The 57,671-nt window shown below is 73.6% G+C and carries 46 protein-coding genes and 1 riboswitch; of the genes, 22 read left to right on the top strand and 24 right to left on the bottom strand.

The annotated features are described in order from the left end of the window. Window positions 1–115 precede the first annotated feature (115 nt). Window positions 116–526, bottom strand: a complete 411-nt coding sequence (locus HCC30_RS14450; protein ID WP_169442925.1) for a (2Fe-2S) ferredoxin domain-containing protein — start codon at window positions 524–526, stop codon at window positions 116–118. Further along, window positions 523–2,562 carry a heavy metal translocating P-type ATPase gene (locus HCC30_RS14445; RefSeq protein ID WP_169442924.1) on the bottom strand — a complete coding sequence of 680 codons (2,040 nt, stop codon included), beginning with the start codon at window positions 2,560–2,562 and terminating at the stop codon, window positions 523–525. Before HCC30_RS14445 ends, HCC30_RS14450 begins: the two co-directional genes overlap by 4 nt. 134 nt (window positions 2,563–2,696) lie before the next feature. Between HCC30_RS14445 and HCC30_RS14440 the strand changes: the two genes are divergently transcribed. From HCC30_RS14440 to HCC30_RS14410, 7 genes are all read left to right on the top strand, one after another. Further along, entirely contained in the window at window positions 2,697–3,104 is a 408-nt protein-coding gene (locus HCC30_RS14440; protein ID WP_169442923.1) for a metalloregulator ArsR/SmtB family transcription factor, read from the top strand. Window positions 3,105–3,250: 146 nt separating this feature from the next. Further along, window positions 3,251–3,832: a TerD family protein gene (locus HCC30_RS14435; protein ID WP_169442922.1), complete on the top strand. Its 582-nt coding sequence runs from the start codon at window positions 3,251–3,253 to the stop codon at window positions 3,830–3,832. A 14-nt stretch (window positions 3,833–3,846) separates the two neighbouring features. Beyond that, a complete protein-coding gene (locus tag HCC30_RS29175) occupies window positions 3,847–4,071 on the top strand; it encodes a twin-arginine translocase TatA/TatE family subunit (RefSeq protein WP_169442921.1) in 225 nt (74 codons plus the stop codon). Window positions 4,072–4,315: 244 nt separating this feature from the next. Beyond that, a complete protein-coding gene (locus HCC30_RS14425; RefSeq protein WP_169442920.1) occupies window positions 4,316–5,275 on the top strand; it encodes an EamA family transporter in 960 nt (319 codons plus the stop codon). A 7-nt stretch (window positions 5,276–5,282) separates the two neighbouring features. After that, entirely contained in the window at window positions 5,283–5,741 is a 459-nt protein-coding gene (locus HCC30_RS14420; RefSeq protein ID WP_169442919.1) for an Rrf2 family transcriptional regulator, read from the top strand. A gap of 206 nt (window positions 5,742–5,947) precedes the next feature. Continuing rightward, window positions 5,948–6,865, top strand: coding sequence for a sulfite exporter TauE/SafE family protein (locus tag HCC30_RS14415; protein ID WP_169442918.1), 918 nt, complete (start codon window positions 5,948–5,950; stop codon window positions 6,863–6,865). Window positions 6,866–6,907: 42 nt separating this feature from the next. Then, on the top strand, window positions 6,908–8,176 hold the full coding sequence (locus HCC30_RS14410; RefSeq protein ID WP_346776633.1) for an acyl-CoA dehydrogenase family protein: 1,269 nt from the start codon (window positions 6,908–6,910) through the stop codon (window positions 8,174–8,176). 26 nt (window positions 8,177–8,202) lie between these two features. Here the strand turns inward: HCC30_RS14410 and HCC30_RS14405 are convergent, their stop codons facing one another. Then, a complete protein-coding gene (locus HCC30_RS14405; RefSeq protein WP_169442917.1) occupies window positions 8,203–8,865 on the bottom strand; it encodes a TetR/AcrR family transcriptional regulator in 663 nt (220 codons plus the stop codon). 171 nt (window positions 8,866–9,036) lie between these two features. On the opposite strand from HCC30_RS14405, the gene HCC30_RS14400 reads away from it, so the two are divergent. After that, window positions 9,037–9,696, top strand: coding sequence for a DUF6230 family protein (locus HCC30_RS14400; protein ID WP_240979595.1), 660 nt, complete (start codon window positions 9,037–9,039; stop codon window positions 9,694–9,696). Continuing rightward, window positions 9,687–10,643, top strand: a complete 957-nt coding sequence (locus HCC30_RS14395; RefSeq protein ID WP_206323836.1) for a DUF6114 domain-containing protein — start codon at window positions 9,687–9,689, stop codon at window positions 10,641–10,643. Before HCC30_RS14400 ends, HCC30_RS14395 begins: the two co-directional genes overlap by 10 nt. Window positions 10,644–10,653: 10 nt before the next feature. Here HCC30_RS14395 and HCC30_RS14390 read toward each other — a convergent pair whose 3' ends face one another. The 3 genes from HCC30_RS14390 to HCC30_RS14380 form a co-directional block, all read right to left on the bottom strand. Beyond that, on the bottom strand, window positions 10,654–11,601 hold the full coding sequence (locus tag HCC30_RS14390; RefSeq protein WP_346776632.1) for a DMT family transporter: 948 nt from the start codon (window positions 11,599–11,601) through the stop codon (window positions 10,654–10,656). 93 nt (window positions 11,602–11,694) lie between these two features. Then, window positions 11,695–12,639, bottom strand: coding sequence for a LysR family transcriptional regulator (locus tag HCC30_RS14385; RefSeq protein ID WP_169442916.1), 945 nt, complete (start codon window positions 12,637–12,639; stop codon window positions 11,695–11,697). Window positions 12,640–12,673: 34 nt separating this feature from the next. Then, window positions 12,674–13,903 (bottom strand): PP2C family protein-serine/threonine phosphatase, encoded by a 1,230-nt coding sequence (locus tag HCC30_RS14380; protein WP_169442915.1) that lies wholly within the window; start codon window positions 13,901–13,903, stop codon window positions 12,674–12,676. A gap of 137 nt (window positions 13,904–14,040) precedes the next feature. Here HCC30_RS14380 and HCC30_RS14375 point away from each other — a divergent pair, with 137 nt between their 5' ends. The 5 genes from HCC30_RS14375 (at window position 14,041) to HCC30_RS14355 (ending at window position 20,204) form a co-directional block, all read left to right on the top strand. Continuing rightward, window positions 14,041–15,174 (top strand): PP2C family protein-serine/threonine phosphatase, encoded by a 1,134-nt coding sequence (locus HCC30_RS14375; RefSeq protein WP_346776631.1) that lies wholly within the window; start codon window positions 14,041–14,043, stop codon window positions 15,172–15,174. A 337-nt stretch (window positions 15,175–15,511) separates the two neighbouring features. Then, window positions 15,512–15,735, top strand: a riboswitch (cyclic di-AMP (ydaO/yuaA leader). A 12-nt stretch (window positions 15,736–15,747) separates the two neighbouring features. Then, on the top strand, window positions 15,748–16,986 hold the full coding sequence (locus HCC30_RS14370; protein WP_346776630.1) for a M23 family metallopeptidase: 1,239 nt from the start codon (window positions 15,748–15,750) through the stop codon (window positions 16,984–16,986). 282 nt (window positions 16,987–17,268) lie between these two features. After that, window positions 17,269–18,252 carry an aldo/keto reductase gene (locus HCC30_RS14365; RefSeq protein ID WP_169442914.1) on the top strand — a complete coding sequence of 328 codons (984 nt, stop codon included), beginning with the start codon at window positions 17,269–17,271 and terminating at the stop codon, window positions 18,250–18,252. A 109-nt stretch (window positions 18,253–18,361) separates the two neighbouring features. Beyond that, window positions 18,362–19,093 carry a hypothetical protein gene (locus tag HCC30_RS14360; protein ID WP_169442913.1) on the top strand — a complete coding sequence of 244 codons (732 nt, stop codon included), beginning with the start codon at window positions 18,362–18,364 and terminating at the stop codon, window positions 19,091–19,093. Further along, window positions 19,077–20,204 carry a tetratricopeptide repeat protein gene (locus tag HCC30_RS14355; protein WP_169442912.1) on the top strand — a complete coding sequence of 376 codons (1,128 nt, stop codon included), beginning with the start codon at window positions 19,077–19,079 and terminating at the stop codon, window positions 20,202–20,204. Before HCC30_RS14360 ends, HCC30_RS14355 begins: the two co-directional genes overlap by 17 nt. Here the strand turns inward: HCC30_RS14355 and HCC30_RS14350 are convergent. The 4 genes from HCC30_RS14350 to HCC30_RS14335 form a co-directional block, all read right to left on the bottom strand. Further along, a complete protein-coding gene (locus tag HCC30_RS14350; RefSeq protein ID WP_169442911.1) occupies window positions 20,171–20,521 on the bottom strand; it encodes a helix-turn-helix transcriptional regulator in 351 nt (116 codons plus the stop codon). The two genes, HCC30_RS14355 and HCC30_RS14350, sit on opposite strands and share 34 nt — an antisense overlap. Then, entirely contained in the window at window positions 20,491–20,880 is a 390-nt protein-coding gene (locus HCC30_RS14345) for a hypothetical protein (RefSeq protein ID WP_169442910.1), read from the bottom strand. The genes HCC30_RS14350 and HCC30_RS14345 overlap by 31 nt, the downstream gene beginning before the upstream one ends. Window positions 20,881–20,991: 111 nt before the next feature. Then, the gene (locus HCC30_RS14340) at window positions 20,992–22,035 is read right to left on the bottom strand and encodes a hypothetical protein (RefSeq protein WP_169442909.1); all 1,044 of its coding nucleotides are present in this window, start codon (window positions 22,033–22,035) and stop codon (window positions 20,992–20,994) included. Further along, the gene (locus tag HCC30_RS14335) at window positions 22,032–22,427 is read right to left on the bottom strand and encodes a PadR family transcriptional regulator (RefSeq protein WP_346776629.1); all 396 of its coding nucleotides are present in this window, start codon (window positions 22,425–22,427) and stop codon (window positions 22,032–22,034) included. Before HCC30_RS14335 ends, HCC30_RS14340 begins: the two co-directional genes overlap by 4 nt. Window positions 22,428–22,627: 200 nt before the next feature. Here HCC30_RS14335 and HCC30_RS14330 point away from each other — a divergent pair, with 200 nt between their 5' ends. The 3 genes from HCC30_RS14330 to HCC30_RS14320 all read left to right on the top strand — a co-directional run bounded on the left by HCC30_RS14330 (window position 22,628) and on the right by HCC30_RS14320 (window position 23,664). Further along, window positions 22,628–22,906: a hypothetical protein gene (locus HCC30_RS14330; RefSeq protein ID WP_169442908.1), complete on the top strand. Its 279-nt coding sequence runs from the start codon at window positions 22,628–22,630 to the stop codon at window positions 22,904–22,906. A gap of 111 nt (window positions 22,907–23,017) precedes the next feature. Next, window positions 23,018–23,251 (top strand): hypothetical protein, encoded by a 234-nt coding sequence (locus HCC30_RS14325; protein ID WP_169442907.1) that lies wholly within the window; start codon window positions 23,018–23,020, stop codon window positions 23,249–23,251. A gap of 20 nt (window positions 23,252–23,271) precedes the next feature. Beyond that, window positions 23,272–23,664: a (deoxy)nucleoside triphosphate pyrophosphohydrolase gene (locus tag HCC30_RS14320; RefSeq protein ID WP_169443115.1), complete on the top strand. Its 393-nt coding sequence runs from the start codon at window positions 23,272–23,274 to the stop codon at window positions 23,662–23,664. On the opposite strand, the gene HCC30_RS14315 is transcribed toward HCC30_RS14320, so the two are convergent. The 11 genes from HCC30_RS14315 to HCC30_RS14265 form a co-directional block, all read right to left on the bottom strand. Further along, on the bottom strand, window positions 23,655–24,812 hold the full coding sequence (locus HCC30_RS14315) for a DNA cytosine methyltransferase (protein WP_169442906.1): 1,158 nt from the start codon (window positions 24,810–24,812) through the stop codon (window positions 23,655–23,657). The genes HCC30_RS14320 and HCC30_RS14315 overlap by 10 nt on opposite strands. Window positions 24,813–24,861: 49 nt before the next feature. Next, window positions 24,862–26,721 carry a DUF6339 family protein gene (locus HCC30_RS29170; protein WP_346776628.1) on the bottom strand — a complete coding sequence of 620 codons (1,860 nt, stop codon included), beginning with the start codon at window positions 26,719–26,721 and terminating at the stop codon, window positions 24,862–24,864. A 6-nt stretch (window positions 26,722–26,727) separates the two neighbouring features. Then, window positions 26,728–27,624: a hypothetical protein gene (locus tag HCC30_RS28270; RefSeq protein ID WP_206323835.1), complete on the bottom strand. Its 897-nt coding sequence runs from the start codon at window positions 27,622–27,624 to the stop codon at window positions 26,728–26,730. Then, a complete protein-coding gene (locus tag HCC30_RS14300; protein ID WP_169442905.1) occupies window positions 27,621–29,591 on the bottom strand; it encodes a hypothetical protein in 1,971 nt (656 codons plus the stop codon). The genes HCC30_RS28270 and HCC30_RS14300 overlap by 4 nt, the downstream gene beginning before the upstream one ends. After that, the gene (locus HCC30_RS14295; RefSeq protein WP_169442904.1) at window positions 29,588–30,637 is read right to left on the bottom strand and encodes a PD-(D/E)XK motif protein; all 1,050 of its coding nucleotides are present in this window, start codon (window positions 30,635–30,637) and stop codon (window positions 29,588–29,590) included. Before HCC30_RS14295 ends, HCC30_RS14300 begins: the two co-directional genes overlap by 4 nt. Next, window positions 30,634–33,207 carry a Z1 domain-containing protein gene (locus HCC30_RS14290; RefSeq protein ID WP_169442903.1) on the bottom strand — a complete coding sequence of 858 codons (2,574 nt, stop codon included), beginning with the start codon at window positions 33,205–33,207 and terminating at the stop codon, window positions 30,634–30,636. Before HCC30_RS14290 ends, HCC30_RS14295 begins: the two co-directional genes overlap by 4 nt. Before the next feature lie 94 nt (window positions 33,208–33,301). Continuing rightward, window positions 33,302–33,733, bottom strand: coding sequence for a very short patch repair endonuclease (locus HCC30_RS14285; RefSeq protein WP_240979603.1), 432 nt, complete (start codon window positions 33,731–33,733; stop codon window positions 33,302–33,304). Window positions 33,734–33,849: 116 nt separating this feature from the next. Beyond that, entirely contained in the window at window positions 33,850–35,145 is a 1,296-nt protein-coding gene (locus HCC30_RS14280; RefSeq protein ID WP_169442902.1) for a PrsW family intramembrane metalloprotease, read from the bottom strand. A 1,830-nt stretch (window positions 35,146–36,975) separates the two neighbouring features. Continuing rightward, complete coding sequence (gene trmB, locus HCC30_RS14275; protein ID WP_169442901.1) at window positions 36,976–37,719, bottom strand: tRNA (guanosine(46)-N7)-methyltransferase TrmB; 744 nt, start codon at window positions 37,717–37,719, stop codon at window positions 36,976–36,978. 54 nt (window positions 37,720–37,773) lie between these two features. Then, entirely contained in the window at window positions 37,774–39,018 is a 1,245-nt protein-coding gene (gene lhgO / locus HCC30_RS14270) for an L-2-hydroxyglutarate oxidase (protein WP_240979602.1), read from the bottom strand. A gap of 184 nt (window positions 39,019–39,202) precedes the next feature. Beyond that, window positions 39,203–40,798 (bottom strand): sporulation protein, encoded by a 1,596-nt coding sequence (locus HCC30_RS14265; protein ID WP_169442900.1) that lies wholly within the window; start codon window positions 40,796–40,798, stop codon window positions 39,203–39,205. Window positions 40,799–41,988: 1,190 nt separating this feature from the next. On the opposite strand from HCC30_RS14265, the gene HCC30_RS14260 reads away from it, so the two are divergent. After that, window positions 41,989–44,295 (top strand): asparagine synthase-related protein, encoded by a 2,307-nt coding sequence (locus tag HCC30_RS14260; protein WP_169442899.1) that lies wholly within the window; start codon window positions 41,989–41,991, stop codon window positions 44,293–44,295. Between the two features lie 199 nt (window positions 44,296–44,494). Further along, the gene (locus tag HCC30_RS14255; protein WP_169442898.1) at window positions 44,495–47,923 is read left to right on the top strand and encodes a BTAD domain-containing putative transcriptional regulator; all 3,429 of its coding nucleotides are present in this window, start codon (window positions 44,495–44,497) and stop codon (window positions 47,921–47,923) included. Between the two features lie 21 nt (window positions 47,924–47,944). Here HCC30_RS14255 and HCC30_RS14250 read toward each other — a convergent pair whose 3' ends face one another. Together HCC30_RS14250 and HCC30_RS14245 are read right to left on the bottom strand one after the other, a co-directional pair. Continuing rightward, entirely contained in the window at window positions 47,945–50,002 is a 2,058-nt protein-coding gene (locus HCC30_RS14250) for a sigma-70 family RNA polymerase sigma factor (RefSeq protein WP_169442897.1), read from the bottom strand. Between the two features lie 388 nt (window positions 50,003–50,390). Further along, window positions 50,391–51,380 carry a helix-turn-helix domain-containing protein gene (locus HCC30_RS14245; protein ID WP_169442896.1) on the bottom strand — a complete coding sequence of 330 codons (990 nt, stop codon included), beginning with the start codon at window positions 51,378–51,380 and terminating at the stop codon, window positions 50,391–50,393. A gap of 402 nt (window positions 51,381–51,782) precedes the next feature. Between HCC30_RS14245 and HCC30_RS14240 the strand changes: the two genes are divergently transcribed. Together HCC30_RS14240 and HCC30_RS14235 are read left to right on the top strand one after the other, a co-directional pair. Then, window positions 51,783–53,198, top strand: a complete 1,416-nt coding sequence (locus HCC30_RS14240; protein WP_169443110.1) for an FAD-dependent oxidoreductase — start codon at window positions 51,783–51,785, stop codon at window positions 53,196–53,198. A gap of 150 nt (window positions 53,199–53,348) precedes the next feature. Then, window positions 53,349–55,241: a SpoIIE family protein phosphatase gene (locus HCC30_RS14235; RefSeq protein ID WP_169442895.1), complete on the top strand. Its 1,893-nt coding sequence runs from the start codon at window positions 53,349–53,351 to the stop codon at window positions 55,239–55,241. A 73-nt stretch (window positions 55,242–55,314) separates the two neighbouring features. On the opposite strand, the gene HCC30_RS14230 is transcribed toward HCC30_RS14235, so the two are convergent. Next, complete coding sequence (locus tag HCC30_RS14230) at window positions 55,315–56,634, bottom strand: MFS transporter (protein ID WP_169442894.1); 1,320 nt, start codon at window positions 56,632–56,634, stop codon at window positions 55,315–55,317. 225 nt (window positions 56,635–56,859) lie between these two features. Here HCC30_RS14230 and HCC30_RS14225 point away from each other — a divergent pair, with 225 nt between their 5' ends. After that, a complete protein-coding gene (locus HCC30_RS14225) occupies window positions 56,860–57,396 on the top strand; it encodes a MarR family transcriptional regulator (protein WP_169442893.1) in 537 nt (178 codons plus the stop codon). The last annotated feature ends 275 nt before the right edge of the window (window positions 57,397–57,671 follow it).

The following is a 57,671-nucleotide window of genomic DNA, read 5'->3' as shown; positions in this document are numbered from 1 at the left end:
GGGCTGCGGCTCGGACAGCCCGTCCCGGCAGGGGAGTTGCTGCCCGCGAAGGGCCGCGGACGGGCGGGTCCTGGGACGGCTCCGCCGCGCCCACGAGGGGAACCGCCGGCGCCCGTCAGTCGTGCAGGCCCTGGCGGACGCGGCGGGACGGGGAGAAGGCGTACAGGTCGAGGACGCCGGGCGGGTCGGCGAGGCCGGGGCCGCCGGCCGCGATCCAGGCGGCGACGTCCTCGGCCACGTCCCCGTCGTTGGCCAGGCCCAGCCAGACCGGGCGGCCGCCGGCGGCGCGGCCCTCGGCGGAGGGCTGCACCACCATCACGTTCGCCTGCTCGCAGGCGTCCAGGCAGGTGCTCACGCGGACCGTGCCCGCGTCGCCCACCGCCCGGCGCAGCCGCGCGAGCTGGGCCGCGTGGTCGACGCCGGGGATCTTCGCGGTGCCGCAGCAGCAGCCCCGGCACACGGTCACCGCGCAGGGCGCCGGCTTTCCGGCGGTACGGGCGTCGTTCTTGCGGGTGCGGCGGCTCAACGGATCTCCTCGGGTCGGGCGCGCTCCCAGGCGGCGTCGCGCAGCAGCCGGAGGCCGTTGAGGCCGACGAGGACGGTGGAGCCCTCGTGGCCCGCGACGCCGAGCGGGAGCGGAAGGTCGCCCAGCAGGTCCCAGGCGACCAGGACGGCGATGAACGTACCCGCGATCACGAGATTCTGCACCACCAGGCGGCGCGCGGTCCGGGAGAGCCGGACGACGGTGGGGACGGTGGCGAGCTCGTCCCGGACGACCACCGCGTCGGCGGTCTCCAGCGCGAGGTCGGACCCGGCGCGTCCCATGGCGACGCCGGTGTGCGCGGCGGCGAGCGCCGGGGCGTCGTTGACGCCGTCGCCGACGACCAGCACCTCCCGCCCGCCGTCGGCGAGTTCGCGGACGGCGGCGACCTTGTCCTGCGGGAGCAGCCCGGCGCGGACGTCGGTGATCCCGGTCTCCTCGGCGAGGCGGTGCGCGGCGCGCTCGTTGTCGCCGGTGACGAGCGCCGGCGAGCCGCCGGTCAGCGAGGTGAGCGCGGCGACGGTGCCGGCGGCGTCGGGCCGCAGCCGGTCGGCGAGGCCGAGCACGCCGACGGGTTCGCCGTCGACGAGGACGGCGACGGCGGTGCGCCCGGTGTCCTCCAGCCCGTCCGCGAGGCGGTGCGTGGTTTCACGGGAAACCGAGGTCAGGGCGGCGTCCGCCGGGTCCAGGAGCCGGGCCGGGGTGCCGAGCCGGACGCGGTGGCCGGCCACGGTGGCGGTGACGCCGAGCCCCGGGGTGGAGTCGAAGTCCTCGGCGTGCGGCAGCGCCAGGCCCCGCTCGCGGGCCGCGCCGACGACGGCGCGGGCCAGCGGGTGCTCGCTCGGGTACTCGGCCGCCGCGGCCAGGGTGAGCAGCTCCTCCTCCGCGAACCGGGAACCGGGCAGCGCTGTGACGTCGGTGAGCCGCGGGGTGCCCTCGGTCAGGGTGCCGGTCTTGTCGAGCGCGACGGCGCCGGTCCTGCCCAGCCGCTCCATCACCACCGCGGACTTCACCAGGACGCCGTGCCGTCCCGCGTTGGCGATCGCCGAGAGCAGCGGGGGCATGGTCGCCAGGACGACCGCGCAGGGCGAGGCGACGATCATGAACGTCATCGCGCGCAGCAGCGTGGACCGCAGATCGGCGCCGAACGCGAGCGGCACCAGGAACAGCGCGACCGTGGCGGCCACCATCACCAGCGAGTAACGCTGCTCCACCTTCTCGATGAACAGCTGCGTCGGCGCCTTGGTCCCGGACGCCTCCTCGACCATGGCGACGATCCGGGCGATGACGGAGTCGGACGGGTCGCGGGTGACGCGGACGCGCAGCGCCCCGGTGCCGTTGACCGTCCCGGCGAACACCTCGTCCCCGGCCCGCTTGGGCGCCGGGAGCGGTTCGCCGGTGATGGTGGCCTGGTCGACGTCGCTCTCGCCGTCCAGCACCACCCCGTCGGCGCCGACCCGCTCGCCGGGGCGGACCAGGATGACGTCCCCGACGGCGAGCGCCTCGGCGGCGACGCTCTCCTCGGTCTCGTCGGGTTGCTCCAACTGCCCTGCGGGCGCGGGGAGTTCGCTGCCCGGGCGCAGGCGGGTGGCGGTGGCGGGGGCGAGGTCGAGGAGACCGCGCACGGAGTCGGCGGTGCGGGCCGTGGCCAGGGCCTCCAGCGCGCCCGAGGTGGCGAAGATGACGATCAGCAGCGCCCCGTCGAGCACCTGGCCGATCGCGGCGGCGCCGAGTGCGGCCACCACCATCAGCAGGTCCACGTCGAGGGTCTTCTCGCGCAGCGCCTTCAGCCCTTCCCAGCCCGGCTCCCAGCCGCCGGTGACGTAGACGGCCGCGTACAGCGGGCCCCACGCCCAGGCGGGGGCGCCGAGCAGGTGGGCCGGGAGGGCGAGCAGGAAGAGCGCGAGCGCGGCGAGCGCCCAGCGGGCCTCGGGCACGGCGAGCAGCCGGGTGCGGCGGCGGGGTGCGCCCGCCGGCCTGGCCGCGGCCGGTGTCGGGCGGTCGGTGAGGGCGTGGGTCATCGTCGGTGGGTCCTTCGGGGGAGGCGGGGCCGGGCGGCACAGGGGGACGGTCCGCTGTCGCGACCCCACCACCGTACAGCAATGCATGAACAAGCATTCATGCATTCATGTGTGCTCGTCCGTAGGATGAGCTCATGGGCCACGGAGCGAACACCCCGGCGAACACCCCGGACAGCGGCGACGGTGCGCCGAGCACCCGGCTGACCGCCGAGAACGCGCCGACGGTCGCCGCGACCCTCCAGGCCCTGGCGACCCCCTCGCGGCTGCTGATCCTGGCCCGGCTGCGCGAAGGCCCCTGTCCGGCGACCGAGTTGGCCGAGGCCGTCGGTATGCAGCAGTCCGCCTGCTCCCACCAGCTGCGCCTGCTGCGCAACCTCGGACTGGTCACGGGTACGCGTCAGGGGCGCTCGATCGTCTACGCGCTGCACGACAACCACGTCGCCGAACTCCTCGACCAGGCGCTGTACCACGTCGAGCACCTCCGCCTGGGGCTGCCGGACGGGGCGACGTCCGCGGTGGAGGCCGACGCGGCCTCCGTCTGAGCGGGCGCGGAAACTGGCCGGATCGGGGCCGTGCCCCGCTGTCGTCTTCTACACTGCTGTAGAGAAAGCCCTGCCCGGCACGACCCGCGGGCAGGGGCGACGGCCGGGGCAGCCGGGACCCGGGATCCGAGTCCGGAGTGGGACGCATGAGCGTGAACCTGTCCAAGGGGCAGCAGGTCAGCCTGACCAAGGACGACGGGGGCTCCCTCACCGTCGTGCGCATGGGCCTCGGCTGGCAGGCCGCGCCCAGGAAGGGGTTTCTGGCCAAGCTCATGGCCAAGGAGATCGACCTCGACGCCTCCGCCGTGCTCTTCGCCCAGGGGGAGCCCGTCGACGTGGTCTTCTTCCAGAAGCTCGCCAGCGACGACGGTTCCGTACGGCACACCGGCGACAACCTGACCGGCGGCGCGGGGCAGGGCGGTGACGACGAGGTCATCCTCGTCGACCTGCGGAAGGTGCCCTCGCACGTCGACCGGATCGTCTTCACCGTGAACAGCTTCACGGGCCAGACCTTCGAGCAGGTGGAGCAGGCGTTCTGCCGCCTCGTCGACGAGAACGGCGGCGCGGAGCTGGCCCGTTACACCCTCACCGGCGGCGGCCCGCACACCGCGCAGATCATGGCCAAGGTGTACCGGGACGGCGACGGCTGGCGGATGGCGGCCATCGGCGCCCCGGCGGCAGGGCGCACCTTCCAGGACCTGCTGCCCGTCATCGCCGACCACCTCTAGAAGGGCCGCACTCCGTGCTCGGAATCAGTGAAGTCGCGATCCTGATCATCATCGGGATTCTCGTGTTCGGCGCGAAGAAGCTCCCCGAACTCGCCCGTTCCGCGGGCAAGTCGGCCCGCATCCTCAAGAGCGAGGCGAAGGCCATGAAGCGGGAGAACGCGGAGCCGGAGGCGGGCGGGGACACCGGCACCGCCGTCGAGGGCTCGGTCGTGAAGGGCGCGGACGTACCGCGCACCTGACCGGCTCCCCACTTTCCGCAGCCCGGGGCGACGGCCTGCTTCGGACCGCAACGGCTGGACGAGAGCCGAACTGGTGCGAACCCACGGCCCCCCGCCGTCCCCGCGCACCGGACGTCGGGGCATCGCACCATCGCCGACTGCGGCCCGCTGCCGCTACGTTCGGGTCAGGTCCTGTCGGGTGTGCCGCGGCAGCCGGGCCTGGCTGCTGTTCCTGCCCGTGCGTACGCGCGTGCCGGAGCGGTGCATGGGACGGAACGGACGGGGCGGGGCCGGGCCCGTGCTGGGTGCCGCGGTGCTGTGGGGGACGGTCGGGCCCGCGCAGGTGCTGGCCGGTGTCGAGGTGGCGCCGGCCGCGCTGGGGGCGGCCCGGATGCTGCTGGGCGGCCTGGTGCTGGCGCTGTGCACCGTGCGGCCGTCCGGACTGCGGACGCTGTGGGCCCCGGGCGTACGCCGCTGGGCGCTGCTCGGGGTGCTCGTCACGGCGGCCTTCCAGGTCTGCTTCCTGGAGGCGGTGGACCGTACGGGCGCCGCGCTCGGCACCGCCGTGACCTTCGGGACGGTGCCCGTCGTCACCGGCGTCCTCTCCCGCTGCCTGGAGGGGCTGCGCGGCGGGCCCGACTGGTGGTGCGGGACGGTCTGTTCGCTGGCCGGCATCGCGCTGCTGCTCGTCCCGGGCGGCGGGCCGCGGGTGGAGCCGGTGGGGGTCCTGCTCGGGGCCGTGGCGGGCGCCTCGTTCGGCACGTACGTCGCCGCGACCCGGCGGCTCGGGCAGCGGGGCGGTGACACCCGGGCGGCGGCGCCGGTCTGTGTGCTGGGGGCCGGGCTGGTCGTCGCGCCGTGGCTGCTCGCCGCGCCGGACGGGCTGGGCACGCCGCGTGCCGGACTGCTCCTGGGATGGCTGGCGTTGGGCACCACGGCGCTGGGCTACCTGCTCTTCACCCGCGGCGTCACCCGGATCAGCGCCGCCACGGCGGGGACGCTGAGCCTCGCCGAACCCCTGGTCGCCACGCTCCTCGGCGTCGCCCTGCTCGGCGAACGCCCGGGCCCGGTGGCGGCCTGCGGCGCGGGCCTGCTGCTGACGGGGCTCGCGCTGGTCTCCGTCCCGCGCCGCCGGCCGTCCCGCGGTGGCGCACGTGCGGACGAAGCGGGACGTACCGGCCGCGGTGCGGGTGGCCCGGGGACCGGCGGGAGGGGTGCGGGATAATGCGGGCATGCGGGTTTCAGCGAGGGCGGATTACGCGGTGCGGGCGGCGTTGCAGCTGGCCGCGCACCGGGACGCCGGGCCGCTGAAGGCGGAGGCGATCGCCGAGGCGCAGGAGATCCCGCACAAGTTCCTGGAGGGCATCCTCAACGACATGCGCCGGGGCGGACTCGTCACCAGCCAGCGTGGCGGGAGGGGCGGTTACCGGCTGGCGCGGGCGGCCGAGGCCATCAGCATCGCGGACGTCATCCGCGTCGTGGACGGCCCGCTGGTCTCGGTGCGCGGCGTGCGCCCGCCGGAACTCGGCTACACCGGCCCGGCGGAGTCCCTCCTCCCGCTGTGGATCGCGCTGCGGGCCAACGTGCGCCAGATCCTGGACGGCGTCTCGCTCGCCGACGTCGCCTCGGGCGCCCTGCCGCCCGGCGTCGCCGAACTCTGCCGCGACGAGACCGCCTGGACCAACCCGTAGGACGCGTCCGTCCGTTGCGAGGCCGCGCCCTCAAGCCGGGGGCGTACGGCCGTACTTGCGCCGGGGCCCGGACCTGCGGGTTCTCAGAGTGCGGGCGGAAAACGTCCAGTCCGTGAACGGTTACTTGTTCCGCCGGGCGTCTGCCGCCAGTATCCCTACTAATCAGGTGGGAAAACTTGGGTAGTTGACGACCGTGTGAGGTGGCTGTGAGAACGCTGATCCTGCTGGCCCTGGCCGGGCTGGGTGCCCAACTCGTGGACGGCAGCCTGGGCATGGCCTACGGCGTCACCTCCACCACGCTGCTGCTCGCCGTCGGCACGAACCCGGCGGCGGCCTCGGCCACCGTCCACCTCGCCGAGATCGGCACCACCCTCGCCTCCGGCTTCGCGCACTGGCGCTTCGGCAACGTCGACTGGCGGGTCGTCGTGAAGATCGGAGTGCCGGGCGCCGTCGGCGCGTTCGCCGGTGCCACCGTCCTCTCCCGGCTCTCCACCGAGGTGGCCGAGCCCGTCATGTCGCTGATCCTGCTCGGGCTCGGGCTGTACGTGCTGGGCCGGTTCACCCTCGTCGGACTGCCGACCGGCAGCCTCGGCAAGCCGCTGCGCAAGCGGTTCCTCTCCCCGCTCGGCCTCGTCGGCGGCTTCCTCGACGCCACCGGCGGAGGCGGCTGGGGCCCCGTCGGCACGCCCGCGATCCTGGCCAGCGGGCGGCTGGAGCCGCGCAAGGTGATCGGCTCCATCGACACCAGCGAGTTCCTGGTCTCCGTCGCCGCCAGCGCCGGCTTCCTGCTCGGCCTCGGCTCCGAGGGCGTCAACGTGGCCTGGGCGCTGGCCCTGCTGGCGGGCGGCCTGATCGCCGCGCCGATCGCGGCCTGGCTGGTCCGGCACGTGCCGCCGCGCGTCCTCGGCTCGGCGGTCGGCGGCATCATCGTCCTGACGAACGTGCGCACGCTCCTGGGCAGCGACTGGATCGGCGCGGGCGACGGCACGAAGTGGGCCGTCTACGCGCTCGTCTACCTCGCCTGGGCCGCAGCGCTCGCCCACTCCGTCCGCGCCCACCTGCGGCTGCGGGCCGAGTCGGCGGCGGAGCCGGAGCCGGCCGTGGAGGCCGGCACCCGCGCCTGACCGCCGAGGACCCCAACTCCCCCACACCTTCCGGAGGTTCGCGTGTCCCTGGCCGTCTCCAGCCCCCTGCCCCCTCCCCTGTACGCCGGTTCCGGCCGGGACGGGTACGAGCCCGGGCCGCGCGAGGACGCGGGGGACTGGGCCCGTACCGCGCGGGAGCTCGCCGACGACCTCGCCGCCGACGCCGCCGACCGCGACCGGGCCGGCGCCCCGCCGCACGACGAGGCCGCGCGGCTGCGCGAGGCCGGGCTGCTGGGCCTGCTGACGCCGCCGGTGGCGGGGCTGCGCGGCCGGGGCAGCGGGTGGCGGACGGCCGCCGCCGTCGTACGGGAGATCGCGGCCGCCGACGGCTCGGCCGGTGAACTCCTCGCCCGGCACCACGTGTTGAGCTGGTGCCCGCGCCTGTTCGGCCCCGGCGGCGAGGGCGACCCGGCGCTGGAGGCCAGGTCGGCCCGCGAGGGCAGGCTGTGGGGCGGCCGCTTCGCGCCGGACCCGGGGGACGGGGTCACGGCCACGCCGGCGGGCAAGAAGTACCGGCTCGGCGGCCGCCTGTGGTGTCCGTCCGGGGTGGGCGTCGCGGACGTGCTCGTGGTCTGCGCCCGCTGCGCGCGCACCGGCGAGACGCTGGTGCTCCGGGTCGACCCGCGGCGGCCCGGCGTCGTCACCGAACCGGCCGCCGGCCGCATCGGCCAGCGGCTCACCGGCGCGGGAACGGTCGGCTTCGACGACGTACGGGTGGACGCGCGGCAGGTGCTCGGCCGCGTCCCGGGCGACGAGCACCTGCGCTCGCCGTTCACCGCGCTCGCGCCGCTCGCGCAGCGGCTGATGCTGACGCACGTGGCCCTCGGCATCGCCGAGGGCGCGCTGGCCGAGGCCCGCGACATCAGCCGCACCGGGAGCGGCCGCCCGCCCGTCCCCGACTACGGCCACGGGGAGGCGCGTTGGCTCTCCGGGGCCGACCCGTACGTGCTCCTCGCGTACGGCGAGCTGGTGACCGCGGCCCGCGCCGCCGCCTGTGTCGTGGACGACGCCACCGAGGCGCTGGCGCGCGGTGTCGCCGCCGGGCCCGAGCTGGACGCCGACGAGCGGGCCGGTATCGCCGTCCTCGTCACCGCGGCCGAGGCCGTCACCACCGACGCGGTGCTGCGCGTCACCGCCCGCGTCATGGAACTCACCGACAGCGCCCCGGCCGCCGGCTGCGACCGCTTCTGGCGCGACGCCCGCGTCCTCACCACCCGCACCACCTCGGCCCACGGCCTCCGCGACATCGGCGACCACTACCTGCACGGGTCGCATCCGCCGCTGGGGTGAGCAGGCGGCCTGCGGTCCAACTCCCCTTATGCGCCGAAGGATTCCGGCGGGGCCGGGTAGCGGGGTTCGAAGGTTTCGACGGTGTGGAGGGTGTCGCGGAGGGTGTGGCCGAGGAGGGCGCGGACGGTGTCGCGGGGAACGTCCTCGTCGTGGTCGAGCCAGTCGAGGGTGACGCCCTCGACGGCGGAGAGCCAGCCGGTGAGCGCGAGCCGTGCCGTCGGCGGGATGTCGGGGCTGCCCCAGGCGCCGCGGGCGATGGCGGTGAGCATCTCCCGGCGGACCTTGTCCCGTATCGCGACGACCTCGACGTCGTGGCCGACGCCGCCGGTCACGATGGTGCGGTAGGCAGCCCGGTTGTGCTGCGCGTACCGGAGGTACCCGTCGAGGGTGCGGTGGACGCGGGTGGTGCGGGGGAGGTCGGTGCCGCCGGTGGCGCGGGCGACGAGTTCGTCCACGGCGTGCTCGATGACGGCGAGGTAGTAGCCCCGCTTGTTGGTGAAGTAGTAGTAGATCAGCCCCTTGGCGACGCCCGCGCGCTGGGAGATCTCGTCCATGGAGAGCGCGTCGTAGGACTGGTGGGAGAACAACTCCCGTCCGGTGGCGATCAGTTCGGCCCGTCGTGTCCGGGAACGCTCGGTGGTGCGCGCCGCACCGGCGGAGCGGCGTCCGCTCTGTTGACTATTATTCAAAACGAGCCCTAGTCTCCGAGTGTCATCGCGTGACCGCAGTATGTCAGAGCGTGTGACCTGTGCCTCGTCCCGAACTCCTGGGCCCCGTAGGCGAGTTGACCACACGGCACCGCTCCCCGCTCCACCGCACCTGGCACATCGCGCACCTTCCCCTGTCTCCGGGAGGACCGGATGAGCGAGACCGGCGAGACCAGCGACACGCACGAGAACGGAACGGGCACCACGGGCCGCCCGGCGCGGCCGCGCGGCCGGACGAACTGGCGGAGGTCGGCCGTCGTGGCCGTACCGGCGCTGCTGGCCGTCGGCGCGATGGCCTCCGTGATGGCGCAGGGCGCGCTGGCGGCCTCGTTCGCCGCCTCCGGCTCCCATTTCCAGGTCGGCAGCAGCGAGTTGAGCAGCAAGGGGCTCGCCTCGCACGTCGACGTGGCGCGCTCCGCCGACGGCGGGGGCCACCCCGTCTCGCTGCTCGCCCTCGACTCGGCGAAGCTCGCCGACATCTGCCAGTCCGCGCAGGTCAAGACGCCGCTCGGGCCGGTCACCTTCCGGCTGCGGGCCGGTGGCGACGCGGGCCCGGTCACCGCGGGCAAGCTGTTCATCGACGCCGAATCGCTCGACGGCGACGCCCGCTTCGGCACGGCCGAGATCGGCCGGGACGCCTCCCGCCTCACGCAGGTCCCCGGAGTACGGGGCCCGCGCGGCGCGTTCGGGCTCCAGGCCGGTGAGGTCTCCGTGCGCGACGTCCGCTCGCAGGCGTGGTCGGCGACGGGCGGCGACTTCCGGCTCAAGGGGCTCAAGCTCGACGTCGCCCTGGACGGCGAACGATGCTTCTGAGCGAGCCCTCCGGCGAGTTCACCCGCCCCGGGGCCTGGCTGGACGCCCGGCTGCCGTGGCCCGAGCGGCGCAGGGCGTTCCGCGACTGGCGGCGCCGACGCCCCTTCTGGGCGGGCCTGCTGCTGATCGCGGGCGGGCTCGAACTCGTCGCCGTGCCCCTCGCCCCGCTGACGGTGCTGATCTCGCTCGGGCTCGGCGGCCTGGCGGCCCTCGGGATCGGCCTCGCGCTCGTCGTGGCCGGGGTGTTCCTGTGGGCGGCCCCGCACACCCGGCACTACGTGAGCGTCAACGCGCTGCTGCTCTCCGTGCTGTCCTTCGCCGCGACCAACCTGGGCGGCTTCCTCGTCGGCATGCTCCTCGGCATCGCGGGCAGCGCCCTCGGCTTCGGGTGGACGCCGGAGTCCGCGCCGGAGAAGGGCACCCGGCGGAAGTGGCCCGCGCGTGCACCCGCCGTCGTGCTGCCGCTCTGCCTGCTCGCGCTGCTCGCACCGCCCCGGGAGGCGCGGGCGCTTGCGCGCGCCGAGGTGCCGCCCGCCGGGAGCGTCCCGCCGACGATCACCGCTGCGCGCTTCGCGCCCGAGGGGTTCACCGTCGCGGGGGTGCGCGAGGTGCCGACGGCGGACGGGCCGGTACGGGCCATGGTCGTCCGCATGGACTCGGCCTCCCTCACCGACTACCGCCTCCGCACCCGGGACGGCTCCCGCACGGCCGGTCAACTCGGGCTCACCGCACGGTCGTTGCGGCTGGACGGCTCCGTGACGCTCTACCTCACCCGGCTCCGGGGCTGCGTCCAGGGCGCCCTCTGTCTCACCTTCACCCCGGACCGGCTGCCGGTGCCGCCGCTGATCCCGCCGCTGGTCTTCCTCACCGACATCGAGGCCGAACAGGCCCTGGTCACCTCGGACACCATCGAGGCCACCGCGCTCGGCCTCCGCGCCGGCCGCTGAGGCGCGCCCGTCAGCTCCCGGTGCGGCGCCGTGCCGCGAGGGCCACGCCGCTGATCACCAGCAGCATGCTCACCGCCTGCGGCGCGTTCACCGGGGTGCCCAGGACGAGGTAGGCGAGGACGGCGACGAAGGCGGGCTGGAGGTAGTAGACGATGCCCGCGCGGGCCGCGCCGACCAGCGCGATCGCCTTGTTCCACGCGAAGTAGGCGACGGCGGACGAGGCGACGCCCACGTACAGCAGCGCCCCGGCCGTACCGCCGTCCACCGGGAAGGTGCCGTGCACCGCGAGGTCGACCGCGTAGGCGGGGGCGAGGAAGACGGTGCCGAGGCCGAAGGTGGCGAGCAGCAGCGTCAGCGAGGAGATCCCCTCGGGCTTGCGGCGCAGCAGCAGGCTGTACCCGGCGAAGACGAGCATGGCCACCGTCATCCACCCGTCCCCGGCGGAGAACCGCAGCCCGAGCAGGACGTCGGCCGAGCCCTTCGTCACCAGGACGGCGATCCCGGCCAGCGCGAGCGCGCTGCCCGCCCAGCGGGCCGCGCCCATCGGCTCCCGCCACAGCACCCGCGAGGCGAGCACGATGACCAGCGGCGAGGCGGCGGCGATCAGCCCGAGATTGGTGGCGGGCGAGGACTGCCCCGCGACGTAGATGAGCGTGTTGAACAGCGTCACCCCGAGCAGCGCCGCCAGTGAGACGAAGCCGAGGTGCCGGCGCAGCACCGGCCACTCGCGGCGCAGCGGGCGCAGGGCGAGGGGGAGGACGGCGAGCAGCGCGATCGTCCAGCGCCAGAAGGCGAGTTGGACGGGCGGGACGGTGTGCGACATGCCCTCGGCGATGACGAAGTTGCCGGACCAGACGGCGGTGGCGGTCGTCGCCAGCGCCATGCCGCGCACGGCGGCGGACCGGCGCGGCCCGCCGGGAGGAGCGGAGGCGGGGGCGGTCGTGGCGGTCTGGCTCACCGGGGGTGACTCCTGAAGCGGGTAGGGGCGCGGCCCCTGGAGCATCGCGCCACCCGATGCTTCACGTCCATCGCAAAAAACCGCACGTACCGTTCAGCGTGACTGAAGAGAGCTCCCCGCCCGCTCCCGCTCCCGCGCCGCCTGCCGCAGCGCCCGGACGGCCTCGCGCAGCAGCGGGGAGCGTTCCGAGCCCCGGCGTACCGCGCCGACCACGTGCCGCCGGGGCCGGCCCTCGCCCTCGTCCGCCGACAGCAGCCGCACGGCCACGCCCTCGCGCCGCGCGTCGACCAGCCGGGGGATCAGCGCGACGGCCAGCCCGGCCTGCACGATGGCGAGGATCGCGCCCCAGTCGGAGGCGGTGTGCGCCGCGCGCGGGGTGAACCCGGCGCCCGCGCAGACCGCGAGCGTGATCTCCCGCCAGGGGCCCGCGGCCCCGTACACCCAGGGCTCGTCGGCCAGTTCGGCGAGCCGGAGCCCGTCCCCGGCGCCGGCCAGGCGGTGGCCGGCCGGGAGGGCCGCGTCGAGCGGGTCGGCGAGGAGCGGGAAGTGGGTGAACTTCCGGTCCGAGCCCGAGGGCGCCTCGACGGCCAGGGACAGCGCGACGTCGATGTCGCCCCGCTCCAACTGGTCGTAGACGTCCGCCGCTTCGGCCTCCCGCACCTGTACCTCCAGCCGCGGGTGCGCGGTGCGCAGCGCCGCCACGGCGGGCATCACCAGCGGCCCGACCCCCGTCGCGAACGAGCCGATCCGGACCACGCCCGCGTCGCCGCGCACATGCGCCGCGATGTCCGCCTCGGCCTCCTCCAGCTGCGCGAACACGGCCTCGCCGTGCCGCAGCAGCACGTGCGCGAGCTCCGTCAGCCGCACCCGCCGCCCGTCCGGCTCCACGACGGGGCCGCCGACCTGCCGCGCCAGCGCGGACAGCGCCTGCGAGACGGCCGAGGGCGTCAGCGACAGCGCCTGCGCGGCGGCGGTGACGGTGCCCTGCCGCTGGAGCTCGCGCAGCACCTGAAACTTCCGCAGATCCCAGTCCTTCACCGCCCGTACGCTACGCCTGCCCCGCACCCGGGCTTCAGGGCCCGGCGCGTGCCCCGGCGTCGGACGGCTCCGGCGCGGGGTCGTCGGCGCCGGTCTGGAGGACGACCACGACCACGTCGTCGTTGAGCGCGGGCGTCCAGGCCGCCACGTCGCCCTGGAGGAAGGAGACGACCTCGGACGGGTCCAGCGCGTGCGGATTGTGCGTCGCGCCGCCGCCGCTCACGCCCCCGCCGTCCCGGAACTGCGCGTCCAGCCGCTCCCGCAGCGGGTAGAACTCGCCCGCGTCGTTGCGGGCCTCGGCCACCCCGTCGGAGTAGGCGACGAGGATCTCGCCCGGCGTCAGCGAGAAGATGCCCGGCGCGGGCGAGTGGTCCATCAGCTCGCCCAGCCCGAGCGGGGTGCCGTACTCCGTCTCCAGCGTGGACGCCCCCTGCGGGCCGAGCCGGATCAGCGGCGGATGGCCCCGGTTGAGGACGCGGACGTCGCAGGTGCCGGTCGGGAACTCCAGCAGCACGGCCGTCGCGAAGAGTTCCTCCTCGGCGTCCGGGAACTCCGGCGGGGTGCGGGAGGCGCCGGAGGCGGCGTCGGCCCGGTCCAGCGCCATCGCCGCCTCGATCCGCTGCGCCACGTCGTCGAGCGTCGGGCTGACCATCGCGGCCTCGCGGAACGCCGAGATGACCGTCGCGACCGTCTCCGTCGCGCCGATCCCCTTGCCCTTCACGTCGCCGACGATCGCGCGCACGCCGTACCGCGTCGGCCGGACGCTGTACAGGTCGCCGCCGATCAGCGCCTCGTTGTCGGCCGCCTGGTAGAAACCGGCGAGCCGCACCGGGCCCAGCCTGCGGGGCAGCGGGCGCAGCAGCGCGAGCTGCGCGGCCTCGGCCACCACCTGGACGTGGCTGAGCCGCTCCTTGGCCCGGTCGCGGGCCGTGGCCAGCAGCACCGAGACGCCCGTGATGACCACCAGGGTGCTGACCACGCCGATGATGCGCAGGCTCAGATCGCCGTCGAGCCAGTGCACGCCGATCAGCAGGGCGGTGCTCAGCACGCCCATCGCGGCCACCCGGTAGGCCGACTGGAACAGCGCCGTCATCACGACGGCGGCGCCGAGCAGCGAGCCGAAGACGTAGCGGGGCGGCAGCGCCGCGTCCAGGATCAGCGCCGCGACCAGGAAGACCGCGGGCAGCCAGCGCATCCAGCGGGGCAGCCAGTGGAGTTCGCCGAGGCGGGCCTCGTACTCGTCGGCCGCGCGTCCAGTGCCCACGTACTCGGCCTCCTCTCGGGGGTGCGGGTGGCCCGTACTCCAGTGGAACGTGCCGGGCGGGGGAGTGCCCACAGGAAGCGTGCGCGGAGAGTGATGATCAACTGGCCTGCCCGGGCAAAGCGGGTCAAATTGGGAAGGTGGCGCCGCGGAGAAGAAGAGTCATCGGCTACGAACCCCTCGCCGCGCCGCTGGTGCGCGGCCTCACGCGCTGGCTGCCCGCGGGCCTGATCGGCATCGGCATCGGCTCCGTCTTCCTCTCCGACTACCACCTCACCGGCACCCCCTTCTTCGCCGCCGCACCACTCGCCGCAGCCCCCTTCTCCTCGGCGCTCCGCACCGGCCTGATCGGCCTGCTCTCGGTCTGCGTGCTCTGCGTGATCCTGGTCTCCGACGCGCACCACAGCGCGGGCCGCGGCTTCACCCTCGCCGCCACCGTCACCGCCGTCGCCGGACTCGCCCTCGGCATCAACTTCCTCACCCGGCGCGGCGGGGACGCCCTCGCCTCGGCCCGCACGATCGCCGAGGCCGCCCAGTTCGCCGTGCTGCCCGTCCCGCCCTCCCGGCTCGGCGGCCTCGACATCGCAGCGCGCTACCGCGCCGCCGAGACCGGCGCGCACATCGGCGGCGACCTCTACGCCGTCCAGGACACCCCGCACGGCGTCCGCATGATCGTGGGCGATGTGCGGGGCAAGGGCATGGACGCGGTCGAGGCCGTCGTCATCGTGATCGGCGCCTTCCGGGAGGCGGCGGAGCAGGAGAGCACCCTCGAAGCCGTCGCCGGACGCCTGGAGCGCGCGCTGCGCCGCGAGGGCGAACGCCGCCAGGGACTCGACCACTTCGAGGGGTTCACCACCGCCGCGCTCGCCGAGATCCCGGCCGGGCGGCCGCAGACGCTCCGCTTCGTCAACCGGGGGCACCCCGCGCCGCTGCTGCTCGCCGACGGCGTCGCCCGCTTCTGCGTCCCCTCGCAGCCCGCGCTGCCGCTGGGCATGCCCGACCTGGGCCACTGGCCCGACCATGCGGACGAAGTCCCCTTCCCCTACGGGGCGCAGCTGCTGCTCTACACCGACGGCCTCTCGGAGGCCCGCAACCACGCGGGCGACTTCTACGAGCCGGACAAGCGCCTCTCCGGCTCGGTCTTCGCCGGCCCCGACGAGCTGCTGGACGAGATCGTCGTCGACGTCGACCGGCACACCGGCGGCGGCACCGGCGACGACATGGCCCTCCTCGCCGTCCAGCACCGGGGGCCGGAGCGGCGGCCCGGACGGTAACGCGCGGGCCCCGGCGGGTGGTTGTGGAGGCGGCGTGAGGAAGAGGTGATCATGCGCCGCTCGGCCGTGACCCCACGGAACCGTGATCTGACGCCCCCTCGGGGGTGCGTTCTTCGTCACCCTCCGCGACGGAACGCCTCAACTCCGGTGATGACGCGCCCCAATTGACCCCATCTGAACGGGAAAGCGCAGGCCAGGACGGTGACAAAAGTTTCCGGAACGGCTTGGAATCACGGGCCGCCCTCCATTACCGTTCGATAACGCAGCGCGGTCGTCACTGTCGTCACGAGAGACGACACCGTGCGCCGTCGCCTAATCCCGCACGTGCGCCGACACGAGCCACCACTCGTCAACAGCGCACCGAGGGAGCCGGGGAACCACCCCTTCTCGCCTGGCACTTCGCAGGCACGAAGGGTCCCGTCGGCCGCCGCCCGTCCACCGCGGGCGCGATCGCCGGGATGGGGTGAATCGGACACGTCCCGTCCGCGGGACACCTGTCCGTAGGAGACCTTCCTGCTCCGAACCCGTCAGCTAACCCGGTAGGCGAGAAGGAAGGAAAGGAGAACGCCCCCCGTGGCGTCGAAGAGGCATGCCCCCGAGACCTCGTACGACGCGTACTCCTCAGGTGACGAGTACGCCCCGTACGACCCGTTCGGTCCGAGCGACGTGTCCGGCCTGACCGCACCTCGCACGGCCGACACCGCCGCCTTCCCGGCCGCCGACCCGTACGCGGGCCGGGCGGCCACCGCCACGGTCACCGACACCGGTGCCTTCGAGGCGTCCGAGCTCACGGCCTACGGCCCGCCCGGCGGCGAGGCCGGCGAGTCCTGGGGCGAGTGGAACCCGACCGAGGAGTCCATCCGTCCCGTCCGCGGCCGCCACCGGGTGGCCAAGCAGCGCGGCGGCGGCATGGCCCGCAGCGGCGCCGTCCTCGGCGTCGGCATGATCGCCGCCGTCGGCGCGGGCGGCATGGCCACCGCCAAGGACCAGGGCGCCTCCTCCATCTCCATGCCCGACCTCGCCTCCTCGGTCAAGGACATACCGAGCCAGCTCCCCGACGCCGAGGAACTCCCCGGCATCGGCAGCCTGATGGCGGGCGACTCCTCCGACGAAACGGTCGTCGCCGCCGCGCCCCTGACCGGCGCCGGCATCACCGAGGAGGACGCCGCCTCCGGCCAGACCGACGCCGGCGAGGCGCTCCGCGCCCGCATCGTCGCCCAGGCCGAGTCCCAGCAGAACCAGGCCGAGTCCGAGGCCCGCGAGGCCGCCGCGCAGGAGGCCGCCGAGAAGGCCCGCGTCGAAGCGGCCGAGAAGGCCGCCGCCGAGCGCGAGGCCGAGGAGGAGCGCCAGCGCAAGATCGAGGAGGAGAAGCGCCGCAAGGCCGAGGCCGAGCGCCTGGCCAAGCTGGCCCGCAGCTTCACCGCCCCGCTCTCCAACTTCCAGCTCACCTCCGGCTTCGGCGACTCCGGCGGCATGTGGGCCAGCGACCACACCGGCCAGGACTTCGCCGCGCCCACCGGCACCCCCGTCAAGGCCGTGCACACCGGCACCATCAAGGAAGCCGGCTGGGCGGGCTCCTTCGGCTACCGCATCGTGCTGGAGCTGGACGACGGCACCGAGCTGTGGTTCTGCCACCTCTCGTCCATGACGAAGAGCGCGGGCGAGGAGGTCAACACCGGCGACGTCATCGGACGCGTCGGCTCCACCGGCAACTCCTCCGGTCCCCACCTGCACGTCGAGGTCCGCCCCGGCGGCTCCGACACCGCCGTCGACCCGCTCGCCTGGATGCGCGGCAAGGGCATCAACGTCTGACCCGGGAGACCTGAAGGGGCGGGCCCCCGCCCCTCAACTCCCCTTCCCCCACGCACCGTTCACCGGCCACGCCGCCGCCTCGCGCCGCAGGGCCCGGCCGCGCCCCACCGCGCGGCCGCCCGGCGGTACGCGTCAGGAGGGGACGGGGCGGCGGCGCTGGGTGCCCTCCGCGCACCCCACCCACTCCGGCGGCCCCGGTGGACCACCCCCCGACACCGAGGCCGCCGGCCCCCTCCCGCCGGCCGCTCGCCGCCGCCGCGCGTGCGCGTTACGGTCGCCCCCATGCCTGACCACACGCCTGACCACGCCCCCGGGAAGCGCACCGGCCTGCACCGGCGCCACCGCATCGGCAGCCTCTCCGTCGCCCCGCTCAACCTCGGCGGCAACGTCTTCGGCTGGACCGCCGACGAGGCCACCTCCTTCGACGTCCTCGACGCCTACACCGCCGCGGGCGGCAACTTCCTGGACACCGCCGACGTCTACTCGGCCTGGATCGAGGGCAACAGCGGCGGCGAGTCCGAGACCGTCATCGGCGACTGGATGGCCGCACGCGGCAACCGCGACGACATCGTCGTCGCCACCAAGGCCGGCGCGCACCCGCAGCACCAGGGCCTCGCCCCCGCCACGCTCCGGGCCGCCGTCGAGGACTCCCTGCGCCGCCTGCGCACCGACCGCATCGACCTCTTCTACACGCACTACGACGACGAGAGCATCGAGGTCTCCGAGATCATCGGCACCCTCGACGAGCTGGTACGCGAGGGCAAGCTCCGGGAGATCGCGGCCTCCAACATCTCCCCGGCCCGGCTCCGCGCCTCGCTCGACTTCAGCGCCGAGACCGGCAGCGCCCGCTACGTCGCCCTCCAGCCGCACTACAACCTCGTCGAGCGCGAGGCGTACGAGGGCGAACTCTCCGGCATCGCCGAACGCGAGAACCTCGCCGTCATGCCGTACTTCGCCCTCGCCGCGGGATTCCTCACCGGCAAGTACCGGGCCGGGCAGGACGCCACGGGCGCCCGCGCCGGGAAGGCCGCCCCGTACCTGGAGACCGAACGCGGCCGGAGCGTCCTCCGCGCCCTCGAAGCCGTCGCCCTCGCGCACGACGCCGAACCGGCCACCATCGCCCTCGCCTGGCTCGCGGCCCGGCCGACCGTCACGGCCCCCGTCGCCAGCGCCCGCCACCTCGGCCAGCTCCCCACCCTGCTGGCCATGGCCGACACCGAACTCCTCGACGAGGAGCTCGAACTCCTCACCGAGGCCTCGGTCTGACCGCCCGTCCGCTCCTCCACGCCGGGATACGTGGAGGAGAGTGCTGACGGGGACGAGGGCGCCCGAGTAGCCTGACCGCGCGGGACGGGGAGGCACGCCGGGGGAGGACATGGACAGCGCCAGGCAGGACTTCACCCGGGCCCTGTGGCGCCTGTACGAGGACGCCGAACGCCCCGAACTGGCCGAGCTCTGCGGGGAGGTGACGCAACAGCTGCCCGGCAAGCACGAGTTGACCAGCGAACTCGTCGAAGCCTGGCTGCACGGCACCTCCGTACCCGCCACCTACGACGTCCTGCGCGTCCTCGTCGTCCACCTCAACCAGCAGGCCGAACGCGCCGGCAACGCCGACGGCCGCGTCCTCTCCCTCACCTACTGGGAGGCCCTGTGGGGCGAGGTCCACCGCATCCAGCGGGCGGTCGGGGGCGGGACACCGGGGGTCATGGCGGGCCCGCCCGCACCGGGCCCGCCGCCGGCGCCGTCCGCCCCCGGCGGGTACGGCACGGCCCCCGTCACCGGAGGCGCCACCGCCGCGTACGGGCCGCCCGGGGCCGAAGCCGGGCCCCGGCCCGGGACGCACACCAACCAGGTGGACGGCGACCCGCGGATCGGCACCTCCTTCCAGGTGCGGGACGTGACCGGCGGCATCCGGATCGAGCTGCCGGACAGCTCGGGCGTACCGCCCCCGCGCGGCGCGGAGCAGCCCCCTCAGCCGGAGGGGCAGCCGCCGCTGCTGCGGGTGCAGCGCGGCGACGAGACCTACGAGTTCTTCGACCAGGGACTGGCGACGATCTGGATCACCGCACGTCTGCAGACGGGGCAGGGCAATGAGTCAGCACAGTGACACCGGTACCGGCGTGAGCGGCATCGACCGGGAGACCGCGGAGCGCGCGCGGCGCATCCTCGAATCGCCGAACGGGGTGCCGCCGCGCACCGAGGACGTGGAGGCCGCGATCGCGCCGCTGGAGAAGGTCCTCACCGCGACCCCCCCGGGACCGCTGCGCATCACCATCCTCTCCAACCTCGGCCTGCTGCTCATGACCCGCTTCCAGCTCGCGGGCCCCGCGTCCGAGCCGGACCTGCGCCGGGCCGTCGGGCACCTGCGCGAGGCCCAGCACCTGCACGAGCGCGAGACGGGCCACCCGGCGCTCAGCGCCACCATCGCCAACATGATCAGCGCCCAGCACGCCCTGGCCGAACTCACCCGGGACCAGGAGCACTTGGACGAAGCCATCAGGGAGGGCCGGAAGGCCGTCCTCCGGCTGGACCCGGACATCCCGCAGCGCGCCTCCGTCCTGGCCAGCCTGAGCAGCGCCCTGCGCGTCCGGTACGACTGGACGGGCAACACCGGCGACCTCACGGAGGCCGTGGAACTCGGCCGCCGGGCCGCCGCCGACCTCGGGCACAGCAGCGTACGCCGCGGCCCCGTCCTCTCCAGCCTGGCGGGATCCCTGCTGGCGGCCGGGGAACCGGAGGAGTCCGCCCGGGTGTACGCGGAGGCGCTGGCCTCCTTCCGCGAGGCGTCGGACGCGGACGGCGAGGCACGCGCGCTGAACAACCTGGCCGGTGCGGTGGCCCGTTCGGGCCGCACGGAGGAGGCCGTGGAGCACTACCGGCAGGCCGTCGAGGCGTTCACCGGCCTGGGCGAGGACGTCGGCCGCGGCCGCGGACTCAACAACCTGGCCCACGCGCTCACCCGCCTCGGCCGCCACGAGGAGGCCGTCGAGGCACACACGGCGGCCTGGCACTGCCGCTCCGCCGCCTTCGGCCCCGCACACCCCGAGAGCCTCGACAGCCTCCGCAACCTCGCCGCCGCCCACCTCACCGTGGGCCACCGCACCGAGGCCACCGACACCTACACCCGCCTCCACACCCTCAGCCACGAAACCCTTGGCCCTGACCATCCACGCACCATCGAGGCTTACCGGGCCCTGGAGGAGCTGGGCGAGGGGTAGGGGGCGCTCATCCCGTACGGGTGAGAGCGGGCGGGGCCCCGTCGGCAGAGGCAGGGGGTGGCGGGCGGTGCCTCGGAGCCGCGCGGCACGGGCCCGTCGGGGAGGGGCGGGACGGGGATGCCGTGGGCGAGGAGCGCGGCCTCGACCCGGTTCTGGACACCGCACTTGGTGTAGACGGCCCGGATGTGGTCCTTCACCGTCGTGGGCCGGAGGCCGAGGCTGCGCGCGATCTCGCGGTTGGCGAGCCCCCGGCCGAGCAGTTCGAGGACGCTGAGCTCACGCCGCGTCAGCCGGGACAGTCCGTCGCGAGCGCGCATGTCCCGGTACCCCGCGCGGGCGGCGAGCGCGGGTACGCAGCGGGGGAGGCGGCCGCGGGGAAGAGGCCGTGCAGGGTGTGCACCAGCGGCCCGGGGGAGGGGAACCCGCCGTACCCGGCCACGGAGATGACCGGCCGGGGCCCCGTGAACCGCCGGGCGAGTGCCCAGGCGTCCTGCGGCGGCGCGGACACGCTGCCGAGCAACAGGACGTCGGGGGCGGCGAGTTCGACCTCGGCGAGCGCCGCATCGTCGTCGGTCCGGCAGACGGTCGTGACGGTGACGCCCGGCATCTCCCGCAGCGCGGCGGCCAACTCGCCGCGTCCGGTGGCGTCATCGTCGGCTACGGCGACAGTGGTCATGGCAGCGTGGGCCCCTCCGACTGTAAGAAGCGGATTGGTCAGGCTCCTGCCGAATGCAGGGTTTTCCCGTCGGTCACCTGCATTCGGCAGGCGGTGCGTCGCCGTGCGCCGTCAGCCGTCGTTCCGTCCCGAGGCGCCCGCGCGGAGCGAGCGGTGCCACATACGGGCCGCGTAGCCGATCCAGAACACCGTCGCGACGGTGTAGAACCAGAACCAGGCGGAGGACGGCTGAGGTGCGCGCAGCTCGTCGGCGAACATCACGGCCAGCAGGACGGCGAGCGCCGTCACGCCGTACCGGCTGCGCCGGTCCTTGCGGTCCTCCCGGCGCGGGCCGTCGGACAGGCGCATCGCGTAGACCTCGGCGGAGCCGAAGGTCTCCAGGGCCGTGCCCCCGGAGTCGGCGAGGTGCGTACGGGCCTCCGTCACGCGGTCGCGCGCCTCCGCCGCCGTCATCCCGTGCCGGCCGCGCAGCAGCCCCGTCAGGTGGCGCAGCCAGCGCTCGTCCTCACCCGGGCGGAGATCCGGGACGAACCAGCGGTCCACCGCCGTACGGGGGCACCACACGGCCGCGGCACCCAGCGCCAGGCAGCCGGCCGCCAGGGCCGGGGCCGGGACGGTGCCGAGGACGCCGTCCGGCAGCCACGCGCCCGACGTGGCGCCCGCGACCACCGTGGCGAGCGCGCCGACGGCGAACCACCGCGTCCCGCCGAGCCGTCCCGCCGACCACGCGGCGATCGCGACTCCGCCCAGGAGCGCGGTCAGTGCCACCGACCCGGTGGCGGCCAGCTGTGCCCAGCCGAACTCCACCCACAGGCCGTCGGCGATCCAGTGCGCCACCGCGAGGAAGGCGCCGATGACGCCGAGCGTGGCCACCGAACCGGCCAGCCGTTCCCCCGGAGTCGTCCCCCGCAGGTCGAGCCGCGAGCGGTACTCCTCGCCGATGCTCTCCCGCGCCACGGTGCGCGCGTGGGCCGACGGTGAGCCGAACAGGTCCCGCGCGGTGCACCCCTCCGCGGCGACCGTCTCGCGGACCTCCCGCGCCATCTCCTCCAGCAGCTCCGGCGGCGCGTCGTGCTTGAGCGCGAGCCGCAACTGGGCCTCGGCCAGCCACTGTTCGTCCGCGTCGCCCCCAGCCTCGGTGTCCCTGGTGTTCATGCCTTTCCCCCTCCGTGCCGCCCCGTTCGCTTCCCGGCCTTCGGCTCCGCGGTGCCGGTGTCCGCGTCCGGCCCGAGCAGCGCGCCCACGGCGGAGGTGAACTCGCCCCAGGCCGCGGCCTCTTCGCCGAGCCGGGCCCGTCCGTGCGCGGTGATGCGGTAGTACTTCCGCCCGGGGCCGCCCTCTCCGGCGCCCCACTCGACCTCCACGGCGCCCTCCTCCTCCAGGCGGGCCAGCGCCGGGTACAGCGTCGCGGCCTTGACCTTGCCCAGGCCAGCCGCGTCGAGCCTGTTCAACAGGGCGTAGCCGTAGCTGCGTTCCTCGGACTCCAGCACTCCGAGCAGACACAGCGGCAGCACCGCCCGCACCCATGCCGCGTTCGCGACCACCACCGGAAGCCCTCCCCGCTCCACTAGCCGGTCTTTCCGTCTATTCTCAAAAACAGAATAGTCGAACTCTCGTCACTCGTCCTCCCCTCCCTCCGGAGGAGGCCCGACGTGGGATACCGGTACCGCCGCCGTCCGGCCAGGATGATCTTGCAGCTCGCGGGGCCCTGGCCCTGCCGACCCGCCCAACTCCCGTAGCGGGCCCGTTGATCACCGACCCGCCGGGGGACCCGCGTGCCCGGGTCCCGTCCCATGTCCCGCACGCTCGTGCGCCGCACAGCGGTGACCGCCGCCGGGCTCACCGCGACGGCCGTCCTCGCCGCGGACACGGCCGGACGCGCGCTGGCACTCTTGCGGACGAGGAGTTCTACGCCGTCGCCGTCGCCGACGCCGAGACCGAGAAGTACCTGACCCTGCTCGCCCAGGTCCCCGACGAGTTCCTCGACCAGGGCGGACCGGCCGTTCAGACCTGGCTCGACGAATAGGCGGAAACCGGCCCCGAGCTGCGCAGCTGGATCAAGTGCGCCGGCCTGATCACGGCGGCGGTCGCGGGGGCACTCATCCCGGCGAGCAAGATCGTCAAGGTCGCCAAGATCGTGAAGAAGTCCGGCGTCAAGCGCGTCATCAACGCCATCAAGGTCGTCCGCAAGGGCAAGGGCCAACCCCTCACCAAGGACCTCAAGGACGTCGCCCTCATCTTCCTGGGGGTGGACGAGATCAAGGAGGCTTGGGGGGGTGAGGGGGTGGGGCGCGGCCAACCGGCCCCCGTCGAACCGCCGTTACCGATGCGGACGTCCGCTGCGGGACGCGCCGTAGCCTTGCGGACATGAGCGGCAACGAGGAACAGCGAATGGTGGTCGCCGGTGCCCTGTGCGACGGCGGCAGATTCCTCGCCGCCCGGCGCACGGCCCCCGCCGAGGCCGCAGGCCGCTGGGAACTCCCCGGCGGCAAGGCCGAACCGGGCGAGACACCGGAGGAGGCCCTGGTCCGCGAACTGCGCGAGGAACTGGGCGTCGAGACCGAACCCGTACGCCGCCTCCCCGGCGAATGGCCCCTCAGGCCCGGCCTGGTCCTGAGCGCTTGGGAGGTACGACTCCTCAAGGGCGACCCCCGGCCACTTCAGGACCACGACCAACTCCGTTGGCTCACCCCCGAAACCGCCTTCGACGTGGACTGGCTGGAGGCGGATGTGGCGTTCGTGGGGGAGGTGGTGCGGGGGCTGCGGGGGGCCGGTTACTGCTGAGAGGAAGCGTCGAACAGAGTCCCCTCCGAAAGGAAGGCGGAGTCCGGCAGTTGGTCCGAGGGGACGGGCCATGTCCGGAGACGTTCCCACACGGGTTCGGTGGGGACGCCGAGCCCGAGTGCCGCACAGAGTACGTGCACACCCAGGCGAGGGGGGACCGCGTTGCCGATCTGCTGGGCGATGTCCCGTCCCTCCCACGGGTAGTTCGCAGGGAACGTCTGGAGTCGGCCTGCCTCGCGGGAGCTGAAGCGGCCGAGGTCCCTTTCCGCGGCGTCGTCGGTCACGAGGCGATTCCGTGAGTTCTTACCGGTCACCGTCGCCGAGGGCTCGCAGGAGCGGCGCCTGCCTCGTGCTTTGGGGTCGCCTCCGGTGCCGTAATTGGAGACGACTTTGAACGGTGCTCGCCTCTCGGTGAGCTCGTCCTCCATCGCCACCCATGTCGCGCGTGTGGCATCGCTCCGAGGGCGCTCCTTGCCCTTCTGATAACGGTGGTGGGTGGCCGGCGGGAGGGCGACGTTGCTCCGGTTCGGGCCCTTCGCCCGTGCGATGAGGACCGCTCGGCGACGGGTCTGCGGTACTCCGTACTCCTCGGCGTGCAGCACGTTGCAGTGAGTGGAATACCCCTCGGCTTCCAGTACATCGGCGAACGCCTCCCAGACCGGAAGTACTGCCGGGACCTGTTCCAGCACGATGGACTCGTAGCGACTCAACTGTTCGTTGTCGATTGCTTCGAGTGCCCATCGGAGGGGTTCCAGGACAAGCCCGGTGCGCGCGTCGTCCAGCAGGGCAAGGTCGGCATCGATCCGGTCCCGGTCGTCTCGGTCGACGAGACGTTGAACGAACTTCAGGACCTCGTCCAGGGCGCGGCGCCCCGCGCCCATTCCGGCGACGGAGAAGGTCTGGCAGGGCGGCCCACCTGCCAGGACATTCGCGTCATGGAAATCAATGGGGCGCTGCTTGCTCACATCCTCGTTGACCGTCTTGAGGTCGGCTGCCTTGCGTGTCTCGCACGCGTTGGGGTCCAGTTCGATACCGATCGAGGGAATTCCCAGTGCGGCTGCCGCCACGTCCAGGCCACCAGGACCGGCAAAAAGGTCCACGATGCGGAAATCCGCAGGTCGGGGCTGGTGTGGCGGTGCGTCGGTCATGAGGGCTGAGTCTATAGGAGTCGCGCCGGGCAGCGGGCTGTACCCGGCGTCATCCCTTCTCCAGTGCGGATCGGATCGCTCGCCCCAGTGCTGCCCCGACGGGAGGTGGTGAGGCGTGCCCGACTTGCCGGTATCGGGCCGTTTTGCGGCCGGCGAACTGCCATTCTCGTGGGAAGGCCTGGAGTTGCGCCGTCTGTTCGACGGTCAGGGCGATCATGCCGTACCGGCCGTAGTCGGGAGCCCAACGGAAGCCGGGGCCGGGGACGTCGTTCGCCACCGTGCCGCCGTCGACCCCCATACGCGCCCACTTCCGCTTGGAGCCAGTGGGGCCGAGATCGGGACCTCCGCGATCCCAGGAACCCCCCACGAGGGTGGGCGCGACCTGGTCGGCCTGTACCGCCCACTGCTCGGCCTGGGGCCAGCCGCGTGCGGCCATCGACGTGGCGAGTGTTTCGCCCACCGTGAGCGAAGGCCCCGATGTCGGCTCGGGGACCTGGAAGGCGTCGAGCGCATCACCCGTGAACGCCACCAGCACGCCCTGCTTCCGATCCTGCGGGACGCCGTGGTCCACCGCGTTGATCAGGCACCAGCGGTGCCGGAAGCCGAGCGACTCCAGCCGCTCGGCGATGTACTGCCGGATGGGCTCGTACTCCCCGTCCGTCACGAGGTTCGGGATGTTCTCGATCAACAACGCGCGTGGCCGCACCGCGGCGGTGATATCGAGCGTCGCTCTGAGGACGTCGAGCTCGTGGTTGTTACCGCGTCCGCGATTGACAGCTGCCGCGCCCTTGAGGCGCGGCAGGCCGGCGGACAGGAGATCCACGTTGCGGACGTGCGCGTAGTCGTCTCGCCGGTCGGGCTCGAAGCCGATCAGGTCGATTTCGCGCACGTCCCAGTTCGGACGGTTCAGGCGCAGGGTCTCGCAGGCCACGGACCGGTTGTCGATGAGCATGACCGGGGTGAAACCCGCCTGTTCCAGCCCGAGGGCCAGGCCGCCGGCGCCTGCGCAGACGTCGAGAAAGGTGGGGCCGGCCTCCGGCGAGGGCTTCTCGGGCGGAACATCGATGGTGGAAGGCCGAGACCCTGGGAGGTGAGCCGACGCGGCAACGGGCGGCAGCTTGCCGCCCGCATCGGAGGGTGGCTCTTCCGGCGTGCGAGCGGAGCGGGCCGCTGCCACCGCCTCGGCGGCGACGGCAGCCAGTTCCTCGTCCAATTCTCCGTCCTCCAGAGCCTCGAAGACCACGAAGGGGGCGAGCCGAAGCAGACGCTTGAGGAAGTCGCGGAGGATCTCCCGTTCGTTGAGGTTCTCGAACGTGAGCGTGTTCCAGACCCGGAGGATGCTGCGAACGAGATGGGGGCTGCCGCCGAGCGCCTTGCGGCGGGCGTAGATCTGGTCGAAGGCGGCTTCGCCGAGGATGTTCAGGGCTGCGTACGGGGCCGCGGCGCCTGCGTCGTGGACCAGCTGGGCACGCCACCACAGGCGACCGAAAACATGACGGGTGAGGTCGGTGGCCAGGACTCGTTCGCGAGGGGGCCGGGGAAAGCGCCAGTGGGCGACGTCGGGGAGCACGGCCAGCGCGAGGAATGCCCACATGTCGCCGGAGGCCGCCTCGGCCGGCATCAGATCCATCTCGGCGTGTAGTACGGCGGCGAGTTCGATGTCGAAGGTGGCGCGGGCCGAGCGGGACGGCTCGTTCGGGAAACCCGCGCTTCGAGCCAGGTCTAGTACGCGCTCCCGCAGCGCGCGGAGATCGGCTTCACCGACCCGGTCACCGCCGGTGGCCACGTACACCGCGGATTCGTGGCGTGTCGTGACGTGGGTGCTCAGCTCCGCGATGGGCAGCTCGCGGTACTCCTGGTGGAGCGGCTTGGCCTGGCCGGCGAGAAGGCGGGGGTACAGCAGGGCCATGATTCGTTACCCCTCCTGGAAGATGCCGGTCGCGGCCTGCACCTCGGTGGTGAACAGGCTCGGTGAGCTGTCACGCCGGAGGCGAAGATCGTGGATGGTCGAACCGGGGAAGAGCTGATGGAAGAGGTTGCTGAGCGTGGCGCCGAGTGAATCCGCAGGAAAGTCGGCCTCGTCGACGAACTCCTCCTGTGAAAGGGCATGTTCGACCATCACCCGTGCACAGTCGGCATAGACGGTCGACAGAACGGCCCGGTCGAGCGGACGCGGCTTGGCGGCGTTCTTGAACGCCTCGGTGACCGTCTCGTTCTGCTCGTTCACCAGTAGCAGGAGGGACCCCATGGCAGCGGCACTCAGCTTGGAGCCGATCTGGAGATGCCATGCGGCGTTGTCCGGAAAGGAGGTACGAGCGAAGTCGACGACGCTCATCGGGAATTGGGGGGCGTCGCCCTGGAGACGAAGTGCGGACTGGTCGTTCCAGAGAAGGGCGCCGTGACGTTGGGCTGTGAATGGTGGGACGGTGCTGCCGACCCGTGAGAGGACCAGCACGGTGTCCAGCGTCAGAACACCGCCCAGCTCAGCTCCCCGCAGCCTGCCCCGCAGCTCCACGGTCCGTACTCCGTCCCCGCTGAGGGGAACTCGCTGTACGGCGCCGCGCAGATTGGATCCCGTGGCGGTCCAGACCGCCGCGAGGGTGAGTCGAGCGCCGTCGGGAAGGCCGGCCCCGGAGCGGATGCGTGGGAGGTCGACTCGGACCGTTCGCTGCAGTTCCAGGTCCATCTGGTAGTCCCAGTCGCCGATGGCCTCGGGCAGCGGAGTGTTCTCGCCCTCGACGACGAGCTGCCACTCCTCTGCCTCGACAGCGGAGGCGGGCGGAACACGATAGGGAAGTGCGAGCCTGCTCATGCGGCATTCACCGCCCGGGTCCGCACCGCGATCTCCGTGATCGTGTCGGGAGCGGGAAGTACGATCGCGCGCCATACCGCGTCGTCGCCGCCCTCGATGACGTAGGTGGGGGCCGTGTGGAGGTTGCCCTCCGGATCCTCCCAGCCGACGAGCTCAGGTTTGCGTGCGCCGAGGGGCGGGTCCGTCTCGCGGTTCCCGACGCCGGGCAGGGCGACGGCGAGGTCCACTACGACGCGCTGGACCACGGCAGCCGGCAGCCGGAACGATTGCACGAGCACGGCCGTGCCCTCACGTTCCTCGTAGGTGGCTTCCCCCACGTACTGAACCCGGGGGCGCGGGCTTCCGGACCGCGTGCCGGCCAGGGGAAGTTGCTCGGCCCGGGCGGCCCCGGAGCCGGGCCTCCCGGTCGACCCCCCGGGCGAGCCCGCTCCGGGAGCGGGGCTCTGTCCCGGGATCGTCGCGGTCTCTTCGTCCTCGTCCGGTGCGGCGACTGCGCGTCCCGCTGCGCCCCCGTAGTCGGTGGCCCCACCGATGCCCCAGGCTCCGCCGACCAGAGAGGAGAACCGCGTGCTGGCCGCGCCCAACGCCACTTGGCTCGAGCCGCGCGCCGAGCCGCCCAACTCCAGCAACTCCTCCACCGACTCCTTGAGCCGGGTGAAGGTGGTCCGCACGAAACTGTTGCCGGGAGACTTCAACGACTGGGGGTTCCAGGCGTCGTGCGTGGGCGGCTCGGCGGCCGCATACACGTCGTCCAGCTCCGCACTCGCCCGGAACACACCGGCGTACGAGATGTGTTCCGAGCCCGGTTTGCGGCAGGCGTGGTACGTGACCACGAGTTCCGCGGAACGCATCAGGCACACATGGTGGACAGCCGATTCGATCTGCACCGTCTCCATGGCGCGAGAAGAGGGGGCGGCGGGGGTGAGGCGACGCACCAGGCCCAGGCGTCCCAGCGTCTTGCGCGGCCGGTGGCACAGGAGCTCTTGCCCCTCCGAGCTCTCCATCTGCCGATAGGCCTCTACGAAGAGGCTCAATGGGCGGCTGGTGCACGGGTCGGGAACGGGGACGTCACGTCCGTCGCAGGTCACGGAGAAGCGCATGGGAACGGTGCCGTCAGCGTGTTCCAACATCTTCGGCCACAGCTGCCAGGCCATCGTGTCCGCCATGTACGCGGCTGCTTCGGCCGGCTCCAGGTCGTCGAGGTGCGGGTTGATCACCACGATGCTCGTGCCGGTCTCCTCCGGGGCGAAGGGCTTCAGTCCCAGCCGCCGGGCAGCATCCTCAGCCGCTTCGTCCAGCAGGGGTTCGATCACCTCGCCTGAGGTATCGCCCCACCAGTGGCGGCCCGTGTAGCGACGCTCCTTGCCGTCGGGCGCGTGCGTGCGGTAGCTGTTCCAGAGCGCGCTGCCGATCAGACGGGTCTGCAGGACCCCTTCCGGGGTGCGGCAGCGGGTGTGCACGAGCACCGTGCCGGAGGCCGAGAGCAGATAGAAGATGCCTTTGCCGAAGCCGTACGTCCCGCCTCCGTACTCCTTGTCGCGGGGCTCTCCCACGTTCCGCACGAAGGCGACGAAGTCCTGCCCGTCCGAGGAACCTTGGTCGGCGCGTGTCGGTCCGCCGAGTCCGCTCGTCCCGCGGTCGGAGACCGTCATTGTCCGGATGGTCGGTCGGAGCAGAGCCTGACGCAGGGGCAGTTGCTCCCGTCTCGGTGCGTTGTTCTGCAGCAGCGTGCGCCAGTTGTCGGCGTGCGCGGGACTGACGGTGCCCAGCTCGACGCCGAACCGCACCGACCCTGAACGGTCCGGGTCCCGGGCGTCCCAACTGTTCTGCGCGGCCTCGCGAACCAGGATGGTCAGGAGGTCGAGCTCGGGACGTCCGAGTTGATTACGGATGCCCTCGGCGGCACTCGCGCCCTCGGGCGGAAACGGCTGGGCGTACCACTGCGGCTCCCGCGAGTCCTCCGTCACTCGGTTCCCTCCAGCAGTGACGCCAGATGCCGCTCCACTCGCGACGACGGCAATGGACGCGGTGGTTCGACAGTCAGGTCGACGGTGTAATGCACGTTTTCCACCGTGATCGGAACGTCGGCTGCCGAGAGGTCGGTAGCGGTCAGGCGAGGAAAGTCCGGGCGGACGTCGTACCAGCGCTCGTCGGCGACGAGGAAGCGCACCGAGCGGTACCGGCCCGCGTCGACGGACCGGTACCCGGCCTGCGCCAGCAGCCCCAACAGCGCGCTCTCGTCGTCGCACAGCTGCATCGCCCGTTCCACCAGATCCACGACGCTCGCGCTCGGTACAGGTTCGGAGGCGCGCTCCAAACGGAAGCAGCACAGCTGTAGGGCACCGCCGTCGGGCGCTTCCAGCTGGCGCAACCCATGCACCCGTATCCGCAGTGCGTCGTTCCCGGTGGATGCTTTGACCTCCACGGCGTCCCTGCCGGTGGTGAAGTCGTGACGATGCCCGGTGGGGCCGCCCCACAGACGATGTGCGCTGGGATCGCTCTCCAGAAGACGGTTGAGAACGGTCAATTCGCCGAAAAGACCGGCGAGTTGATCGACTGTCAATGAGGATCCGCGGGTACGGAACAACGACTGCCAGCGGTCGAGTACGCGGTAGAGGGCCCGCACCGGGCTGGGGCCGCCGGGTGCCGGGCCGGTGCCGGTTCCCGTTGCGTGGATCTCTTCGAGGATGTCCTCGCAGAGCCCGGTGAACACGTCGTCCAGGTCGTGTCGGAGACAGCCGAGGTCGGCGTAGGTCTGGTAGACCTCGTCGTCCTCCAACGGGCGTTTGCGCAGCTGGAGCACGGGGCCGTCCAGCCCCTGCCTGACCCGTTGGTGGGAGGCTATGGGCACGAGGAGGTGCCGATGTCCGCCGTGGTCTACCGCGGCGAGCAGATCGCCGCTCGCCGTCGCTACGGGCAGCGGCGCGGTACGCAGCCTGTGCGGTGCGGACGCGGGCGTGTCCGTGAGGTCTCTCCAACGTTCCTCGACCGCTGCTCGGAACGCCCCCTTCACGCCATGTCCTCCGACTCGACCGGGCTGTAGTCCTCCTCCTCGATCTGGACACCGGACAGGTCGGCGGAGATGTAGCTGCCGTCCCACCTCACGGTGCTGTCGTCCCTGGTCCTCTCCGGCTCAGGGAAGACCAGCCCGACGCCGATGACGTGGTCCTCGGCATCCAGCGGCTCACGCAGGTGCTTGCGGCGCTCCGCCGGGGCCGAGTGCTTGTCGATCGGGTACAGGACGATCAACCCTGTGTGAGGCAGCAGGCGCTTGCGCTCCCTCTTGATGTCTTCCTCGGCCAGCCCCCGACGGACACCCTCCAGGTCGACCGCGGCGTCCGCGCGGCTCATGAGGGTCTTGATGTCCGCATAATCCGGAACCGAGGAATGCATCCGGGCTCGGGTCACGCGCCCCACCCGGACGCCGGGTGCGAACTCGAAGTCGTCGTCCACGTCACGGGAGGGGTTTCCGACGATGGCAACGTTCCACTGCCGCAGCGAACCGACGCGAACCCGCTTTTCGATGTACCCGCTGAGGAGCTGGGCGTTGCAGTCCTGGGATTCCGAATGGAATGCGTAGGACTCCAGGAACCGGAGCACGTGTTCGTGGGGAACGCCACGGAGGACGTACCGTCCCCGCTCCGGAGCGTCATCGCGTTGCTTCGCCTCTCTGCAGGAGCGGGCGACGAGCTCGCGGGTGGCCTCCTGGTTGCTCTGCAACCACTCTGCGTTGGTGTGGAAGTACCGTGTCTGGATACGGCGTCCGCCGTACGCAGATGCGGCGTGCACCGCAGACCTCATCTTTGCCGCGGCCGTCACCCGCAGCGAGGGGTGCGTGCGCAGGCGCACGGCGAAGGACATCGGCGACTCGTCCTCGCGCATGTAGACGTCGATGTCGCGGCGCATCTCGGTCTCGACCGTGGCCAGGTGTCGGAACCAGCGCTGGAGCTCCTCGGTCATCCAGATGCGTGGCAGGTCCGCGTACCCGTTGCGGAAGCCGAACCAACGACCCATCTGCAGCAGGGTGTCGTACGCGGAGACGGCGCGCACGAAGTAGCTGACCGACAACCCCTCGAGGGTCAGCCCTCGAGAGAGAGTGTTTCCACCGACGGCGATCGCCACGACCGGCCCGTTGTCGTAATCGAGGCGGTCCTCACTGCTGGAGTTGTCCATGATGACGCGGCAGTCGTCCAGGACGGCGGGAAATTCCGACCAGAGCTCCTCGAAGGAAACCTTCGCCTCACCGAATTCCTCGGCCAGAACCTGCTTGGTCTCGTGTTCCCACAGGGTTCGCAACCGGTCGATGGTGACGGGGTCATCCAGGCACTCGCGCATGCGCGCGCGGAGGTTTTCCAGCGGCTTCTGGAAACTGTTGTGCACCTGGGTGTTCACGCTGGTGTGGATCAGCATGGTGGAGTGCGGGTTTCCCTTGCCCCGCACTCTGCGGGCGGCTGTGGTCAGCCAGAAGTAGTGGACGGCCTCGCGCAGAGTCTCGGTGATCGTGGGTGCAAATCCGTCGATATCGGCGCGGGAGGCGGGGCGTACGTTGTGAACGTCCTCGTCCGGGATGTTGCGGATCATGTCGTAGCCGTCGTCGAGGTCGGCCGGGTCTTCGTCGTCCAGTGCATACCGGCCGAAGAGCACCTCCGTGCCGAAGTGACCCTCGGGCTTCGGCAGATTGACGACGAAGTCCTTCGGGTACAGGTCGTCGGCCGAGGGGTCGATCAGCAGGTTCGCAAAGGGCGTGGCCGTGTAGCCGAGGTACGCGGACTTCGGAAGGGCGTCCAGAATATTCCGAATAAGCGGGTTGATCGACGTCGTGGCCACAGTGGCCTGGTCCGCTTCGTCGTCGATGACCAGCGCGGGCGCGTCCTGTAGGTAGGCCGAGGCGGAGCGCAGCCACTTCTCGAACTTGCGGAGGACGGTGGCGTTCTTCTTCACCACGCACACCACATGCGTCTGGTTACTGTCGCCGAAGTACGACTGCGCGTTCTCCGGGGGGACGAAATCCTTGTCCAGGCCCGTAAGTTGCGACCAGCGCGTCGGATTGGGCGCGACGAGCTGCTGCACCAGGCGTGCCTGGGTCTGCTTGCGCAGCCCGTTGTGGATACCGGCGAGAACGATGAAGAGCTTGTAGCCGCGGTCGGCGGCCTTCGCCATGACGGAGGTGAAGTTCGTCGTCTTGCCGGACTGTACGTATCCCACGACCAGACCGCGGGTGCTGAATTCACGCTCCTTGGGGTGGCTGAGCAGCGAGACGATGCGGGTGGAGGCGTTGTCGAGATCCGTGATCGCCTTCTCGGGCCATCCGTTCTCCTCCTGGATGCGGCGCACCGCAGGCCACGCGACGTCGGTGTCACGCGGGCCCGTGTACCAGGTGTCCCGATTGCCGTGTACGACTGTCCGAGGTTCCTCGCGTTCCCTGACCTGCAGCATGCGCTGCTCGTGAAGTTCGCGAAGCTGCTGGATCTGTTCTTCGGGCAGCTGGAGGATCTGGAGTTTCTTCACGGCTTCGGCCGGAGTGGCCACGTCCAGAAGGGTGCGGAAGACCTCGTACTGGCCGTCCAGGTCGCTACTGCTCAACAGATCTCCTGATCGTTTCCCCGTATCCGCAGTCGTCGGCTTCGGTGCTCCTCACGCGACCGCGGACATGCATCTGACTTTGGTTTCTGCCCGGTCACTCCGAGCCGGAGGTGTGGCGACGGGATTCCACGGCTTCCGCAACGTGCTCCGCGATGACGGTCGGGTCCTCGTGTTCCCAGAAGCGGAGGACTTGCCAGCCCGACTGCCGGAGACTCTCGGTCGTTTCCCGGTCGCGTTGTGCATTCCGTTCCAACTTCGCCCGCCACCACTCCGAGTTCGCCTTCGGCTGCGTGGCGTGCTCCGGGCAGCTGTGCCAGAAGCAGCCGTCCAGGAAAACGGCGACGCGAAGTCCGGGGAAGGCAATGTCGATCGTGCGCCTGCGAAGGCCGGGCACCGGACGCTGAAGCCGGTAGCGGTATCCCTCCGCGTGCAGCAAGCGGCGCACGGCTCGCTCGAGTGACGTATCGCGCGATGCCTGTCGACTCATTCGCATCGATACGCCGGGTGAGGAAGGAACCGCGGCCATAAGTCCATCGTGCCGGCTGCGCGCGGGGCACTGGTCAGTGGAGTTACTGAAGTCGATCCGGCTGACTCTGTCGGACACGGATGAAGGCTCGAGCACGACGCACCACATCGAACGTGTCACCGGAAGTGCACCGGAGTTCCGAGTGGGTTCGGGCCCGACCCCCCGTACCCCGCAGCCTGAGGGAACGTGGCCCGCCGTGGATTCAGTGTGTGCGAAGCCGCAGCAGTGGGTGGGGCTGCGAGGGGGCGGCGGTGCCAGAGGTGGTGGAGGAGTTCCTGCTCGCGGGCGGCGAAGTCGGGGGCGGGTGGGCCGTAGCGGCAGCGGGCGCGGAGCAGGGCGAGGGAGGTGGCGAAGTGCTGGTACTCGGCGACGGTGCGGGCCGCCGTCGGGCCGTGGCTGCTGCGGGCCAGGTCGCGGGCGACGGAGCGGGCGCGCATCGAGGACAGTGACCAGGGTTCGGCCGGGTCGAGCCAGCCGGCGGCGACGTAGGCGGGGAGGGTCTCGCGGACGGTGCGCAGTTCGTTGCGCCGGGACCAGACCGACAGCCACACCAGCAGCACGAACACCGGGATCATGAACAGGGCGTAGACGGCGAGGAAGGTGAGGCCGGGCAGGGACGAGGCGCCGTTCCAGATGGAGTGCAGCAGGACGGCGGTGAGCAGGCCGAAGGCGGGCAGCAGGAGCCGCAGTACGGGCCGCCGGCCGGGGAGGGAGGCGAGGACGCCGAAGGCGATGCCGGTGAAGGCGGTGAAGAGGGGGTGCGCGAAGGGGGAGAGGACGACGCGGATCAGGAAGGTCGCGGCGGTCGCGGACTCGTGCAGGGCGTGGGTGCCCAGGAGTTGGTCCTCGCCGAAGGCGTTGCCGAGGTAGAGGACGTTCTCGGTGAACGCGAAGCCGGTGGCGGTGATGCCGGCGGTGGCGATGCCGGAGACGACGCCGTCGAAGTCGCGGCGGCGGAAGCGGAACAGGAGGAGGACGGCGACGGCCTTCGCGGTCTCCTCGACGACGGGGGCGACGAGGGTCGCGCCCAGGGTGTCCGCCTCGCGGGAGCTGTCGACGACCATCGTGGTCGACAGCCAGTCCGTGGCCAGACTGTTGGCGAGCAGGGCCACGAGCGTCGCGGCGCAGGCGCCCCAGGCGAAGGCGAAGGCGTGGTTCCGCCACGGGGTCGGCTCGACGCCGTCTATCCACCGGAACGCGGATATCAGCAGCGGCACGGGCAGCACCGCCAGCGCCAGCCCGACGAACAGCCCCGCGGTACCGGTCTGTTCCCGCACCAGAGCCAGAATCATCAGCCCGCAGAAGCCCAGCAGCGCGGCGACGGTGACCGCCCGCAGGGTCCGACTGTGCCGGTGCCACCACGACACGGACGGCGGCGGCCGGTAACGCCAGTCGGCGGGCGACGCGGGCATCGCGGGGAAGGTGGGCCGGCCGAAGTGGCCTTGAGTGGCGCCGAAACCGCCTTGAGAGGCGGTGAACTCGCTCTGGGGCGCGCCGAATTCGCCGTGGGGGTGGCTCGGGGCGTGCGGGGCGGGGGTGGCGGGTGCGGGGTGTGGGGGACGGTTCTGCGCGGGGTGGACGTGGCCTGTGCCCGGGGTGGGGGCCGGGTGTGGTCCGGCGGCCGAGGCCGGCTCGGCGTACCCGCCTGCGCCCGCGCCGGGCCCCGGCTGGACGTGTGGCTGCGGCCCAAGGCCCGGGCCCGGATGGGGCGGAGGCGCGTGTGGGGTGGCCGCGGGGTCGGTCTGGCCGGTGCTGGCGTCCGAGCCCGGCCCCGGCCGGACGTGCGGCCCTGGGCCCGGATGAGGCGTTGGCGCGTGTGGGGTGGCCGCGGGGTCGGTCCGGCCCGTGTTGGCGTCCGAGCCCGCACCTGTTCCGGTGTACGCGTCCGAGCCCGGCCCGACGTACTTGCCCGCGCTCGCACCCGGCCCCGGCCGCACGTACGCCTGTGGCCCAAGCCCCGCCCCCGGCCCCGGATGAGGCGGAGGCGCGTGTGGGTTGGGCGCGGCGGCGGGCTCGTCGGCCGTCGGGGTGGGGTTCGCGTCGTGGTCTGCCTCGTCGTGCACCTGACGACCGTAACGAGGTCCGGGCCCGGCACGTGAACCCTTTGCGGCAGCGACCGGAGACCCGGTGCGTACGCGAGCCCTGGACGGGGACGCCCCTGGACTTGGCGACCGGTCGCCGAGCGCACAGCGCCCGAGGGCCCGACGCGTTCTGCTGCCCGAGCCGAGGGCGCTCCTGGGTGCGGTGAACCGACCGGCGACCGGCCACCGGCTGTGCGGCGTCCGAGGACCCGGCGCGTTCTGCTGCCTGAGCCGAGGGCGCCCCTGGGTGCTGCAACCGACCGGCGACCGATGACCGGTCGCATACGGGCGCCCCTGGGCGCCCTTGGTCGCGGTAACCGACGGGCGGCCGGTCACCGGCTGTGCAGCGACCGACGCCCCGGCGCGTACTGCTGCCCGAGCTGAGGGCGCCCCTGGGCGCTGCAACCGACCGGTGGCCGATGACCGGTCGCGTACGGGAGCGCTACCCGAGGACGCCCTTGGACGCGGCAACCGACCAGCGGTCGGTCACCGGCCGCGCAGCGTCCGAGGACCCGGCGCGTACGGGAGGCCTAGGCGAGGACGTCCCTGGACGCAGCGTCCGGCGCGTACCGGAGCCCTAGGCGAGGACGCGGCAACTGGCCCACAACCGGGTCACCGCCCGCGTAACGACCGGCGCCCCGGCACCTACGCGAGCCCCTGGGCGAGGGCGCTGTTGGACGCGGGGACCGAACGGCGGCGGGGCACTGGCCGTGCAGCGACCGACGCCCCTGGCGTCCTGCTCCCCCAGCTGAGGGCGCCCCTGGGCGCTGCAACCGACCGGCGACCGATGACCGGTCGCGTGCGGGAGCGCTATCCGAGGACGCCCTTGGCCGCGGTAACCGACCGGCGACCGGTCACCGGCCGCGCAGCGTCCGACGATCTGGCGCGTACGGGAGGCCTAGGCGAGGATGTCCTGGACGCAGCGTCCGGCGCGTACCGAAGCCCTAGGCGAGGACGCGGCAACCGGCCCACAACCGGGTCACCGCCCGCGCAACGACCGGCACCTACGCGAGCCCCTGGGCGAGGGACGTGGTGACCGACCGGCGGCGGGGCACCGCCCGCGCAGCGACCGGCGCTCGGGCGTACTTGCTGCCCCAGCCGTGCGTGCCCCTGGGAGTCACCGCCCGCGCAGCGTCTGGCAACCGAGTGCGTACCGCCCCCTCACACCCGCCGAAACACCACATCTCGCACCACATGCCCCTTGTCGAGCCCCTGGCCCTCGAAGCGGGTGATGGGGCGGTGCGGGGGGCGGGGGGCGAAGCCGCCGTCGGGCTGGGTGTTTTCGTAGGAAGGGTGGGTGGTGAGGACGTCGAGCATCTGGTCCGCGTAGTCCTCCCAGTCGGTGGCGCAGTGGACGAGGGCGCCGGGGCGGAGGCGGTCGGCGACCAGGTCGAGGAACTCGGGCTGGATCAGGCGGCGCTTGTTGTGGCGGGCCTTGGGCCACGGGTCGGGGAAGTAGACGCGCAGGCCGGAGAGGGAGGCGGGGGCGAGCATCGAGCGGAGCAGGATGATCGCGTCGCCGTTGCCGACCCGGACGTTCTCGACGCCCGCCTCCTCCGCGAGGCGGAAGAGGTTGCCCATGCCGGGGGTGTGGACGTCGACGGCGAGGATGCCGGTACCGGGGTCGTCGGCGGCCATCTGGGCCGTCGCCTCGCCCATGCCGAAGCCGATCTCCAGGACGACGGGGAGCTCCGGGTCGCCGAAGAGTTCGCCGAGGTCGAGGGGGCGCAGCCCGTCGATGTCGAAGCCCCAGTGCGGCCAGTGCCGCAGCAGGGCCGCGCGCTGGCCGGTGGTGACGCGGCTGCGGCGCGGCTGGAAGCTGCGGATGCGGCGCTCGTGGTGCGATCCGGCGGGGTCGGCGGCAGGGCCTTCGCCCGGGCGGAACAGGGAGGATTTCTCGGACACAGTCCCCCTACTTTACGAGCCCGCGGCGACCCCCGGCGCACACCCCCGAGCGGATCAGCCGCGCGCTGCCAGCGCCGCCAGGGTGCGGCGGGCGACCTCGCGGCCGATGGGGAGGGAGGCCGTCGCGGCGGGGGACGGGGCGTTGAGCACGTGCACGGTGTGCGGGGCGCCGACGATCAGGAAGTCGTCGACGAGGGTGCCGTCCCGCAGCACCGCCTGCGCCCGCACGCCCGCGGGGGCCGGGACCAGGTCGTCCTCGCTGATCTCCGGGAGCAGCCGCCGTACCTCCCGGGTGAAGGCGCGCTTGGACGCCGAGCGCCGCAGCTCGCCCGCGCCGTACCGCCAGTGCCGTCCGGCGATCCGCCAGGCGCCCGGGTACGCCAGCACCTCGGCGAGCTCGCGCGGGCTGACCGTGCTCCAGTCGTAGCCCTCGCGGGCGAGCGCGGGGACGGCGTTCGGGCCGATGTGGACGCCGCCGTCGACGCCGCGGGTGAGGTGGACGCCGAGGAACGGGAACGCCGGGTCGGGCACCGGGTAGACCAGGCCCCTGACCAGCTGTTCGCGGTGCGGGGCCAGCGCGTAGTACTCGCCGCGGAAAGGCACGATCCGGGCGCCCGGGTCGTCCCCGGCCAGCCGCGCGAGGTGATCGCTGTGCAGGCCCGCGCAGTTGACCATCGCCCGGGCCCGCAGCACGGAACCGCCGGCGGTCTCGCCCGGGGCCCGTACGCGGACGGCGACGCCGCGTCCGGCCCGCCGGTCGACGGCGGTGACCTCGGCGCCGTACCGCACCTCGGCGCCCGCCTGCGCCGCGAGCCGGGCCAGGGTGCCGGCGACGGCGGTGAAGTCGCAGACGCCGGTGGTGCCGACGTGGATGGCGGCGAGGCCGTGCACATGGGGCTCGTACGCGGCGAGCTGGGCCGGGCCGAGTTCGCGGACGGGAATGCCGTGCCGGCGGCCGCGCTGGATCAGCGCGTGCAGCCGCGGCAGCTCCTCGCTGCGGGTGGCGACGATCAGCTTGCCCGTGACGTCGTGCGGAATCCCGTGCTCCGCGCAGAACTTGACCAGCTCGGCCGAGCCCTCCGTCGCGAAGCGCGCCTTCAGCGAGCCGGGGCGGTAGTAGATCCCGCTGTGGATCACCCCGCTGTTCCGCCCCGTCTGGTGCCGGGCCGGGCCCGGCTCCTTCTCCAGGACCACCACCCGTGTACCCGGCGCCTCGCGCACCAGCGCGTACGCGGTGGACAGGCCGACGATGCCGCCGCCGATCACCAGGACGTCGCAGTCGTACCGCTCGGCCGGCAGGGCGGTGGCGGGGCGCTGCTCCGGTGCGGGCGCGCTGCCCCCTCCGTTCCGGAACGGCTCGGGCTGCGGCGGCTGGCTGGACTTCGTCGACACGCCTCTCATCATGAACCGGACCACTGACACCCCGCAGTGGCCCGCCCCACGCCGGCCCCCGCGCTTCCCCGCCGCACCGCCGGAACCGGGATCACGCCGGCGCGAGCAGCGGGCGTGCGCGCTCCCGCAGTTCGACGACGCGCGGCTCGTCGCCGTACGGCTCCAGCCGGTTGAGCAGGTCGCGCACGTACTCCGTGGTGCGGGCCGAGGAGATGCGGCCCGCGACCTCGACGGCGCGGACGCCGGCGGCGCAGGCCGCGTCGAGATTGCCCGACTCCAGTTCGGCCACGGCCGAGACGACCAGGCGCAGGCCGTGCGAGCGGACGAACTCCTCCGTCGGCTTCGACAGCGCCTTCTCGGTGAACCGCCGGACCTGGCGCGGCGCCTTCAGGTCGCGGTAGCACTCGGCGGCGTCGGCGGCGAGCCGGTCGTAGGAGTAGAAGTCGAGCCAGGACGGGTCGCCGTCGCCCTCGCGGGCGCGCTCCAGCCAGCTCTCGGCGGCGGCGAGGGCGACGCCGCAGGCGTGCGCGTCGTTGGCCTTGGCGTGCGCGCGGGCCTCGATGAGCCGGAAGAAGCTCATGGTGCGGGCCGTGGCGAGGCCGCGGTTGCGCTCGATGGCGGCCTGCGCGAGATCGACGCCCTCGTCGGCGAAGCCCCGGTAGGTGGCCTGGAGCGACATGGAGGCCAGCACGTACCCGCCGAGGGGGACGTCGGCGGCGGCGCGGGCGAGCCGCAGCGCCTGGATGTAGTACCGCTGCGCCGCCTCCTGCTGCCCGGTGTCGAAGGCCATCCACCCGGCGAGCCGGGTCAGTTCGGACGCGGCGCCGAACAGCGAACGGCCCACCTCGTCGGTGTACGCGCCGAGCAGCAGCGGGGCCGCGTCGGAGCGGAGGCACTCGGGGACCATCGACGAACGCCAGTCCCCGCCGCCGTACTTGGAGTCCCAGCGGCGGGCCTCCTCGGCGGCCTCGCGCAGCTTCGCCACGTCGCTGTGGCCGACCCGGAGCACGGAGGCGGCCGCGTCGCCCTCCGCCTCGCCGCCGTCCTGCTGCGGCTGACCGCCGTGCGGGGGGCCGCCGTTGGACGCGGCGCCGTTCGGGCCGGGCCGGTCGTGCGGGGCGTCCGCCTCGGCGCCCTCGCCGGAGTGCGGCGCGCGGGAGCCGGGAGGGGCGTGCGAGCTGCCGCCGCCCGCCTTCGCCGCCGTGGCCGGGTCCCGGGCGACGGACGGGTCGGCCGGGGTTATGAGCCAGCGGGACGCGGGCGTCGCGTACGCGCTGACGGCGAAGGAGCCCGCGAGCGACTGCCAGATGCCGCCGCCCCCGCGCCGCCCGGAGTGCAGGTCGAGCCGGTACAGGTCGGTGGCGGCCTTCACCGCAGCGCCCACGTCACGCGGGAACGCCAGGCCCACCTCGGGCGCCGGATCGGCGTCCGCCAGCCCGATCTCGTGCAGCGGGACGGGCCGGCCCAGCTTGCTGCCGATCGCCGCCGCGATCAGATGCGGCGCCGCACCCTGCGGAACCATCCCCTTCGACACCCAGCGCGCCACGGACGTCTTGTCGTAGCGGAGCGTCAGGCCCCGCTGCGCCCCCAAGTCGTTGACCCTGCGGGCGAGTCCGGCGTTGCTGATTCCTGCGAGGGCGAGAACGGTGCCGAGCTTCTCGTTCGGCCCGCGTGACTCCCTGGACATGCGCACCCCTGACACACACCGACGGCCACCCCACCACCCCTGTGCCACCCGGTGACGAGGCACCTCCCTCCCGCGCGGCTCGCGCGGGGTGCCTCCTTGGCTGCTTGCGCGTCGCACACGGCGAGGACGCGGGAGGCACTGGGGACCCAGCGTAGTTCGCCGCATGCCGACCGTTAAGGGGCCTTGTCCCGGATGGCGGGAACTGTGTCCGTACGCGTGTACGTGCACGCGTCACGTGCCAACTGGCCGACGGCGCCCGCGAGTCGGCCGGAACCAGGCCCCCGGGACCCCTTCCCCGGCCACCCCCGCGAGGCACCCCGCGCCCCGCGCGACGGAGCCCCGCCGCGACCGGACGGAGGCACGGAACCGGCAGGTTGGAGGCGTGGGACGGGCAGGTGGGAGAGCCGGACGGAGAGACGGAAAGGGGCGTGGGGGGCGGCGGGGGAGAGCGGAGCGGGGAGCGGGGGAGTGCGGGGGCGCCCTCTGTGCCCGGTGTGCGGTGACGTGCTCCGGGCGTGTGGCTGTGCGCCCGTTCATGCGCCTTTGCGTGGAGAAGGCGTGCGGGTTTGCTGGGTTCCGCGTGGGTCGGTCCGCTGATCTGGACCAGCGGACTGGGGGGATCCGCCACCTCATTCCCCGCGGGTGGCGGTACGGCCCGGGGGGTGATGGTGCCTCCCGGGCTGTGAGGAGACCCCGCGGCCCGCACCGCACCCCGGGCCCGAACGCACTGCGTACGGGCCTGTGTTCGGGTACGCGCGGCCCCTTGTCTCTTCTCGGTCGGCTCGGCCGGCGGCCGTCCGGGTGCCGTGGAGCCTCCGGGGACGCCCCGGCCGGCGCATGAACGGTTCCCCAACTCCCTTCGCTCATCAGATTTTTGGCCGAATGACATCGGTCACCGCGCCGGTGCCGCGTGCCGGAGCCACCGGAATATGCCCGGGCGGAGAGGGCGTGACGGAATCGGATCCGACGCCCGACGCGTGAACTCGTGCGCCCCGCCCGCGCCTCTTGCGCGCCGCTCTCGTGGCAACATGAGCGAGGGAAGCAGGAGTTCACGGCAACAGGTGTTCAGCGGTACGGGGGCCGCCGCCCGCCGGTCCGGTCGTCCGACCGGGCGCGGCGCATCGGGGTGGCACGTCAACGCACAGCTGGACCAGGGTAGTTACCCACTCGGGCAGCGGAGGCGCGCGGCGATGCGATGGTTGGTGGGATGGAGCAGCGCCGCCGCGGGAGGCCCCCCGGAGGGCGGCGGCACCGTCCACCCCGTGGGCGCCCAGCTCCTGTGGGGCGGCCCCGACCCGCTCTGGGCCGTGGGCGACTGGCGCCCCGACGAGATCCGCGTCGTCCGCTCCGAACACGGCCACCGGCTCGCCGTCCTCGGCATCTGCCGGGCCGACGACGCCCAGCTGCGCGCCGCGCTCAACACCGCGAGCGGCGGCGCCTTCCGCCACCTCACGGCCTGGCCCGGCAGCTACACGGCCGTCGCCGCGATCGGCCGCCGCGTCACCGTCACCGCCGACCTCGCCGGGGCCCGGCCCGTCTTCCACACCCCGTGGGCGGGCGGCACCGCCTACGCGACGGCGGCCCTGCCGCTCGCCGACCTCGTCGAGGCCCAGCTCGACGTCGGCCACCTCGGCGCCCTCCTCGCCTGCCCCGACGCCCCCGAGGCGCTCGGCGACGGCACCCCGTACGAGGGCGTGCGCCGCGTCCCGCCCGGGCACGCGCTGATCCTCCGCGAGGGCGGCAGCCGGGAGATCGCCGACTACGAACCCGCCGCCTCCCTCGTCGTCTCGTCCCCCGAACCCACCGATCCCGAGGCCGCCCTCGCGGGCGTGCGGGACGCGCTCGTCGAGGCCGTCCGCACCCGCCTCGCCGCCCCCCGGCACGCCTCCGCACACGACGGGCCCACCGCCGACGTCCCGCCCCCGCGCACCGCCGGCGACGGCCCCGCGGCCCGCACCGACGACGCCCGGACGTATGCCAACGGCGCGCAGCACCACGGCACCAACGGCGCGGCCCGGGGCCGGCGCGACCCCGGCCCCGTGCCCGGGATGGGCCCCGAGGACCGGCGGGCCCGGCGCGGCGCCCCGGCGCCCGGCGTCGGCGCCGACCTGTCCGGCGGGCCCGCCTCCGGCACGCTCGCGCTGCTCGCCGCCGGGCTCCCCGGCGTCCCCGGCACCGTGCACGGCGCGGGCGGCACCGAGGCCGGCGAGCGGCTGCTGGCCGTCACCTTCAACGACCTCGCCACCGTCCCCGCCTCCACCGCGCCCGAACTCGAACGCGCCCGCAGCATGGCCGACAACCCCCGGCTGCACCACCTCGTCGTCACCGGCCACGAGACCGCCCTCCCGTACGCCGACCTGGAGAACGGGCCGCTCGGCGGACCGCTCACCGACGAACCCGGCCCCTCCCTCGTCAGCGCGGTACGCCACCGGCTGCGCCTGGTCGCGGGCAGTTCCGACCACTTCGTCGGACACGGCGCCCGCCAGGTCCTCGACGCCCACCCGGCCCGCCTCGCCGACCTGCTGCTCGACCGGCGGCGCCGCCATCTGCTGCGCCCCGTCGTGGCGTTGGCGCGCGCCGAGGGCGCGGAGGGCGGCGCTCCGGGACGTTCCGTCGGGGTGCCGTGGACGGTGTACCGCGCGGCCCGCCGCCTCGCCCGCACCCCCTACCGCGAGGGCGTCGAGGAACTCGCGGCCCGGCTCCGCGACGGCAGCTTCGCGGGCGGTCCCGCGTCGGGGAAAGGTTCCGGCAGAGGCGAAGGACCCGACGACCCGGACGGCACCGGCTCCGTCCTCGGCTACCCGCTCGACGGCGCCGTCGGCGCCTCCGTCGCCGCCCTCGCCTGGGGACGCCCGGGCCCGGCCGCGCGCTGGCTGACCGGCGAGGCCCTCGCCCAGGTCGCCCTCCGCCTCGAAGCGGCCGCCGCCGCCCGCCCGTACAACGGCCGCCCCGGCGAGCGCCGCGCCCGCGCCGCGCTCGCCCGGCAGGCCGCCGACCACCGCGTCTTCGAGCAGTCGGCCGAGATCCGCAACCAGCGGCTGCACGCGCCGTTCCTCGACAACCAGGTCGTCCGCGCGGCCCGCGCCCTCCCCGAGTCCCTGCGCGTACGCCCCGGCGCCCGCGCCTCCGTGCTGCGCGCCGTCCTCGCGGGCGCGGGCGTCCACGAGCTGCCGCCCGGCTGGGGCGCCCCCACCCACACCACGCACACCGCCGCCGCCCGCGCCGGCATCCGCCTCGCCGCCGACCCGCTGCTCGGCCTCTTCGAGGCGCCGCTCCTCGCCGACGCCGGACTCGTCGAGGCCCGCGTCGTCCGCCGCGCGCTGCACGCCGTCGCCGAGGGCCGGCCCGTCCCCGTCGACGGCCTCGCCGACCTCGTCTCCACCGAGATCTGGCTCCGCCGCCTCCTCGCCCGCCGCGGCACCTGCTGGGCGGGCGCCGACGCACCCCGCCGCCGCGCCGCCACCGCCGTCGGCCCCGCCACCCGCCCGGCCCTCTGATCCGCCGCCGTCCCCTCCCGGGGGACGGGCAGGCGCGCCAGTGGGGTAGGGGACAGGGAGAGGCCGACGCGCAGGGGACGTGGGGGACGTGCGGGAACGCGGGGGAACGGGGCCGTGGACGGGCCGGGGCGACGACGGCCGCACCCGGCCGCGCGGAAAACCAGAGGGAAGAATTGCGACGCTCGGTGACAATGGGGCCGTGCGGTATCTGATCCTGGGCGCCACCGAGGCGCGAGACGATCGCGGTCAGCCGGTGCTCCTCAGAGGCCACCGGCTGCGCGCGCTGCTCGCCGCCCTCGCCCTGCACGCGGACCGCGACGCCGCCGTCCCCGTGGACGTCCTGATCAATGAGGTGTGGGCGGACGGCGCCGCCCTGCCCGACGACGCACCCGCCGCCCTCCAGGCCCTGGTCGGACGGCTGCGCCGGGCGCTGGGCAAGGACGCCGTCCAGTCCCTCCCCGGCGGCTACCGGCTCCGCGCCGCGACGGACGAGGTCGACCTCTTCCGCTTCCGCCGCCTCGCCGCCGAGGGCGAGCACGCCCTCGCCGAAGGCGACCCGGCCACGGCCGCGCGGCTGCTCCGCGCGGCGCTGGCGCTCTGGCGCGGGCCCGCGCTCGCCGACCTGCCGGACCGCACCTCGGCGGCGGCCCGCGCCGAGGCGGTACGCGCCGCGGCGCACCAGTCCCGGGTCACCGCCGACCTCGCGCTCGGCCACGTCGGCCAGGCCCTGCCCGAACTCCGCGAACTCGCCGCCGCCCGGCCCCTGGACGAGCCCCTCCAGGCCCTCCTCGTCCGCACGCTCCGTGACCACGGCCGGACGGCCGAGGCCCTGGAGGCGTACGAACGGGTCCGCCTCGCCATCAGCGAACGCCTCGGCGCCGACCCGGGCACCGAACTCCGCACCCTGCACGCCGAGTTGCTGGCCGCCGTGCCGGACGAGGCGGCTTCCGACGCGGACGGAGACGAGACCGGCCCGCCCGTACAGAACAGGGAAGTTGAGCCACCCGGGGAACCCCGTCCGGCCGGGACGCCCCGCACCGGAAGACCCGAGGCACCCCCCGTCCCGCAGGGCAACCTCCGGGCCCGGCTCACCAGCTTCGTCGGACGGGAGACCGACCTCGGGACGATCCGGCACGAGCTCCGCCGCTTCCGCCTCGTCACCCTCACCGGCCCCGGCGGCTCGGGCAAGACCCGCCTCTCCGAGCAGGCCGCCGCCGCGGCCGCCGCCGACCCCCCGCCGGACGGGACGTCCGCCGCCCGCTACCCGGACGGCGTGTGGATGGCCGAACTGGCGCCGCTCGACCACCCGGCCGCCGTCCCCGGCGCCGTACTCAACGCACTCGGCCGGCGCGGCACCTCACTGTTCACCGGGACGCTGGACACCACGACCGCGCGCACCCAGCTCCACGAGCACGAGCACGACGCCACCGTGCGCCTCGTCGAACACTGCGCCACCCGGCGGCTGTTGCTCGTCCTCGACAACTGCGAGCACGTCATCGACGCCGCCGCCCAGCTCGCCGAGACGCTGCTCGCGCACTGCCCCGGGCTGACGGTGCTGGCGACGAGCCGGGAGCCGCTCGGCGTCCCCGGCGAGGCCGTCCGCCCCGTGGAACCGCTGCCTCCGGCCCCGGCGCACCGGCTGTTCACCGACCGCGCCGTCGCCGCCCGCCCGGACTTCCGGGCCGAGGAGGACCCGGCCGCCGTCGCCGAGATCTGCCGCCGCCTCGACGGGCTCCCGCTCGCCATCGAACTGGCCGCGGCCCGGCTCCGCTCGCTCACCCCGCGCCAGATCGCCGACCGCCTCGACGACCGCTTCCGGCTGCTGACCAGCGGAAGCCGGACGGTCCTGCCCCGCCAGCAGACCCTGCGCGCCGTCGTCGACTGGTCCTGGGACCTGCTCGACGAGCCCGAACGCACCGTCGTACGCCGCCTGTCCGTCTTCTCCGGCGGCTGCACCCTGCCCGCCGCCGAACAGGTCTGCGCCGACGCACCGCACCCCGGAACGGAAGCCGGGATCGCGCGGGAGGACGTGCTCGGCATCCTGGGCTCGCTCGTCGACAAGTCGATCCTCATCGCCGACCACCCCCGCGACACTGCTCCGGAACCCGGCGGCGACTCCGGCATCCGCTACCGCATGCTGGAGACCATCCACGAGTACGCGCAGGAGCGCGCCGCCGAGCATCCCGCCGACCGGGAGGCGGCCGAACGGCGGCACACCGGCGAGATCGTGCGCATGGTCGAGGAGGCCGCGCCCCGTCTCCGCTCCGCCGGGCAACTCACCTGGCTCCGCCGCCTGGAGGCCGACCTCGACAACGTCCGCTCGGCACTGCACCGCTCCCTGGAGACGGGCGGGACGGACGCCGTCCTCGCCCTCGTGCGCGGCATGGGCTGGTTCTGGTGGCTGCGCAACTACCGCGACGAGGGCGGCAGTTGGGCCGGCCACTCGTTCGCCCTGCTGCCCGCCGAGGCCGACGCCCGCGACGAGGAGCAGGAGCTGGCCTACCGCGAACTCCAGCTGCTCCGCTACTTCCTGCACGCCGAACAGGGCGACCACGCCTCGCTCCGGGACGAGCACCACCTCGCCGTCGCCCGCGAACTCGTCACCTACTTCAGCCGCGGGGAACCGGCCTCCGCCCGCTTCCCCGGCATGCTCTGGCCGTTCGCCGCGTACTTCGTCGAGGGCAGCCGGGGCGTGCTGCGGCACATGGACGTCGCCGTCGAGGCGTGCCGCCGGTACGGCGGACGCTGGGAACTGGCCGTCATGCTGCTCTTCCAGTCCCACGTCCGGATCGACAGCCGCGAGGGCATCGACGTCCTCGACGACGTCCTCCCGGAGATCGAACGGCTCGCGCACTCCACCGGGGACCGCTGGCTGATCGGCCAGGTCTGCGGACTGCGCGCCGAAATGGCCGCCCAGTACGGCCGGTACGCGCTGGCGCGCCACGAGTACGAGGCGTCCCTCCGGCACGCCCGGCAGCTCGGCGCGCTCACCGAACTCCCCTTCATCCTGGTGCGGATCGCCGAGATCTGCTTCCGCGAGGGCGACTCCGCCGAGGCCGAGAAGATCGTCCGCCGCGCGATCGAGGACGCGGAAGGACTCGGCGTCAACGACGCGGGCACCTACGGCTCCTTCCTCGCCGCAGTCATCGCCCTGGACAACGGCGACATCCCCGCGGCCCGCGAACTCCACCGCCAGGCAGGCGAGTTCGCCGCCATCGGCACCCCGCCGACGATGTTCGAGGTCGCGATGCTCTCCACCGAGGGCCGCATCACGGCGGCCGAGGGCGGCTCCCCGCACGATGCCGTCCGCTGCGTACGCGACGCGCTGCGCCGCGCCGTCGAGGCGGGCTCCCCCGACCTCCTCGTCGCGAGCGTCCTGCTGCACGCCGCCACCGTCACCCTGAGCGCCGGCGCCCCCGTCACGGCGGTACGGCTGGCGGACGCCGCCGTGACCCGGCGCGGCGACCTCGCCGCCGGAGTGCCCGAGGAACGGCAGGACGCCGAGGTCCGCGCGGGCGCGGGGGAGCGGGCCCGGACCGAGGCGGCCCGCACCCCGGACGTACCCGACCCGGAGCAGGCCGCCGACCTCCTCGACACCCTGCTCACCACCCTGAGCCCCGCCGGGTGACCGGCCCGGAACCGCCGGACGTCAGCAGGTGATACGGGAGTTGAGCCAGTCCGCGAGGGCCGCCGTGTCCAGCGGGCCGTGCGGTTCGACCTGAAGCCGGAGCGTGCGCACCCCGTCCAGCGGGACGTGCACCGGCACCGGCTCCTCCCGGGCCTTCACCACCGGCGAGGACCACAGCTGCCTGCCGTCCCCGTGCACCAGGAACCGGACGGCGCCCCTGCCGAGGGTCATGTCGTCCACCCCGGCGAGCGCGTCGTAGGCCGTGCAGGAACGGTTCAGGTCGATGGTGACCGAGGAGGGCGCGTGCACCGTGATCCCGTGGTCGTAGCGGGTGCCGTCGACGTGCAGGCCCCAGCGCTGCCACAGCCAGCTGCTCTCGCCGGTGCGGACGGTGGGCGCCTGCTCTGTGTCCTCCCCGCCGGAACCGTCCCCGTCCGTGCCGTCCCCGCCGGGGACACCGGGGACGCCGTCGTTCTCGTCCCCGCCGCCGGGCAGCTTGTCCTTCCAGTCGTCGAAGACGTCCCACTGGAGGGAGTTGAGCTGGTAGTCGGCGGGCGGCTCCGGTGTGGGGGTCGGCGTGGGCGTGGGCGTCGGGGTGGGCGTCGGAGTCGGGGTCGGCGTGGGTGTCGGGGTGGGTGTGGGCTCCGGCGGCGGTTCCGGCGCGGGCTCCGGCGGCGGCTTCGGCGCCGGAGGCTCCGGTTTCGGTTCCGGTTCCGGCGGCTCGGGGGCCGGAGCCGGGGCGGAGGAGGCGGGCGGCGGATCGGCCACCGGCTCCTTCGGCTTCTCCCCGGCCATCATCGCCAGCGCCACCGCGACCCCGGCCGCCGTCACCGCGCTCGTCGCGATGCCGATCTTCACCGGGGTGCCGAGCCCCTCCGAGGCCGCGCCGCCCGCGGCACCGCCCGCACCCGCACCGCCCGCGATACCGCCGGCCGCGGCGGCCGTACCCGCCGCACCCGCGGCCCCGGCCGCGCCCGTGCCCGTGAGCAGGGCGCCAAGTGCCTTGGCCCCACTGGCCGTTGCGAACCAGCCGATGAGCGCCACGGGGACGACGAGCCGGATCCGCTCGTTGAGGTTGAGCACCTCGGCCGCGGCCTCACGGCAGCGGACACAGCCGTCCAGGTGCTTGCGCAGCCCCACCTCGGCCCGCATCCGCAGCCCGCCCCGCGCGTACGCGCCGAGCCGGTCCGCGTACCGCGCGCAGTCCCCGCCCGCGGTGAGCGAGGTGCTGACGTGCGCCTGCAGGTACGCCTTCTTCAGGTTCTCCCGCGCCCGGTGCGCGGCGACGGCCGTCGCGTTGTCCGACAGCCCGAGCAGCGGGGCGACGTCCCGCGGCTTCGCGTCCTCCACGGCCGTGTGCCACAGGACCATCTGGTCCTTCTCCGACAGACTCTTGAACGCCTTGACGACGATGCTCTGTTCGGCCTCCTGCATCGCCCGCACGTCGGCACCCAGGTCGAGGGTGTCGTCGTCCGCCGCGGCCGCCGCCCTGGCCTGGGACTGCGCGAACACCGCGAAGTCCTCGACGAGGTCCTCGCGCTTCTGCGTCTTCGCCCACGCCGCGGCGACGTGCCGCACCGAGGTGAGCAGATAGGCCCGCACCGAGGTCTCGGGCCCCTTGCCGCCCCGCACCGCCTGGAGCGTACGGGCGAAGACCTCGCCCGTCAGGTCGTCCGCGGTGTGCGCGTCCCGGCAGCAGGTGCGGGCGTAGCGGCGCACCGCCTCGGCATGACGCCGGTACAGCTCGTCGTACGCGCCGTCGTCGTTCCCCTCGCCCTTCCGCATCCGCGCGATGAGCTCGGCGTCGGACGGGCCGCCGCCCGGCGGACGCTCGGCCGCCGGCGTCCCCGGACTCCCGGAATCCGCCTGCTGCTTGCGCCCGCGACGGCGCTGCCGCGGCACGCTCCGCCCGGCCTCCGCACCGGCACCCGGGGACCCGTCCCCGCCGCCGTCGGAGGGCGGGGTCACGGTCTCCTCACCGGAGGTCGGACCGCCCTGTTCGGGCACCAGAGGTGCCGGAGGACCCGCGCCGTCGTGGCGCGCCTGGTTCTCCGCATCCCTACGTTCACCAGACCCCATGAGAGGCGCCCCCGTACACGCTGCTACCGCCAAGCACCGGGCCAGAGTGCCACAGCCCGGTGAAGGGGCCGCCGTTCGGTCCCGGCAACCACCCTTCCGAGCACGCCGGCACGCGGCCGCGGTGCGCTTCCGTATCTCGGGTGCATCATCCCCGAGCGCGTCGCACACCGCCCGGCTTTGCACAAGAACGTTGCGGAACCCGGAAGTTCTGCGGTAATTGCCGCCCCTTTGTCCCGCGCGCACCGCCACCCCGCACGACACCGCACTCGCACCCCCGCACACCGGCACGGCCGGCCGGCACCCGCCGACGACGTGACCTCACACGAGGACGGAGCCGGCCCCGGAGCCGGCGAGGACCCCGGAGCGCCGACGGACGGCGGGCGGGACGTCAGCGCGCGGCGCGCGGCCGCAGGCCCTCCAGCAGCAGCTCCAGCAGCCGCCTGGACGCCGCCGCCTGCTGGCCCGCGTCCGGCAGCGGAGGCGCGGCCGTGGCGAGCACCAGCAGGACGTCGCGCACCGTGACGTCCTCCCGCAGCTCTCCCGCGTCCCGCGCGCGCTGCACCAACTCGCCGACCAGACCGAGTAGTTCGGCCGAACCCGAGTCGTCCTCGGCGGGCACCGACGGCGTCCCGGGAAGCCGCTCCGCGTCCGGCGCCGGACGCTGCCCCACGAGCCGCGGCTCGCCGGGACCCGGCTGCCCGGCCCGCCCCGAGACCTCGCCACGGGCGGCGCCCTCCGCCGCGACGTGCCGCTGCTGCGGCACCCGCACGCCCTCGTCCTCCGCACGCCCGGAGACCGCGCCCGTACCGCCCGTACCGCCCGTCCCGTCCGGCGCCCCGTCACCCCAGGGCTCGGCCCGGAGTATCGGCGGCGGCAGCAGCCTGCCCGCGCCCGAGGCCGCCGACGTCCGCAGGAAGCGCGCCAGCGCCGACCACGGGTCGGCCTCCTGGTCCAGCGCCGCCTGCGCCTGCTCGGCCAGCCGCGCCGTCTCCTCCCGCGCTATCCGCCGGACCAGTACGTCCTTGCTCGGGAAGCGGCGGTAGACCGTGCCGACTCCGACGCGCGCCCGGCGGGCGACGTCCTCCATCGGCGCGCCGTAACCCAGCTCGCCGAAGACCTCGCGCGCGGCCCGCAGGACGTGTTCGAGATTGCGCTTCGCGTCGACCCTGGTCGGCGCGGGCCGCTCGCCCTCCTCGACGCCGGCCGCGACCGGCCCGTCAGTCGCCTGCCCCGGGAGGACGCCCGTGGCCGCCCGCTCGGTGAACGCGGCCGCCCCCTCCGGGACCGTGTCCGCGCCGGAACGCGTCCCGCCCGCGGCCGGGTCGACGGCCGCCTCGGCGTGGGGACGTGTCGTGTGCTGAATGCCCTGGATGTGCATATGTGTTCCCCCGGTAATCCATGTCTCCCCCCGGAGACCCCCCGTTCCGTACCATCCGGTGCCGTCCGTGCCGGTCGCCACATACCGCACCCGATGAGCTACGAACATAGTTGAGGGCTGGTCAGGAGAGAAGAGGGTAGCCCGCCCGGGGCCCCGGCCCGCCCCGGCCGATCCCCCACCACCCGCTCCCCGAACCGCCCCCACGCCCCCCTCCACCCGCCATGAGCTGCGAGGACACCACCGGAGCCGCCCCGTACCGCCGAGCGGAGCTTTCACCTCCACCGGTCACACAAGTTCGTGTGCCTGTGGACAAACCCCGGACCGCGGGTGCGTCATGGACGGGTGACGAAGGCGACGAAGGAACCTGCGCGCATCCTCGTGATCGGCGGCGGCTACGTGGGCATGTACACCGCCCTCCGCCTCCAACAAAAGCTCAGGCGGCAGCTGAAGCGGAACGGCTGGGCCGCCCCCGCGCCCGGCACAACTCCCGCCCCACGAACGGAAACCGGAGCGGAGCCCGCGCAGCCCCCCGACGCCGTGCAGATCGTCGTCGTCAGCCCCGACCCGTACATGACGTACCAGCCGTTCCTGCCCGAGGCCGCCGCCGGATCGATCTCGCCGCGCCACGTCGTCGTCCCGCTGCGCCGCGTCCTGCCGCACTGCCAAGTCGTCGTCGGCGAGGCCGAGTCCGTCGACCACGAACGCCGCGTCGCGCACATCAGGACGCTCGCCACCGAGGAGGAGGGCGGCGGCACCGTCGAGCTCCCCTACAGCGAACTCGTCCTCGCACCCGGCTCCGTCTCCCGCACCCTCCCCGTGCCCGGCCTCGCCGAGCACGGCATCGGCTTCAAGACCGTCGAGGAGGCCATCGGACTGCGCAACCACGTCCTGGAACAGCTCGACATCGCCTCCTCCACCCGCGACCCCGCCGTCCGCGACTCCGCGCTGACCTTCGTCTTCGTCGGCGGCGGCTACGCGGGCGTCGAAGCCCTCGCCGAACTGGAGGACATGGCCCGCTACGCCTGCCGCTACTACCACAACCTCCGCCCCGACGAGATGAAGTTCCTGCTCGTCGAGGCCAGCGACCGCATCCTCCCCGAAGTCGGCGAGGAGATGGGCCGGTACGCACTGCGCGAGCTGCGCGGCCGCAACATCGACGTACGCCTGGAGACCCGCCTCGAATCCTGCGAGAACCGCGTCGCCGTCCTCGACGACGGCTCCCGCCACCCCGCCCGCACCCTGGTCTGGACGGCCGGCGTGAAACCGCACCCCGTCCTCGCCGCCTCCGGACTGCCGCTCAACGGCAGAGGCCGGCTCGACTGCACCGCCCAACTCCGCGTCGCCGGCGTCGAACACGCCTGGTCGGCGGGCGACGCCGCCGCCGTCCCCGACCTCGTCGCCGAGGAGGCGGGCACCCCCGGCGCACTCTGCGCCCCCAACGCCCAGCACGCCGTACGCCAGGCCCGCCGCCTGGCCGACAATCTCGCCGCCTCCCTACAGGGAGCCGAGCCGACCGACTACCGTCACGCCTACGCGGGATCGGTCGCCTCCCTCGGGCTGCACAAGGGCGTCGCGCACGTCTACGGGCGGAAGCTGAAGGGCGTACCGGCCTGGTTCATGCACCGGGCGTACCACCTCAGCCGCGTGCCCACCGTCAACAGAAAGGCCCGCGTGCTCGCCGAATGGACCCTTGCGGGGCTCTTCAAACGGGAGATCGTCTCCCTCGGCTCGCTCGAACACCCCCGCGCCGAGTTCGAGAGCGCGGCCGGCGGCAAGGGCGACGGGAACGCCGAGACGGGCCCGGCGCACGGCAGTTGAGGGACCCCGGCGGCGGGCCGAGCCCGCGGCGGATGTCAGCACAGCGGAGCACACTGCTCGTGTGACCATGGGTTGACCCGCATCTGCACAGAGTGACAACGCGACGGCCCGCCCCGGGCCGTACCCGGACAACACAAGGAATCGGACGACGTGAACTTCACGCGCTGGAGCGCCCGACTGCCCGGCACACAGCGGCGTACTGCCGCCGCGCAGGCAGCCACGCGGGCGCGGCAGCAGTCCGACAGCGGCGGCACCCCGCCCGGACGCGGCACCTCCCGCACCGCGGACCCCCACCCGGACGCACCTGCGGAGCCCCACCCCACCGCTGCCGGCACCGACCGGCCCACCGGCCACGAAGGGGAGCCGGCACAGGGCGCACGCCCCGCCGAAAGCGCCGACCCCACGTCCCCCGCGCCCGCCGACGCCTCCGTTCCCCCGGCCCGCGGCGGCCCCGCACCCGACCCCGCCGCCACCGAAGCGCCCGCCCCGCACAGCGCCCTGGTCACCCGCAGCATCGACGCGCTGTCCGTGCACGACCTGCTCGGCCAGGTCCCCGCCCTCGCCGCCGTCGTGCACGGCCCCGACCACCGCATCGCCTACGTCAACGACGCCTACACCGAACTCTTCGGCCCCCGGCCGCCCGGCGCCGCCGCCCGCGACGCCCTGCCCGAACTCGTCGAACTCGGCCTCCTCCCGCTCATGGACCAGGTGCTGCGCGGCGGCAAGCCCCGCACCGTCAAGTCCCGCCGCGTACCCGGCACCCGCCGCGCCCCCGGCGGCCCCCACCACGACCCCGCACGCGACGGCTTCTACACCTTCACCTGCACCCCCATCACCGCCGCCGGCGACAACGGGGTCCTCATCTTCGCCGCCGACGTCACCGACCAGGTCGAATCCGCCGAACGCCTCCGCGCCAGCGAACGCCGCCAGCGCGAAGCCGCCGTCACCCTCCAGCGCAGCCTCCTCCCGCAGGAACTCGAACAGCCCGACGACCTCCGCGTCGCCGCCACGTACCAGCCGGGCGGTACGGAAGCCGCCGTCGGCGGCGACTGGTACGACGTCATCACCCTCGGCGCCGGCCGCACCGCCCTCGTCATCGGCGACGTCATGGGCCGCGGCGTCCGCGCCGCCGCCGTCATGGGCCAGCTCCGCACCGCCGTCCGCGCCTACGCCCGCCTCGACCTGCCACCCCACGAGGTGCTCCAACTCCTCGACGGACTCGCCGCCGAGATCGATTCCAGCCAGATCGCCACCTGCGTCTACGCCGTCCACGACCCCAACGAGCAACGCCTCGACTACGCCTCCGCAGGCCACCTCCCCGTCGTCGTCCGCACCCCCGACGGCACCGTCTGCCGCGCCCCCGAACCGACCGGCCCGCCCCTCGGCACCGGCGGCTGGCAGCACACCTCCGCCGCCCTGCCCTTCACCCCGGGATCCGCCGCCGTCCTCTACACCGACGGCCTCGTCGAACGCCGCGACGCCGACATCGACGACGGAGTCGAAGCCCTGGAACACGCCTTCGCCGGCGCCACCGGAGCCCCCGAGGTCATCTGCGACCGCCTGCTCCGCTCCCTCGGCATCACCGCCGAACACGACGACGACGTCGCCGTCCTCGTCCTCCAGCACCCGGAACGCACCGGAGCCGACGCCGAGCTGTTCCACAACGCCGCGCTCGACCTGCTCGGCGGCACCGAAGCCGCCCCGCGCGCCCGCGCCTTCGCCTCCGGAGTCCTCTCCTCCTGGCGCTTCCCCCGCGAACTGCACGACCTCGGCGTCCTCGCCGCCAGCGAACTCGTCGCCAACTCCCTCCAGCACGGCACCCCGCCCATGCGGCTCCGCCTGCGCCGCACCGACCGGCGGCTGATCGTCGAGGTCACCGACGGCAACGAACACCTCCCGCGCCGCCGCCGCGCAGAAGCCGTGGACGAGGCCGGCCGCGGCATCTCCATCGTCGCCACCATCGCCTCCGCCTGGGGCTCCCGCCGCACCCCCGACGGCGGCAAGGCCGTCTGGTGCGAATTCGCCCTCCCCGGCGACACCTGACCCGTCCGCCGCACACGCAGAAGGGCCGGGCAGGACCCCTCAGGTCCCGCCCGGCCCCTCACGACCGCCCCGCTCAGCGCACGCCGGCCGTCTCCAGCTCCCCGGTCTCCCGGTGCACACCGTCCGCCGGCTCACCCGAGGCCACCACCGTCGAGGCCCGGTACGGCAGATCCTGCGCGGACGTCAGCCTCCGCCGCAGCACCAGCGCCAGCACACTCACCCCGATCGAGCACAGCACCAGCATCACGATGTACGCCGCGAACGCACCGCCCGCGGCCATCAGCCCGCCCACGGCCGGACCGACCGCCAGCGCCAGCTGCTTCACCAGCGCGAACGCCGAGTTGTACTGCCCCACCAGCCGGTTCGGCGCCAGATCCGCCACCAGCGGAGCCACCGTCGGCGACAACAGCGCCTCACCCAGCCCGAACAGGGCGTACGTCGAGATCAGCAGCGCCGTCGCGACCGCCTGCGCGCCGTGCACGAGCCCCGACGCACCCGCCGCCAGCCAGGCCACCGTCCAGATCATCCCCACGAACGCGATCACCCGCGTACGCCGCTGCCGCTCCACGAGCTTCAGCACCGCGAACTGCGCGATGACGATGACGGCGGTGTTGGCCGCCAGCGCCATGCCCAGCGTCGAGGTCGACACATGGCTGACCTCCACCGCGTACGCGGCGAGCCCCGACTCGAACTGCCCGTAGCAGGCGAAGAAGATCACGAACCCGAGCACGCACAGCAGCACCATCGACCGGTCCTGCAGCAGCACAGCCCAGCCCCCGTGCGGCTTCGCCTTTCCGGCCCCGGTCACCACGTCGGCCCGCGGAGCGGCGGGCAGCCGCACGGTCGAGAAGACGGCCGCCAGCACCAGGAACATCGTCGCCTCGACGGTGAACAGCAGCGTGAAGCTCGACGGAGAGGTGTCGTCCACCAGCAGCCCGCCGATCAGCCCGCCGATACCCAGGCCGAGGTTGTTGAGGAAGAACTGCGTCGCGAAGGCACGCGAGCGCGTCGTCGTGGTCGAGCACCGGACGATCATCGTCGCGAGCGCGGGCTGCAGCACCGCGATACCCGCACCCATCAGCCCCGCCGAGGCCAGCACGGACGGCGCCGTCGAGGACAGCCCGAAGCCCAGCGCACCGGCGGCCGCCGCGAACGCACCGAGGTACGCCACCGGCATCGGCCCGCGCCGGTCGATCACCCGCCCGGTGAAGGGCAGGACCGCGAGCGCGGCCGCGGCGAAGACCGCCAGCACGGCGCCGGCGGTGGTGTCGCCCAGGTCGCGCACCCGCGAGGTGTAGACGAAGAGGTACGGCATCGTGAAGCCGTTGCCGAACGCCGCGAGGGCGTTCCCGAGCTGGATCCGGCGCAGAGTCGCGCCCAGTGCCGCGGTCACACTCACCTTCCTTGCAGAACAGGCCCCGGCCCGGCCGGGACGAACGATCGGATCCGCGGGAGCCCCCGCGCGGCCCCGCCCCGCACCGGCAGCACGCGCCGGCCGTACGGAGAGGGGGACGAACCTCGGCGGAAGACGCGGCAGAGTTCAACGCTAAAGTTCGACGCTAAAGTCTACACAGAGCAAGGCTTCAAGGCGAACAGCTGCCATGGAATACTCCGCACCATGCCGGAGCCCGAACCCACCCTCGACGAACAGATCGCGATCTACCAGCGCGAATACCGCGACCTGGACCCCCAGGTGGAGAAGGTCGTCAACGCAGTCAGCCGCCTCGACCGACGCCTGAGCGTCGCCTACGGACGCCAGCTCGCCACCCTCGGCCTGGGCAGCGCCGAGTACGAAGTGCTCAAGGCGCTGGTGATGGCGGGCCGGCCGTACCAGCTGTGGCCCGGCACCATCGCCCGCCGCCTCGGCCTCACCCCCGCCGCGATGACCCACCGCATCGACCGCATGCTCGACCAGGGCCTGGTCACCAGGGAACGCGACCCCGACAACCGCGTACGCGTCATCGTCGGCATCACCGACGAGGGCCGCGAGAAGTGGCTCCAGGTCATGCGCAAGGCATCCGTCTTCGAGGAGGAACTCCTCCAGGACTTCGGCGGCGACGAACGGGCCCAGCTCGGCGACTTCCTGACCCGCCTGCTGCGCCGCGTCGAGCACGCCCAGCCGGACGCCGGCGGCCGCCTCACCGACCTGGACTGACGCGGCCGACGCCGTCCCGCCGGCCTCGGTTGACACGGGGTTCACGGATCCGTAGTGTTCTCCGAGTTGCCAGCGAGCCGATGCGCTCCCCGGCAGCACTCCTCGCCGTCCGACGGCAACCCATTACTTCAGCACGATCCCCCTTTTCCGGGGCGGATTGTCGTGTGCTCGCGTCCCTGGGACACGTGTGTACGCAATTCGATTCCGCCGGCTCGATTTTGAGCCTCCGGGAAGATCCACTAAAGTAAAGGCCAACGCCGGAAGGCGCCCCGCCG

The sequence above is a fragment of the Streptomyces sp. HNM0574 genome (assembly GCF_012726235.1).
GTDB lineage: Bacteria > Actinomycetota > Actinomycetes > Streptomycetales > Streptomycetaceae > Streptomyces.
Note: the sequence above shows the minus strand (reverse complement) of the source record. Positions and strands in the feature narration are given on the sequence as shown.

Coding starts and splice junctions, on each gene's coding strand:
- HCC30_RS14445 (WP_169442924.1), bottom strand. CDS start 2,562: ATGACCCACGCCCTCACCGACCGCCCGACACCGGCCGCGGCCAGGCCG.
- HCC30_RS14440 (WP_169442923.1), top strand. CDS start 2,697: ATGGGCCACGGAGCGAACACCCCGGCGAACACCCCGGACAGCGGCGAC.
- HCC30_RS14435 (WP_169442922.1), top strand. CDS start 3,251: ATGAGCGTGAACCTGTCCAAGGGGCAGCAGGTCAGCCTGACCAAGGAC.
- HCC30_RS14425 (WP_169442920.1), top strand. CDS start 4,316: ATGGGACGGAACGGACGGGGCGGGGCCGGGCCCGTGCTGGGTGCCGCG.
- HCC30_RS14420 (WP_169442919.1), top strand. CDS start 5,283: ATGCGGGTTTCAGCGAGGGCGGATTACGCGGTGCGGGCGGCGTTGCAG.
- HCC30_RS14400 (WP_240979595.1), top strand. CDS start 9,037: ATGAGCGAGACCGGCGAGACCAGCGACACGCACGAGAACGGAACGGGC.
- HCC30_RS14395 (WP_206323836.1), top strand. CDS start 9,687: ATGCTTCTGAGCGAGCCCTCCGGCGAGTTCACCCGCCCCGGGGCCTGG.
- HCC30_RS14365 (WP_169442914.1), top strand. CDS start 17,269: ATGCCTGACCACACGCCTGACCACGCCCCCGGGAAGCGCACCGGCCTG.
- HCC30_RS14360 (WP_169442913.1), top strand. CDS start 18,362: ATGGACAGCGCCAGGCAGGACTTCACCCGGGCCCTGTGGCGCCTGTAC.
- HCC30_RS14355 (WP_169442912.1), top strand. CDS start 19,077: ATGAGTCAGCACAGTGACACCGGTACCGGCGTGAGCGGCATCGACCGG.
- HCC30_RS14350 (WP_169442911.1), bottom strand. CDS start 20,521: ATGCGCGCTCGCGACGGACTGTCCCGGCTGACGCGGCGTGAGCTCAGC.
- HCC30_RS14345 (WP_169442910.1), bottom strand. CDS start 20,880: ATGACCACTGTCGCCGTAGCCGACGATGACGCCACCGGACGCGGCGAG.
- HCC30_RS14340 (WP_169442909.1), bottom strand. CDS start 22,035: ATGAACACCAGGGACACCGAGGCTGGGGGCGACGCGGACGAACAGTGG.
- HCC30_RS14320 (WP_169443115.1), top strand. CDS start 23,272: ATGGTGGTCGCCGGTGCCCTGTGCGACGGCGGCAGATTCCTCGCCGCC.
- HCC30_RS14315 (WP_169442906.1), bottom strand. CDS start 24,812: ATGACCGACGCACCGCCACACCAGCCCCGACCTGCGGATTTCCGCATC.
- HCC30_RS29170 (WP_346776628.1), bottom strand. CDS start 26,721: ATGGCCCTGCTGTACCCCCGCCTTCTCGCCGGCCAGGCCAAGCCGCTC.
- HCC30_RS28270 (WP_206323835.1), bottom strand. CDS start 27,624: ATGAGCAGGCTCGCACTTCCCTATCGTGTTCCGCCCGCCTCCGCTGTC.
- HCC30_RS14285 (WP_240979603.1), bottom strand. CDS start 33,733: ATGGCCGCGGTTCCTTCCTCACCCGGCGTATCGATGCGAATGAGTCGA.
- HCC30_RS14280 (WP_169442902.1), bottom strand. CDS start 35,145: ATGCCCGCGTCGCCCGCCGACTGGCGTTACCGGCCGCCGCCGTCCGTG.
- HCC30_RS14265 (WP_169442900.1), bottom strand. CDS start 40,798: ATGTCCAGGGAGTCACGCGGGCCGAACGAGAAGCTCGGCACCGTTCTC.
- HCC30_RS14260 (WP_169442899.1), top strand. CDS start 41,989: ATGCGATGGTTGGTGGGATGGAGCAGCGCCGCCGCGGGAGGCCCCCCG.
- HCC30_RS14250 (WP_169442897.1), bottom strand. CDS start 50,002: ATGGGGTCTGGTGAACGTAGGGATGCGGAGAACCAGGCGCGCCACGAC.
- HCC30_RS14245 (WP_169442896.1), bottom strand. CDS start 51,380: ATGCACATCCAGGGCATTCAGCACACGACACGTCCCCACGCCGAGGCG.
- HCC30_RS14240 (WP_169443110.1), top strand. CDS start 51,783: ATGTACACCGCCCTCCGCCTCCAACAAAAGCTCAGGCGGCAGCTGAAG.
- HCC30_RS14225 (WP_169442893.1), top strand. CDS start 56,860: ATGCCGGAGCCCGAACCCACCCTCGACGAACAGATCGCGATCTACCAG.